Origin of the sequence: Mesorhizobium sp. M0615, assembly GCF_040320805.1 — a bacterium.
In the GTDB taxonomy this organism is placed as follows: domain Bacteria; phylum Pseudomonadota; class Alphaproteobacteria; order Rhizobiales; family Rhizobiaceae; genus Mesorhizobium.
Genome location: NZ_JAMYQI010000005.1, coordinates 1 through 54,250 on the forward strand (window position 1 = coordinate 1; position 54,250 = coordinate 54,250).

Genomic DNA, 54,250 nt, shown 5'->3' on the forward strand with positions numbered 1-54,250 from the left:
TTGGGCGTGAGGTGAACACGAGCGCCGTCAACAAGTTGCCCAACGACCATCCCGGCCTGGTCGGGCCGATCAACCCCCTATGAGCGACGAACCGAGCCGGCTTGCCGAAGGCATGACAGCGGCTCCGCGCGATCGACGGCGGGTCGACAATCATGCGTGCGAGCACCCGGGCTGCGGTGAGGATGGAGGCTTCGGCTTCGCCCGACCGAGGCAGCTATCGCACTGGTTCTGCCTGAAGCACCGCGACGAGGGCGAGCGATACCTATAAGCGCATCAATATCGCTATTTCATACGGTGACCAAGCGTGGAATGTGGCCACTTCACCGCAGGCACATGTGAGCTTGCGCACGTAGAGTTGGTTCATTAGAGAGGTCTCAAAGACAAGGGACCAACACATGACTGACGAAGACAACCATGCTGTCGAACTGGCGGAACTTACAGCGGACGTCGTTTCCGCGTACGTAGCCAAGAACCCACTACCGGTTGCCAACTTGCCCGACCTGATTGCATCTGTGCACGCTTCATTGTCAGCTTTGAGCAGCCAGATCGCACCGGCTTCGAAAGAGCTTGTGCCTGCAGCAAATCCAAAAAAGTCTGTATTCCCGGATTACATCATCAGCCTGGAAGACGGCCGGAAATTCCAGTCTATGAAACGCCACCTTGGCCTACTTGGCATGACTCCCGACGAATACCGTGAGAAGTGGGGCTTGTCTCGCGATTACCCGATGGTCGCGCCGAACTACGCCGCGAAGCGATCGGCCCTTGCGAAGGCGTCTGGTCTAGGTCGGAAGGCTGAGGTTAAGGCGCCGGTGAATCGGGCGAAGAAGGCGTAGTCCGAACCCCACCTGACGCAACGTCAAGAATCAGCTATCGATAGAGTTGCGGCGGACCTGATTTTACCGCCCGGCCGGCGCTGATCAGGCAATGCTCCCATTGCGGCGCCGGCCATCTTCATGCAGATGCCACGGTCCCCCGAATTAACGGTGCACAAAGAAAAGCCCGTCGCGGCAAGCGGCAGGCTTTTCTATTGGGAATTGCGAGGACTAGAATTTGTAGGCGATGCCGAGGTGAACTTCGTTGGTCTTTAGATCAACAGACGAATTGGACGGCGCACCAAACGATTTTGAACCGAAATCAGTATAGCGGTACTCGGCGCGCAGCAGCAGATTGTCAGTCATGGCATAATCCAAGCCCGCGCCTATCGTCCATCCTGTGAACGTATCTCCGAACGAACCTGGACCGTTATTATTGTTTATGTCGATGTCGCCAAACGCAACGCCACCCGCGATATAAGGAAGAAAGCGATCAGCTGCATATCCTAGGCGAAGTCTTGCCGCCCCACTCCAATTGAGTTCTTCGGTGACGCTGGCGCCCGGAATTGGAAAACCAGGAGCGGCGAATACTTGGCCGCTGCCATCAACATTCGCATAGACGACGTCCAGTTCCGCACCAATCACGATGTTGTTCGACATCTGATAGTTGTAACCGGCGTAGACGCCTCCAAGGAACCCATCAGGGTCTGTGTCTACAAAGCCCGGTCCACCGATTTGGTCAACGCGACCATCACCCCAAGCGTAGCCTGCCTGAAGGCCGACATACCCCCCTGTCCAGCTAAAGACCGGCGCGGCTTCTGCAACGATGGCATCGGCAGCAAAGGCTGACGACGTCAGCAACGACAATGACAAAGCGAAAAGCAGCTTCTTCGTATGTGATCTCCAATAACTGCCTTTTTGGTAGCAGAGCGCGCCGATTGATGCAGTTGTTTTCTGCCACAGTTGGCGCAATTCAAAGCGCCGCCTGCACTCGCATGAGGCCCTTATCTGCCACCGGCGGCGATCGGATCGCCCCTCCCCCACGATGGGCAGCTGCTCGGCTATCCCTTGTCCAAAAGGTTCAGGCCGCGAACACTCATTCTGGTTGCCCAGAACCAGAATTAACATCGAGGAGGGTACGATAAAGGCGGTCGACCTCCTTGTCGTCGAACGCCTCGGTCAGCTCGCTTTCCGCAATCCCCTCAGCCTCCGCGTCGGCGATTAGCCGCTTTGCGAGCTGCTCGATCTCCGCTCGCTCTTTCGGCGCACCGGCGTCGGATAGATCGTGTTTTTTTATCCATTGGTTCAAGAATAGGACGGCCGGCTTGCTCATTCGGGAACACCTGGGGCAAAGTGCACGACGGCATCGACCAGCGTCCGATATAGGCTATCAACCTCTTCGTCGATCTCTTCGCGCTTGATCGTCAAGGCTTTAGCGTCGGCATACAATTTGTGCATGTACTCACTTACCGAAACGGCGTCGGTCTTAGCCGTTTCGGGGAGATTGTTGCCGATCCAGCGATCGAGAAAGTTGACGCCGCGTGTGCTCATGAAGCCTAAGCTCGATCCAGCGCTTAGGTTCCAGTAGGGCGCTCGACGGCGGCTTCGTCGACCTCGGCTTCCATTTCGTCGTTGACAGTCTTGGTCTTGCCGAAGGCGGCCACCGGCTCACCGTCAAAGCCCCGAGCAGATCATGGCCGTTCAGGAACAGAAGATCGAACGCGACCAGATAGATATCCGGTGAAGGCCGACGCAGCCCAATCACCGCCTGCATCGCGTGAAAGTCCGACAGGCCGGCATCGTTGATCATGATCGCTTCACCTTCGAGGATAAAGTTTTCGGCGTCGATCGATAAGCTTAAGCTAAAATGGTTCCGAAACCGGAAATCGGCTTTTGGTGCAACAAAACACGTCAATTCGACGTTGCGGGATGAGCGAAGGAGGAAAAATATGGCCGATGACAAGAGCAAGCGGGATTTTCGCGATCGGGACCGTGTCTCAGCCGACGAGGATTATGAAGTTGAATATTTCGCAACAAAGACCGGCATCACACCCCAGCAGGTCAAAGAGCTGATCGCGAAGCACGGCAACCAACGCGAGACGTTGGAGCGGGAAGCCAAGGCGCTGCGGAAACAATGACCAGGCTATCTGATCTCGGCAGGCCACTGATCGGGCACCGACATGAAGGCCCGCCCGCGAGCGAACTCGCGCATTTCCTCCCTTGCCCTGTTTGCGGGCAACAGATCGACATGCGCGATTTTCGCCAGGTCACTTATCATGCCGATCCGGAGCACGAGCCGCTCCAACTGGACGCGTAGGACGCAAAAAGCTCGACTGCTGAATCGAGTTTAATCCATGTTTGGCGAAACGTAGCGGGGCTGCACCGGCCATTCCTACGGCTGGGTAGGGTGTTCGTGCTCGGCAATCTTTTTCAACAGCTTCCGTGAAGCCTCTAGTACGCGGCGTGTCTCTTGGATGCTCGATTGTAGGGATTCCAGTTGGCAATTTAGAAAGCCGTTCACCATGACTGGGTCATCCCAACCCGTCGTTCAATTGGCTTGTGCTGAAATGGGGCAAAAATCAAATAGGTATGGAAACCAAAAAGCTCTTGTTGCGTTCGGCGCACTAAAAGGTCGGGAGGCTGTGCCCCATGGGCACCTTTTTACCGCTGTTCGTTAAGCTGGTAGACCGGAAATCAATGACGGTTTCCTCTATTTGTGAGGCCGAGGAAGCGCTCCAGGGGCAGTGGCCAATAGGGGGTGCGGCGGCCTATAGGGATGCGCGCCGATTGATCGGGGAGGCCAAGGATGGAAGCTGCAGTCCGGCCGTAGCATTTGCGGCGTTCAAGGCCGCCGCTATCGACCAGCACTTGCTGCAGCCCGAGTCCGGCGCTCGGCATGTTCGACAACGTGACATAAACCATCGCGATGATGAAGCCGATGTCCCCTAGCGTCAAATAGGGACCGACACAGGGAGTCTCGCTTTGTCGCGCGACGGTGGGCTCGCATGGCTGCTGCCATCGTCGCAACGATCGACCAAATGCAATTGCGCGTGATGATGAAACCGCCTTCCCCATGCATCAAGTCCTAGACACCCCTGACGACCGGCTGTTTTGCCTTGCGCAACGCTTTCGGCTGGCAAATTCATCAACCGGCTATCCGCAGCAGCAGTGCGACACCGACCCCATAAGGCATGAACACAGCCGCCAACGCGGCCCAAATGCCCGGATCGGCGAGCACGTGCATTTCCTTGTGAAGCTGTTCCATAGGACCCAACGGCAAAAGGCCGGCTGTGTTCCCAAAACGGCAAAGGCCGGCGCACACAAGCGGTCGACGGGCATCAGGTTCCATTGCTAAATCACCAGCAAGTGCGCTTACCTGCAGCGGAACCTGACGGCCACTACGACCGTTATTCGAGAGGAAAACGAAAGGAGATCGCCATCATGGACTGGAACCGCGTCGAAGGAAATTGGAAGCAGTTCAAAGGTAAGGTCAAGGAGCAGTGGGGCAAGCTCACCGATGATGATCTTGACCGCATAGCCGGCAACCGCGATCAGCTCGAAGGTACGATCCAGGAACGCTACGGGATTGAGAAGGATCGCGTGCGGCGAGACGTCGACGACTGGTATGGTCGACAAGACTCGTAGGATACCACAGTTGAGCCTGTTCAAATAAAGGGCGCGTCACGAACCGCGCCCTTTTCGCGTTTTTCGCATCCGCGTGCCGTTCCGCTCGGCCTTGAACAAGCGATTTTTGGGAACGTGTCGGCTTCCAGGCGCGTTGATCTCCACAATGGAGATTGTAGCAATGTCCATCCACAAAGAAGACTATCGAACGAACAGGGCTGACTACCTGATAGCGAAAAGGCCAGATCTGGTTGAGAAGACCAAGCCGAAAAAGAAGATATTGCGGCGTGACGATCAGCGTTCCGCAAAGTTATTGGAAAACCCACCCGCGTTATCCGAGAAGCCGGCCTCACGCCGTTAGAAATCGCAGAAGGTCAAGAGGAACATTTTAGCGATATTGAATGTTCGACTGTTATGGACAGCCGAACCACCGTACTCTCAGCAGATCAATCCAGAGCCGCACGAGCCCTATTGAACTGGTCGCGTGTGCGACTTGCCGCGAAGGCCAGCCTTAGCGAAATGGCGATCAGCGATCTTGAGAACGGATTCAGGAAATCGCGTCCCCACAACATCGCGGCCATCCGCAAAGCGTTTGAAGACGCCGGAATTGTCTTCACCGTTGAAGGCACTCCATCGCTAGCCCGCTCAGAAGGTGGTAGCGGCCTCGCCGCCGATAATAGACAGTGGCGTCGCCGGGAGAAAAAAGAATAAGGGGAAAAGCCCGTGTACCCTCCTCTGCAACCGTTCTCTAAGCGGCCGCTAACAAGGGCGGTTGTTCATTGACTTTGTGCTGGCGCGCACCTTTCTAAGGTGCCGGTCGAATATGGCCAGCTTCTCTTCGTAGCCGATCCGCACTCTGGACCTGCAGCTATCGCAGTTGAAACCGGCAATCGTTTTCAGCCAGGAACCCCTTCTCACCATTGGGCACGAACAGCAGGGGCATTGGAATTCTATAGGTACGTCGCGCAGTTCATTTGATAGAGGCACTGTGCAAGTTCTCCTCAGCGGCACGGCCACTGCAACAAAGTAGAAGGAGAAATGTTTCGCGGCTCGGACATTTACGCGCGGGAATCAGACCTAAGTCCAAATGCTGAGGGGGGCAGGCAAGCTGTTCCTGGCGCTCGATCCCGGTTAGTCGCCGTGGCCTCACCATACTCAGCCGTAGCTCAAAGGCTCGTATCACCGGCCAGAAGGCGCGACCGGTTAAGTTAAAGCCGCACGAACTTGTCGAGATATTGATCGGACCTGTCACACGCATCGACGGCGACAAGGTAATCGTCAGCCTCCGGCCATTGGTGACTGTCGACGCCGAGCACGTGCGCCTGGTCGAAAGCCATGTGGCGCTTCCGCGCGGGCGAAAAAAGCCGCTTGTGGGCAAAGCTTAACTTCGCTGCCGACCCCGGGACCAGGCCACTGAAACTTTCTCCTTCACATCGGCTCTGGTCGCCTCCCGCTAGCTGCCGGCGCGTTGCGATACCGGCACAGTAGACGGGCCGGCATCTTCCCAACTTTGCGCCATGTCGCCGCGATCACGTTGACGAAGGCGCTTCAGCACTTCGCGTGAGGCTTGGATCGCCCTGCGCGATTCATCCATGTTCCTCCATGGACTTCTGCCACTTCAGCAAGGTGGCCGTAGTCGCAGTGGCCGCTTGAGGGATATCTTTGGGCGTTGCAACCATCGCATCCTCCCAAAAGGCAATGGTAAACGCCATCTTTATAGGCCCGCCGAAACCCTTTCTCCAATCAAAATCGACCGTACGGATTCATACGCAAAATGGCTATTTCTCGACGGCCGGTTGGTCGACCTCGGCTTCCATCTCGTCGTTGACGGTCTGAGTGGTTCCCCTACTGCCTGGTAGGGTCCGGTTCCTGGCAGCGTTCCTTCGTTCTTCAAGGAAAAGCTTAGTGTGCTCGTCCCACTCATTCTCCCGGAACTAAGTTGGCTTGCCGGGTTGAGCCTTCAAGATGGCATTGCGAGATAATTTGCTCGGTTGCTAATATGCCTGTATCTTAAGCAGCGCGGGGGGCCTCATATCTTCCCGCAGTGGCCGGTGCGGTTAAGCCCCCACAAGCAAGCCCAACTGCACCGGCCATTCCCTACGGATGGGGAGGGTGTTCGTGCTCGGCAACCTTTTTCAAGAGCTTCCGCGACGCCTCTATGACGCGGCGCGTTTCGGCCATGGTCGATTGTAGCGTGTCCAGTTCGTTCTCCGCTCGGCGCTGATTACGGCGAGCGCTTCCGACAAACTGGTGGTCAGGTTCCCACCGTTCTTTCATCGGGCTTAGCCTCTCTTACAGGCGAACGAACTTGTCGAGATGCAGGCGTATACGCTGGCCCTCCGCAAAGGACAGCGCGAACGATTCAAGCTCGAATGAGCAGGGTAATTTCCTGGTCTTCCTCGGCCACCCGAACGGACCATTCGCCGCAGGTTTCCGTCACTTCGACGCAACGCAAGGCCTTGCGGAAAGGAACCACGTTATCCATCACAGCCTCCCTACGAAAAGCAATGGTAACGTCGAGTTCTATACGCCCGCCGAAAACGGGCTTTCAACAAGAAAAGACGGTCCCGGAATCATACCATGTGCCAGCCAGTGGTCAGCGGGCCCTATTTGAAGCCTGCTAACAATCGCCCTATCTGCCTTGTCGCAAAGCATCGGGAGTGGCATGGCCGAAATAATTACCGCCGCACAAATGGCGAACGCTGTCGGGATTGACCCGGAGACGTTTCGCGAGGCTTTGCGCGATTCAGACTTCCCGTGGCACAATCCCCCTGACGACTGGACGGTGGAAATTGACAGCCGCCAGCATGAGGCAATGCGCACGGTGCTGCTGATAGTTCTCCTGAAGCGAAAAAGATCCACCGGATAAGTTTCCCTTCAGCCGCCCGTGCGATAGCAGTTTCGGAACCATTTTAGCTAATGCTGATTGAATCGCGGTCCCGTGAGTCAGTTCATGCGTTTAGCGTCATCCCGCCGATGAAACCAAAGCTTGTCGATAGTCCGCCGCTCGGCGATGGCTGGACCCATGAGATCAAGCTAGACGGCTACCGAACACAAATCATCATCGAAGCCGGCGAGGTCCGCGCCTACTGCGGCGCCGATTACAAGTGACGAGGCCACAATGGAAACCGAGGTACCTTCCAGCTCCGGCGGCGTTCTCCAAGGCTTTCGCAGGGATGGTATGTGGCCCATCCTCGCGCTGCTTGTGGCCGGGGGCCTTGTCTTCGGCTTTGGCGCCCTTGCGGAGGAAGTCATTGAGGGCGACACAACGGGTTTCGATCGGGCGGTGCTTATGGCGTTCCGCAGCGCCGATGACCCCACAAACCCGATCGGCCCACCTTGGCTGGAGGAAATGGGGCGCGACGTTACATCTCTTGGCAGCTTCGCTTTCCTGGGCTTCGTGTCGGTCGCCGCAGTGGGCTATCTACTGATTACGGGAAAGCGGAGCTACGCTGTGCTTGTTGCCGCCGCAGTAGCTGGGGGAGAGGCCATTAGCACCCTCCTGAAGATCGCCTTCGATCGCCCAAGGCCCGACCTTATACACGCCACAAGGGTCTTTACAGCAAGCTTTCCAAGCGGACACGCCATGCTTTCCGCTGTCACTTTCCTGACCCTTGGAGCGTTGCTGGCCAAGGCGAACCCCGATCCCCGCGTCAAAGCGTATTTCGTCTCGCTCGCGGTGTTTCTGACGGTCATAGTCGGATTGAGCCGGGTCTATCTCGGCGTCCACTACCCCACCGACATTCTTGCAGGTTGGTGCGTCGGTTCCGCCTGGGCCATTCTGTGCTGGTCTGCGGTCCAGCGGATTGAACGGAGCCGAGGCGGGTAATGATCGCTATGCGGGCTTGTGCTGCCGCATTACCGTCCATTCATGCCAGATCAGAACCATGACGACCGCATCGAAGACGGTCAAGACGAGCAGGCCCGCAGAGTGGGTGTAGGAATAGCGGTAGACTTGGTAGGCCATGAATGCGCCCAGCGCGGCGAGGGAGGCCGGATACGACCACAACTTGCCCCGCAGAAGCCCGACGACCAGGAGCAGCTTTATCAGGCCGTGGGAGAGCAGGTAGAAGGCGTAGAACTCCTTACTGGCGACGGAAAAATGGCTTGCCATCTGCGACAGATAGCCAGCTATGAAATCCTTCGGATCTTCGGTCAATTCCTCTTGGGTGAAGGCATTGACCCAAGAGGCAATGGTGTCTCTGGTAACGAGATAAAGCAGGACCCCGCCAAGGCATTCAATCAGGGCGTGCGCACCCTTGAGCCAGACGCTGACTTCAAAAATCTGATGGATGCGGCGTTCGTCGACTGCTTTCACAAATTCCACCCTCGCGATCGACAACAACGGAAGCAAGCAAGAATGGATGCAACTCTCACCCACTGGATCAACGCGGCAGCCGGGCTTCACCCGGTTCTTGATAGGGCAATGATCGGCGTCTCACAGATGGGCGTTCCGCTGATGGTGCTGGCTGTGGTTCTGCAATGGTGGGCCAAAGTGGACCGCTACCACGTCCGTCACGCCGCCCTGTCGGCCGGTCTGGCGTTCTTGCTCGGTCTGGCGGTCAACCAGTTCATTCTTTTGTTCGTACATCGCATCCGCCCCTACGACGCCGGCGTGACGCACCTGTTGATTGCGCCTAGCGCGGACTGGTCGTTCCCGTCCGACCACGCAACCGCGACCATAGCGATCGTTGCGGCCTTCGCGATGCAAGCTCTGCCACGCCGGACTGCAGCATTTGCCGTTCTGGCATTTCTGGTTTGCTGGTCGAGAGTTTACATTGGCACCCACTACCTTACCGACGTCATTGGCGGTGCCATCACCGGCGTCATGGGTGCCGTTTTGGTGCGCTTGGCCTACCGCAAGAACTCCCGGTTGGATAATATCGTGACCAAAATCCTGTAGGCCGATCCGCTCCGGACATCCACACGAACCAGGCTAGACGATGGGGAAGAGGGCGGCGGTCAGGCACGGCGGCCCGCTGACGGGGAGCCAGCAGGCTTCTGGTGCAGGGCGCTCGTTGGATTAGAGCGGCTCAGGCGGCAAGACAACAACACTAGGCGACCCTCCCGCCGTCACCGCGCTGAGACGCCCCCGTTTGGTCAGTACTGGCTTCGTGTATTCTTTTTTCACAGCAGTCCTCTCTAGTGTGAATTTAGGCAAAGCGCATTACGTCCAAAAGGTGTCAATCAGCCCGCCTCTTGTCAATTCAGAAGGTGCCCGCCGCCCTAGCGGCGCCGGCAGCCCACAGAGACAGTCACCGCAAGCCTCAGCTGCCATGGAACAATCAGACTCAGAGCGAGTTTGGAGTGACGATGAACAGCAATTACGCTTTGGAATCATCGGTTTGTATCGAAATGGCACGGTCGCTCCGCTCATGTCTGGCGGAAGAGCGGGCGTACATGCATCATCTCCGGGAGGAACTCGCCTCCGTTCGGAGTGATTGTGCTCACTCCCGCCAGGAACGCATCATATCCGAGCGCGTCAGGCCAACGGGCTTTGTGATGGGATGGCCCGCGCCTGGTTCCGAAGCTGCGCGGGCCGACCATGATGAGTGAGGGGACATCTTGGTCACCGGCGCGGACCGCTGAAGAACGAGCCGGGTGTGACCGAACAGCCTCGGAGCGGGGATGTCCCCGGCTGACGCATCTTCGATGACACATCGCCAACGCCCTCAAGCAGCCCCGCCAGGACGTTGGCGCCCTGTTCGCGCCTTCGCCCTCGATCTTGCCAGCAAGCTGTTCCTTGGCCCTCACCATCAGCCTTGGTGCCTTGGAATGGCGCTGACTCGTTAGCTGCCCTTGCCATAGGCGCTCGGGCTCGTGTCCGGCGAGTAGATCAGCCCGACTTTGTTGCTGCCGCACTTGGCGCATTTCAGCTTGGGAATGAGGTCATCGGTCATGGCCGGCGCCTCTTGGCTGAAACGGTCGCGGAGCTTCACCAGTTCAAGCTCCCTGCTTATGATGGCACGCTGGGTGTGGCAGTACGCCGTGACCGTCATCTTTTTGTCGACCAGCGATTGGAACGTCCAGCCTTTTCCCATCCGGCCGATATAGAGCCAAGGCAGTCAATCCGCCAAGCTGGACGCACCAAGGAGCTCGGAATGTGGCGTTAACAGAACTTATGTTGCCACGGGGCCCGGGGAGGATGGACCGCCAGCGATCACAGCCGACAGTTTACCGCGCTTCGCCAACGTTGGCTTCAAATAGATTTTCTTCACCAAGGTTTTCTCCTTCAAAATAAACCGACGACAGAAAGGCGTAGAGCCTCAGAAATGATAGTTGATGCCTACGCGGACCGTGTCGAAATCGATATTGTCGGTCGATGGGACAGAAGAAGGCGTGTTGAACTCGGGAGTGCCCAGGTCGACGTGCATATACTCAGCCTTGAACGACAGCTGCTGGTTCAGCGCCCATTCAAGTCCTGCGCCGGCCGCCCAGCCCCACCTGGTCTCGTCATAGCCGCATGTTGGCGTAAAGCCGCAGGCTCCCAGGTCAGCCGTGCCCTTGACCTTACCGACAGCAAAGCCGCCCGTGAGATATGGAAGGAAATTCTCGAACGCATAGCCAACGCGCACGCGGCCCGTCCCGTACCAGTCGACATCGGCTGTACAGCCTTCATTGCCGCATGGCGGCACAAACGGAACCTCAAGGGCGCTGCCGTGAATATTGGCGTACGACACGTCGCCCTCAACGCCGAACACGATCTGGCCCCGCTGCCAATTGTACCCTGCGGTCAGGCCGCCAATGAAGCCATCCGAATCAACATCGACACCGGGGGGCCGAAATCGTAGTGATCGCTGTTCCAACCATATCCGGCTACGGCGCCAATATAGGCTCCTGACCAGTTGATGGCGCTGCTTTCAGATGGAACGATGGCCATCGGGTCTGCGGCAAATGCCGCTCCGGCCAGCATCGTCAAAATACATGCAATTGCAATTGAAAGGCTGCGCATCATCGTCCCCACATTAACCGGATCTAATATGTACCAGAGTTCGACAAATTTACTGTCTCATTCGTGCAACACTTGAGCCTTGGTTCGTTGCGGTTCCCGAAACCGAAATCGGCCGCTATCGGCTCGCCTCCACGCGGGGCGCAAAGAAGCAGCGGATAGTCGTATTCGGGGGCGACGTGCAGATGTGATACTGGCTGTCTTCGCTCTCTAAAACGCGCTTCTTAGAGATGAAATATCGGCTCTTGGACCCAGTGCGGATGTTGAAATCGCCGCCCGGCAAAGGCTCGACATAGCGCGAGCTGATGACCCTACAATCCTTCTTGTCGCAGCATTCATAACCGGTGACCGGATCATGGTAGCCGGTATACCAGTTATGAGCGACGGCGAGCGCGATCAAGAAGAGCTTCATCTATCTGACACTTTGCGCCTCCGGTTGCATATTAGCAATCTCTTGACTAACAGGCCGCCAGCTCCAGAATCCCTCTTATGGCTCGGGGAATAGGCATTGGCGACGAGGTGGCGAAAACGGCCACGGTGCGCAGGCGGGTCGACGAGGACCACGTCAGCGTCAGCATACCCAGCTACAACTTCCCGCATTCGATCGTCGATCGCACGACGAAGGTGAAGCGCGGGCAGCAGATCGAACTCGTCGGCAACGTCACCTATGTCGACGAGGAAGGCGGCAAGTTGACAATTATCCTAGGACCGCCGGTCACGGTCGACATCGACAAGGTCAGGCTGGTGCAGGCCTACGTGCCGCCGAAGCGCAAGAAGCCGCTGCGCGACATGGTCGACTAGCGCCAGTGAACTGGGCGAACTATTTGCGCGCAAAAGCATAGGCGGCGGGCTTTTTGTCTGTCCGGGGAACAGGCCTCGGGCGCGTGAGTTGAGTGGTTGCAGCGTGTCCCGCTGCCAACCGATGTCGACGGTTGAGGCCCGCGCTCCGCTTTACAGGCTGACGCGGGCCGCCCGTGTCCCGTGAGGTCCATCGAACCTTAGCGATCCACTTGGTTCGGGTCGCCCCGTTTAGGTCGTAGATTTGCCTTCTCAGGCCATTCGCACCCTGCGAAGTCTTTGGGCAGCGTAGTGCGGACCTGGCCCCGCGAGCGGTCGACCGGTCGTCAGGAAGCCGTCCAGCGTAGCTAGCAAATCGCGCGCTGCGCCGGATGAGCAGTAGTAGTAGATTACTTGACCCTCGCGTCGGGTGTCGACAAGGCCGAAGGCGCGGAGCTTGGCAAGATGCTGCGACAAAGCCGACTGGCTGAGTTGAACTTTCTCGGCGAGGACACCGACCGAAAGTTCGCCCCCGGCCAGGTGGTTCATGATCAAAAGCCGCTTCTCATTTCCCATCAAGTTGAGAAAGGCGGAGACGGTTTTGGCACTGGCGGCAAGTTTTCTTGAAACCATCGAATCAGACTAAGGTCCTACCCAAGATAGAACTTAAGTCTGCAGCAACGCGGAATCAAACCCTCGGTTCCGCCAAAAAGAAGCAAATGCCTATTGATCCTCGCCCTCGCGGAAATCCTGCAGCGATGCATGCCGCAGGTCATCCTCGCCGCGCAAGTGCGCGGCCATCTAGCCGGCGAGATCGTTTGGCACCGCATCCGCGGGGCCGCGATCCTGGTGGAGGCAACCGGGATCAGCGACTATTGCTTTCTGGCGACCACCAAGAAATTTTGAGCAAAGCGCGCCGGGACACCGGCTCTCCTGCTTAGCGTCTCAACAGGTCCGACCAACTTTTCGCAAAGCTTTGGTAGCAGCCACCCGGGCCGTGGCAAGAAGCCGTAGCCGATGACCCGCTCGACTGCAAAGCCGTTGGCAACCAGCAACTGGCGATATGCGTGGATGCTCAACGTACTTCGCACGACGCGCCCACTACATCGGTTGAGAAAGCGGCAGACCAGCCCCATCGGCGAGGTTGCGGTCATGTGGATGTTCGAGACCAGCAACCCGCCGTCCTTCAAATGCTCACGAATGGCCGAAAGTGCGGCCTGCCTAAGAGAGTCTTCTGCGTTTAAGAAGAATCGGAAAGCCGTCACCACGTCGAATCGTCTGGCCAGGGGTTCAACAGTCAGATCGGCTTTAACCAGCTTAACGTTGCCAGCAACATGCGCGCAAGCGAGCATGGATTGAGAGACATCGACGCCGACGACCTCGCCAAACTGTGTGGCTGCTACATTTGTGACGCGGCCTGTGCCGCATGCGAAGTCGAGGCAGCTAAGGCCCGGCCCGCCAAGAGGCTTCAGAATGCTTTCGATGAGGGGGCGTTCGACGCGCAACCACAACGCGGCATAATAGCCGGAGCGGAAAGTTTTGAGGTAGTCGGTCCCGTAGCCTGTGGTCTGATGGCTCGATCGGTAATCGGTATAAGCGCTTCTTTCAAATGACTGCTCGGCCAAAACATGACCGTGAGGATCGCCCATCGCGGCCTCCTTTCTGGATGTGCGCGAAATAGATTTCAATTTTCCTAAACAAGCTTCGTGCGTTCGCATGACCCAAAAGCGCGAAGGCGAAGTTTTCAATACGACGAGCGAGCCGCCAAATATTTTAGCGGAACCTAATGTGGCGTTCAAAGTTAGGGCGGCCGTCGCAGAGGATTCCGCCGTGAAAAATGAAATTACCGAGGTTGCAAGATGGGCGGAGGCAAAACTAGTGGACTCCCCTCTGCTTGCCACCGATATCGCAGAACCGCGCCGGCGCCAGGTGGCTCCAGATAATGATAACACGTTCGAGCCTAGATGCTTCTGGCCGATCGTTGAGATGCCCGAAACCGAGAACATGGTTGCACCTCGTCACCTTGGTGATCCGGCCATGATCATCATGTCGATTTATCTATCGTTTTGTCTCGTAGCGCAGGCTCTGCTGATCCTGCTGCTGCTTTTCCCAAACCCCTAAGGCTGCTGGGCCGCTGGGGGGCTGCGGCTACTTGCCGACGATGCAATCCACCAACGCAGCCTCGATCCGCTCGCACCCGGTGAAATCGCGCACCAAGCTCGTAGCCAGTCCCGCCGTTGACACTGAGGCGCTCCGGTTTCCTCACTAGGCATCGGAATGCTGAGCGGAGAACGTCGGCTTGGAGCGCGGAGACGGCAACGGTAGCCGGATTGGCCTCTTCCCAACTTTGCGCCATGTCGTTGCGATGACGTTGACGAAGGCGCTTCAGCAGTTCGCGAGAGGCTCGGATGGCCCGGCGCGACTGATCCATGTCACGGCGAAATGTGGCGGGTTCCGCCATGGACTTCTGCCACATCAGCAAGCTGGCCGCAGTCGCAGTGGCCGCTTGAGCGATATCTTTGGGCGTTGCAACCATCGCATCCTCCCAATAAGGCAATGGTAAACGCCATCTTTATAGGCCCGCCGAACCCTTTCTCCAATCAAAAACGACCGTACGGATTCATACGGCAATGGCTATTCGTCGGCTTCCTCGAGCTTGGCTTCCGTCGTTGACGGTCTGAGTGAATCCCCTACTGCCTGGTAGTGTCCGGTTCCTGGCAGCGTTCCCTTCGTTCTTCAAGGAAAAGCTTGGTGTGCTCGTCCACGCAAGAGGCGTTGTCCCGCGCTCTTGAACGAACTTTTCAAACTCCTTGCGCAGGTCGGCAAGGTCCAAAGCCCAAAGATGCTCAATGCTACCGGGGTTGGACATCGGGTTACCAATTCCGCCCATTCTCTCGGAACTAAGTTGGCTTCGCGTTTGAGCCTTCAAGATGGCATTGCGAGATAATTTGCTCGGTTGCTGATACGCCTATATCTTAGGCGGCGTGGGGGGCCTCATATCTTCCCGCAGTGGCCGGTGCGGTTAAGCCCCCACAAGCTGCCCAACTGCACCGGCCATTCCCTACGGCAGGGTAGCGCACGCCCGCATTGAGCGAGGATTGCAGCGGCGTACCACAACCATCTGCTGGAACTAACGCGCGCGTTGTGCGTACGACGCTGGATTTAGGCGTGCATTCCGGGATGGAAAACAGTTTGGTTCTGGTCGCAGAAGACGAGCCACTTATTTTGCTCGACCTTGAAACGACCTTGGAAGAGGCTGGCTTTCGGGTTGTAGCCGTTCCCACCGCCGAAGCGGCCATTGAGGCGTTTAACGAGAAGCCGGAAAGCTTCAGCAGCCTGGTTACAGACGTGCGACTAGGATCGGGGAAAACCGGATGGGAGCTAGCCAAGTATCTTAGAGGCACCAACCCCACTTCCCCTGGGGTTTATATCGGCGGGGATAGCGCGGTTCACTGGGGCGTTGAGGGTGTTCCGGAAAGCATCATGATCTCGAAGCCGTTCGCCCTGCCTGAGATCATCACGGCCTTGTCAACGCTGCTTAATTAGCAACGTCCGGCTCCGCTTGCGGATGGATCGGTTTAGCTCCTATTTGAGCTTAGGTTGTCAACGACATAATCGACGGCAAACCAGGCGCAAACCGGGCTTTAGCAAACATTTGTAACGGGGCACAAGATGGCCCTGACGAACGAGGCGGAAGCCTTGCCGCCTCGCAACCATTGACCAGATGCAATTGCGCGTGATGAAAAACCCCGTCCCCAGTATCAAACAGAGGCCGACACTCGGCGCCCTGATGGGGCACGAAGGCGGGCGAATGGCTAACTTGTCATGCCACCTCAGTCAGGCGAACCCTCCAGGGAACCTACCGTGAGATAGCCTTCGCTTCAGGTCGTCGGCATTCAGGATGGCTGCCAGCTCTTCGGCATACTCCATATCGGGAAGGTCGACAGATGGGTGGCCGCTACGATAGCCGGCAGCCCGGTGAACACGTCGAACACCGTCAACGTCCCACCCGGTTCCCGCCTTACGTCGTACCGGTGTTGCCATGCAGGGTTTATAAAGTCGACCATTAGGCGTTGGGAATATTTGGTTCACGGAGGCTCGGAATGCAGAGCGCTGATTGATGGCGCGGGCCCGACCGTTTTGCCGACCGGCCGGCAGCGGAACCGGGTACCGCACCAGATCGCTGCACCGAACCAACTTGGCAGGTTGCGCGTGGTTCCCCGGACAAATGAAAAGCCCGCTGGCTCACGCCGGCGGACTTCTACGCCCGACCACATCGCAAAGCTGCGACGGTTTCTCTTAACGCCGCGAGATCAGCAGGCAGAGCTCCCGGAGGTCCTTGTCATAAGAGCCAGAACCGCTCAGCACATCGACACAGCGCTTCTTCATGCGTGCAATCTGACTCTTGGACATGTCGGCAACAACACCCGGCAGGCTTGGAGTGCCGGGAGTCGCCGGAGTGCCCGGGGTCCCTGGCGTTCCAGGCACACCGCCAATCCCGACACCCGCGCCAACGCCGACACCAGTCGTGCCCCCGACGGTCGCGCCGAGACCGGCTGTCACGCCGCCGGCACCGCCGATATTTGCCCCGGCACCAGCCGCAATCCCATTGCTGCCCCCTACTGTGGCGCCAGCGCCGGCTTTGACACCGCCGGTGCCGCCAATCGATGCGCCGAGCCCAGCGTTCACGCCGCCGGAGCCGCCGACCGAAGCACCCGCACCCGCCCGAACGCCGCCGCTACCGCCTATAGACGCGCCAGCGCCAGCGTTAACACCGCCGGCGCCGCCGACAGATGCTCCGGCACCAACGCCAATGCCGCCGCCGGCGCCGGCAGGCAACGCAAGGGCTATTAACACTGCACCGCCGGCCAAAACACGGGCGAAGTGCGCTAGAACCTTTACCATGAAACTCTCCTTGGTTGTCGAACTCTGCAGCCGAAATAGTTTGGCTGTTGACAGCATCTACGCATAGAACAGAAAGCGGTTGCCTAGCTTTAGGAAAACTCGCCGAACATGCCTTTCAATATCAACCGAACTTAGATGCAATTAGAATTTAACTGTAAAAAACTAGGACTCATTTATTGCACGAACGAAGAGGTTTGGCATTTAACTTCAAGCAGGGTGAGTTTGATGGCACCGGGCTCCGGCCAAAACACAAAAAAAAGCCCGCCACTCTAAGGCAGCGGGCCAGTAATTCTAGGCGGGATCAGCCACCTTCCCGTTCATTCATGTTCTGCCGCTTTCCACAGACCCAACCGCAGCTTCTAAGGCTTCGACCGGCAGGAACGACCAAAGCAGCGCGTCATCGCCATATTTGCCTGTGGCGAATTCCATCAAAAACTCGGCCCTGACGCGATGCGCTTCCATTGTGGTGCAACGATAGGCGCAGACGGCGTTAAGTGCGGAGCGTTCTGCATCGGACGCCTCGTTGCGTTCGTTGATCGCCTGTTCTAGCCCGACAGCGCTACGCCGTGCGCGCTCTTCCTTGATCAACCTCTTTAAGGTTCGCAGATCGGCTCGCTCGGCCTTGCGGAGCGCGACGGCCGACTGCTTACCTAGATCGGGCGCCACCTTGGCGAGTGCCATCAGCTTCTGTTGCTGCTCGGCATAACGGCTTTTGACGTCATCGCCCAAATCGGCCTCGACTTCATCGAGATCCCCGTAGCGCGCAGCGTTCGCGACTGCCCTCCGCCAATGGACAAGGGAATGAATAGTTCGGCCGTGTTTTGCAGATAGGCGTCTTCTAGTTCGGTGGCCCCATCGACCGCGGCAATGAAGCGGCTGTAGGCAGTATGCTTTGCCGCGGCGGCGGCATCGCTCCGGACGGAAGCCGCTGGATATCTTCTCGGTCGGCCTTCCTGCTTCCGGTACGCCTACTCGGCAAGCTGTTCCGACGGCTCTTCCTCACCCGGCTGGCCGCGCTGCACGACGCAGGACGGCTCTTCTTCGGATCGATGGCGCACCTGTCCGCGCGGCAGGCATTCGTGCGGCACCTGTCGCCGGTCCGCAAGAAGCGCTGGGTTGAGCGAAAATCCGAGTTAGATGTTGTTGTATTTCGTGAGATTGGGTGAGTGCGGGCTGCTTCCGCAGTCGGCCTCGGTTTGCGTTACGTCAAGCTCTGCAAATGGAGCGACCATTGCGCTGGCGACATTGGACATCGATCGTCGGGGCGCGAGACCATTTCAAGGCTGACACCGTACCTACCGACAGGGCAAAATCGCCACTATCTGGCCACTGAGGTGCTCTTGATGCCCGGCTAGGGACGGAGGCGCCTTCTTGCTATAACTATAGCACTCAGTGCCTTCGACAGGCTGACTGTCGTCAGCGTCAACCGAATCGAACTGTAATAAACGGCAGGTTCCAGGAAGGCTGCAGCAGCATTAAAGCGTCCGAGATTGGCGACAAAGCTGACATCGGAATACTCAAGGCCGGAGTTAAACACCTTCACCACTTTGCGACATCACGATGTCCAGCAATCGACCGTCGAGTTGGGGCGCGCGGCCCTCGGACACGGGCGAGCAGCGCCCGTTGGCGGCCCCGATCGCCAAGCGCAGATCCGCCGAAGGGAAAGGCGTCCTTCATGGCGGGATGTCCGCCGCGGACTGCGGCGCGATCCGCGTCGGCACCGGTGTCCGCTATCGGATGCGATCGAGGCGTTGTCCCCCTCCGGCCTTTTTCTAGCCGGCAGCCCGAGACGGTCCTACCGTAGTCAGAACCCGCTTTCAGTGTTGCGCTAAGTCGCCGTAGAGGTGCGTGACGCACCGGTATCGACAGATGTTCTCAATGAAGATCGTTTTGTCGACCCCGAGTGCAGGAGGTCGTCTCGGTCTTCACCATTCGCGGACCCGATCATCCAAACAGAGACTTGGTTTGAGGTACAAGATGACGGAACCACTGTATCTAACGCCGGAGGAAGTGACTGAACGTTTTCGCGGTGCTATCTCGACAGGGACATTGGCCAATTGGCGAGCAATGCGCGTCGGGCCAGCTTTCGTGAAGATTGGAAAGTCCATCGTCTATCCCGTGGCCGACCTCAACGAATGGGCAAGTCAGCAAACCGTTAGGTGCCGTGCGACAAATCGACTCAAAGGGAAGGAACATGAGCAATCGTGAACATGGTCGAAAGAGGTCGCATACGCACCCCAGAACCCGCCCTCAGTCACGCCGCTGTCCAAATTTTATGATGCAAAATCAAGAAGATGCTGGGTTGCGACGGGTGATGCATAATCACCCATCAGGTGATCCGACACCATCGCGTGCGGACATCGAAATGACCAAGCAGATCATCGACAGCGCCAAGCCGCTCGGCATCGCCGTCCACGACCACATCATCATCGGCAAGAAAGGCAACGCCTCGATGAAGGGCCTGCTGCTGATCTGAGCCTGATGGGCGCCGGTGCCGTCATCCCAAACGCCACCGCTCGCGAGCCAATCAGCAACATTCCGCTTTGGCTCAAATGCCCACGCTTGCGGTGTAGAAGTGATATTGCGACGGAAGCGCCCGCTTCGGCGACAATGTGGTAGACCCGCGAATACGAAGCAGCCACAGCCATTGCAGGAGATCTATTCAATGACGCTCGAATGCATAAATCCAAATGATCTGCCGATTCCGGAAATGTACTCCCAGGTCGTCGTTGCGATAGGAAGCAAGCTGGTGTTCGTCTCGGGCCAGCAGCCAGAAGACATACACGGCAAGCTCGTTGGCCATGGTGATTTCGCAGTCCAGGCGCGCCTGGCGTTCGGGAATCTCGGCCGAGCGCTTGCTGCCGCCGGCGCTCGGCCCGAGCAAGTCTGCAAGATCACGATCTACATCGTCGATTACAAACGCGACGAACACGTGCCGATCATCGAAGCGGCCCAGATCGAGCTGTTCGGCGATCACAAGCCGGCAAACGTAGTGGTCGGGATAGCGGTGATGTCTCCCGGCTACCTGATAGAGATCGATGCGATCGCGGTCATCGACCCGTAGGCCAAGCGAGGACGCGTCAAGTCGCCCAAACAAATCCCGGAACTCGCTGCGAGATTGCCACGACCTTGATCTCTCCATCCATCCACGATCACATCGTCATCGGCAGGAATTGCGATGTCTCGATGAAGAGCCTGCTGCTCACCTGATCAACGTCGGAAACAGGAAACACGCAATGCCCCAGCCCGGCGACGAACCATGGGCGTTCGACAAGCAACGCGCAGCCTCCTGGTCATCGACATGCAAAGCGACTTCGTCGATGAGGGCGCCGTCATGGAAGTGGCCATGGCCCGCCATCGCATTCCGGCGATGCGGCAGGTGGTCGAGCTTTGCCGCGCGCAAGGCGTCCGGTTATCTACACCCAGCATGTGCTCAGCGACCATTTCGATATCTCGCCGCTGGAAACCGGCTATCAGCCGAAGCTGAAAACCAAAGGAATGCGGGAAAGCAGCGCCGGCGCCGAAATCGTCGCCGCGCTTGCGCCCTTGCCTGGGGATGTCGTCATCAAGAAGCACCGCTACGATGCCTTCCACAACACGCAGCTCGAGACGGTGTTGCGTAACATCCGTGGCGCAGGCCGGGTCGACACGGTGATCATCATCGGCACCGTGACCAGCATCTGCTGCGAATCCACCGCGCGGAGCGCCTTCATGCGCGACTACAAGGTGGCTTTCATCAGCGACGCCAATGGCGGACTGGACGAGCCATCGCACAATGCAACCCTCGACATCATAGGCAAGGTGTTCGGGCGCGTGATGACCGTCGCAGAGCTTGGGAGCTTGTTGCGGAGTTGAGCCCGCGCGTCAGCTGGCGTGCGTCTCGAGCCTACCGCCGCCGAGCCTGCCCTCAAGAAGGTCGCGCCGCTGCTGCAATTCGCCGGAGACGAATTTGGTGAAGGCGTGGACGCGCGCCGTGCGGCGCAAATCGTCGTGCACCAGCACCCACAGCGCCGAGCCAATCTCCTCGATCAGCCCTCCGACCCTTACAAGCCCGGGCAGGCTGTCGCCGAGATAACAGGGCAGCGCCGCAACCCCGATACCGGCGCCCGCCGCATACGACATCGTCACCAGGGAATCGGCGCGCATGGCGATCTCGACATCGGGCAGCGACGACCGCATCCAGCGGGCGACGCCGGTGTTGGCTAGGCTGTCGTCGGGCGCGATCCAGCGCAGCGCACCCAATCTCGGCTCCGGGGGTAGCGTTTCGGCATAGGAACGTGTCGCGTAGGCGGCGAAGGCGACGCCCGAAATGCGCCGGCCGACCAGGATTTCCTGCGGTTGCGACACCGGCCTGATCGCCACGTCTGCATCCCTTTGCGTCAGGTTGGCGATGGAATTCTGCGTCATCGCCTCGACCCGTATGCCGGGATGGAGCTTATGAAACGCCGCCAGGATCGGCGGCAGCGCCGACGCCATCAGCGTATCGGTGGTGGTGACCCGCAACCTGCCTTCGAACCTGAGATCCTGCCCCGACAGTTTGCGCGCCAGTTCATTGACCGTCTCGGCCATTGTGCGTGCCGCGCCCAGCAGTTCCTCGCCGCCCGCGGTGAGGGCATAGCCAGTCGGCAGCCGATCGAAAAGGCGGATACCCAGCCGCGCCTCGAAGGCGTTGACGCGCCGCAGCACAGTCGTGTGGTTCACGCCCAGGATCCGAGCCGCCGCCGCCAGCGAAGCGCCATCGGCGACGGCCAGCACCATGCGCAGATCTTCCCAGTCGATATCGCGTGAGCTGTGCATTCTTGCAGAAAGATAAAAGAAAGCGCTGCGCTCTGCGAGTCAAAATGACGCTTCGCTGTGCAAAAACGCAGAGCAAGCGGGCGAATCGGCATGTCGATCTGCGCATGCACGCACGCCATATGGAGTCCGACGACAAAAGAAACAGTCGCGGAGAAGAGCCATGACGCCGATAGAACTCTACACCTGCCAGACACCCAACGGGCACAAGGCCTCGATCATGCTGGAAGAGGTCGGCCTGCCCTACTCGGTCCGCTTGGTCGACATCGAAAGGGGCGACCAGACCAAGCCTGATTTCCTGGCGCTCAATCCCAACAACAAGATCCCGGTGATCGTCGACCGGGACGCCGGCCGCACGGTCTTCGAATCCGGCGCCATCCTACACTACCTGGCGCGACGGTCGGGCAAGCTTCAGCCGGTGGGCGCGCAGGAGGCGGACGATACGCTGACCTGGACCTTGTTCCAGGCGGCCCATGTCGGCCCGACGCTTGGCCAATTGTGGAATTACAAAATCTTCGCGCCGGAAAAAATCCCTTATGTGATCGAGCGTTTTGAGCGCGAAACCGGACGCGTCTTCCGAGTGCTCAATAGCCGGCTCAAGAACTATGAGCACATCGTCGGCAAAAGCTACGGCATCGCCGATGTGATGACATGGCCATGGATCAACGCGGCCGTCACCAGGCTCGGCCTCAGCCTCGATGACGCGCCAGACCTGGCGCGTTGGTATGCCGCCATAGGCCGACGCTCCGCAGTTGTCAGAGGCATTGCCGTTCCCGCCCTGCCCGAAGCATCGGCTGCCGCTTAGATCATGATGAGATTTGGTTGAAATCTCATCATGACCTAACCCTTTGTTGTAGCATGATCTTTTCCAAAAACCGGCACCCACTTTTTGGGATCATGCCCTAGCCGCCGCACCCCGCATTCAAGGAATACGATCGTGGAAATCCTCTTCATCCCTCTGGCGCTTGCCGCCGGTGGCCTGCTCGCAGTGCAGGCTGGCGCCAACGCCCAACTTTCAAAGGCGGTCGGCTCACCCTTTGCCGCGACCACGCTTCAGCTCGCGGTCGGCGCCATCGTGCTGTTGTCGATCACGGCCCTCACCGGAACGACACCGGCTCTGCTTGCCGTTCGGCAAGCCGAATGGTGGCATGCGATCGGCGGCATGGCTTCGGCCTTCTACGTCGTTTCGACCATTCTTCTGTTCCCTCGCCTTGGCGCCGTCGTGTGCGTCGGGCTCTTCATCGCTGGGCAGATGCTTGCATCCTTCGCCCTCGACACGTTCGGCTGGCTCGGGATCCCCGAAGCCGGACTGCGAGCCGGGCCTGCCTTCGGCATGCTCGTCTTGCTTGCCGGGGCTGCCCTCATCGTTCTGGGACAGAAGGGCGCGGCCGACAATACCGCATCCTCAAGACCAGGGTGGATCGGCCTGGCGCTGCTGGCAGGCGCCGTGCTTCCGGTGCAAGGCGCTGTAAACGCCTTGCTTCGGCACGACCTTGGCGGCGCGCCGTTTGCGGTCGGCACCATCTCGTTCCTGGTGGCGATGCTGGCCATGGCCGCGGTGCTTCTGATCGCGCTTGCCCTGACGAAGACGCCCCGCCCTCGCCTCGCCGGCCTGTCGTCGATGCCCTGGTGGGGCTGGCTCGGAGGTTTTGCCGGCGCCACCTATGTCACGACCGTGTTCACCGCCATCCCCGTCATCGGAGCGGCAGCTGCCGTCAGCCTGACGGTGGCCGGCCAGCAGGTCGCCGGCATCTTCGTCGACACCTTCGGCTGGTTCCGCCTGCCGCAGCGGCTTGTCTCCGGCATGCGGCTCGCCGGCGTCGTGCTGCTTTTGGCCGGCTGCATCATCATCAAGGCGCTTTGATCCCGCTGGAACAAGGCAAGCCGAATCAAACCAGCCCCTGCCCTCCCTGATTTGGGGGGTCAGGTGTCGCTCCGGCGTCACCAACGAAGCAAGGTCCGGGCGCCGCAGAAGCAATTTTTCGCTCCTTCCACAACCGGCTCTAGAATTTCGATCGCAAATCACGCATGATGCACTTGGTATTTTCCCGGGACGGCTTCGCGCCCCCTGAAATACCGGGAGGAACGGGACATGCCCATAGTGGTTGTACTCGTTTTGATCGTCGTGGGCTCGGTGTTGTTCCACTTCCTGAGCCCATGGTGGTGGACTCCGATTGCCTCGAATTGGGACTATATCGACAACACCATCATCATCACCTTTTGGATTACCGGCGTCGTCTTCGCCGCAGTCGTCCTATTCATGGCCTATTGCGTTTTCCGCTTCCGTCACCGCGAAGGCAACCAGGCGGCCTACGAACCGGAGAACAAGCGGCTCGAATGGTGGCTGACGATCGTCACCGGAGTGGGTGTTACCGCCATGCTGGTTCCCGGCCTGTTTGTCTGGAGCCGGTTCGTCAACGTTCCAAGCGACGCAACCGTGGTCGAAGTCGTCGGCCAGCAATGGCAGTGGAGCTTCCGCTTGCCCGGCAAGGACGGCAAACTCGGCACATCCGACACCCGCGACGTCACCGCTGAAAATCCGCTGGGCGTGATCGCCAAGGATCCCAGCGGCCAGGACGACGTCGTGGTCGAAGCGGCCGACCTGCATCTGCCGGTCGGCAAGCCGGTCAAGATGCTGCTGCGCTCGATCGATGTGTTGCACGATTTCTACGTTCCGGAATTCCGCGCCAAGATGGACATGATACCGGGCTCGGTCACCTATTTCTGGTTCACCCCCACCAAGACCGGGACCTTCCAGGTTCTGTGCGCCGAACTGTGCGGCCAGGGGCACCCGATGATGCATGGCATCGTCATGGTCGATACCGAGCAGGACTATGTGGCCTGGCTCGACCAGCAGCAGACGTTCGCGCAGTTGTCGGCGCCGCAGCAGACGGGCTCGGTGGAACAGGCGCCGGGCAACGCGACGGCGTCAGCTCTAGAAGTTGCGGCAAAACTCGAAACTGTCGGGTCCCGCTGAAGGGCACGGAGGTGCTCCGCCTATGGTCGATATCACGCCTGCAGATGCCGTCCCGCCCGCCGAAGTCGCGGAAATGGAGCTTTACCATCCGCACAGCTGGTGGACGAAGTATGTCTTCTCGCAGGACGCCAAGGTCATCGCCATCCAGTATTCGGCGACCGCAACGGCCATCGGCCTGGTCGCGCTGGTGCTGTCCTGGCTGATGCGGCTGCAGCTCGGCTTCCCCGGCACGTTCGATTTCATCACCCCCGAGGCCTACTACCAGTTCATCACCATGCACGGCATGATCATGGTGATCTACCTGCTCACGGCACTCTTCCTCGGCGGCTTCGGCAACTACCTGATCCCGCTGATGGTCGGCGCCCGCGACATGGTCTTTCCCTATGTCAACATGCTGAGCTACTGGATCTACCTCCTTGCCGTGCTGGTTCTGGTGTCGAGCTTCTTTGCGCCCGGCGGACCGACCGGCGCCGGCTGGACGCTCTATCCGCCGCAAGCCATCATGACCGGCACACCTGGCGGCCAGGAATGGGGCATCGTCCTGATGCTCGTCTCGCTGATCCTGTTCATCATCGGCTTCACCATGGGCGGTCTGAACTATGTCGTGACGGTGCTGCAGGCCCGCACGCGCGGCATGACGATGATGCGCCTGCCGCTGACCGTCTGGGGCATCTTCACCGCCACCGTCATGGCGCTGCTCGCCTTTCCGGCGCTGTTCGTCGCCTGCGTGATGATGCTGCTCGACCGCGCGCTTGGAACCTCCTTCTTCATGCCCGCAGTCGTCGAGATGGGGGAACAGCTACAGCACAATGGCGGCAGCCCGATCCTGTTCCAGCATCTGTTCTGGTTCTTCGGCCACCCGGAAGTCTACATCGTGGCGCTGCCGGCCTTCGGCATCGTCTCCGATCTGATCAGCACGCATGCGCGCAAGAACATTTTTGGCTACCGAATGATGGTCTGGGCCATCGTTGGCATCGGCGCGCTGAGCTTCGTGGTCTGGGCGCACCACATGTATGTCAGCGGCATGCACCCCTATTTCGGCTTCTTCTTCGCCACCACGACACTGATCATCGCCATCCCGACGGCGATCAAGGTCTACAATTGGGTGCTGACGCTGTGGCGGGGCGACATCCATCTCACCATCCCGATGCTGTTTGCCATGGCTTTCATTGTCACCTTCGTCAATGGCGGGTTGACCGGGCTGTTTCTCGGCAACGTCGTCGTCGACGTCCCGCTGTCGGACACGATGTTCGTCGTCGCCCACTTCCATATGGTCATGGGTGTTGCTCCGATCGTCGTCATCTTCGGCGCGATCTACCACTGGTACCCGAAGGTCACCGGCCGGATGCTGAACGAGACGCTCGGCCGGTTCCATTTCTGGGTCACATTTCTCGGCGCCTACCTGATCTTCTTTCCCATGCATTACATCGGCCTGATGGGCGTGCCGCGGCGCTATGCCGAACTGACCGACGTGACGGTCATGACGGAGTCGGCGCATCACCTGAACTCGTTCATCAGCATCATGGCGTTTATCGTCGGCTTCGCCCAGATCGTTTTCCTGTTCAATCTTATCTGGAGCATCCGCCATGGGCGCGAGGCCGGTGGCAATCCATGGCGAGCCACGACACTCGAATGGCAAACGCCGCAGACGCCACCGGCGCATGGCAATTTCGGCAAGGATCTGCCGATCGTCTATCGCTGGGCCTATGACTACAGCGTGCCGGGCGCCAAGGAGGACTTCATTCCGCAAAACATGCCGGGCACGTTCGGTCCCTCCAGGGAGCCGGCATGAGCGTCATCCTGGTCTTCCTTCTCGTGATCGCCGGCTTTGCCGGCTGGTGGCTCTCGCATCAGCGGCTGATGGCGAAACCATGGCTCGAGCAAGGTGTGGCAGGAGATTTTGTCGCCTTCGACCGATCGAGCCTGCCGACCGCCAAGATTGGCCTCGGTGTCTTCCTCGCCGTGGTCGGCTGCCTGTTTGCGCTGTTCACCAGCGCCTACTTCATGCGTATGGCGCTGTCGGACTGGCAGCCGCTGCCCATCCCACGCCTGCTCTGGCTCAACACCGGCATGCTGGTGCTGAGCAGCGTTGCGCTGCAATGCGCCTCGATCGCGGCGCGCAAGCGCCAGATGGACACGGTCAGGCTCGGCCTTGCTGCGGCTGGGCTCACCGCGATCGCCTTCCTCATCGGGCAGCTCATGGCATGGCGGGACCTGACCGCCGATGGCTATTTTCTAGCCTCCAATCCGGCCAACAGTTTTTTCTATCTGATAACAGGGATGCACGGCCTGCACATAGTGGGAGGGCTGGTGGGCCTGAGCAGGACAACCGCCGGCGCCTGGAACGGCGCACGCCCGGAACGGCTTCGCCTCAGCGTCGAATTATGCGCCATGTACTGGCATTTCCTGCTTTTCGTCTGGCTCGCCATCTTCGCCCTTTTGGCCGGCTGGGCCGCGACGTTCATCGATATTTGCCGGCAGTTGCTGACCTAGGAGGTCGAGGAGCATGGCAGAAACGACACTGACGCATACCGGCCAAACGGAGACGCGGCCCGCAGGCTGGCAAGGCATCGCCGCCGATTGGTCCTCGGATCAGCGCGCGTTCAAGAACGTGTCCTGGGGCAAGGCCATGATGTGGATATTCCTGCTCAGCGACACCTTCATCTTCGGCTGCTTCCTGCTCTCCTACATGACCGCGCGCGTCTCCACACGTGTGCCGTGGCCCAATCCGAGCGAGGTCTTTGCGCTTCGCATCGGCGGTTCGGACATTCCACTGATCCTGATTGCCATCATGACCTTCGTGCTGATATCGAGCAGCGGAACGATGGCCATGGCGGTCAATTTTGGCTATCGCCGCGACCGCCGCAAAACCGCAATCCTCATGCTTCTGACGGCAGCGCTAGGAGCCACCTTCGTCGGCATGCAAGCCTTCGAATGGACCAAGCTGATTACCGAAGGCGTACGGCCGTGGGGCAATCCCTGGGGCGCGGCACAATTCGGTTCGACTTTCTTCATGATCACCGGCTTCCACGGCACGCATGTGACGATCGGGGTGATCTTCCTCGTCATCGTGGCGCGAAAGGTCTGGCGTGGAGACTATGACGTCGGACGTCCCGGCTTCTTCACCAGCCGCAGGGGTCGCTACGAGAACGTCGAAATCATGGGGCTCTACTGGCATTTCGTCGACCTGGTCTGGGTGTTCATTTTCGCATTCTTCTATCTTTGGTGAGAGGCTGACATGGCTGAAGCAACCGCAAACGGCCTCGGGCAACACGCGCTGCACTCTGATCATGCGCATGAAGGGCCACCGACCGGCGTCGCGGAGGTTCATCAGGAACATCCGATCAAGCTCTATCTGGTGGTCTGGGCGTGGCTGTTCATCCTCAGCGCCTGCTCCTACATGGTCGATTATCTCGGCATCCACGGCTATCTCAGATGGTCTCTGATCCTGATCTTCATGATCCTCAAGGCCGGGCTGATCGTCGCCGTGTTCATGCACATGGCCTGGGAGCGGCTGGCGCTTACCTATGCGATCATCCTGCCGCCGCTTCTGATACTGGTGTTCGTGGCGATGATGCTCTTCGAAGCGGACTACACGCTTCTCACCCGGTTGTCCTTCTTCGGACCGGGGCCCTGACGCACAGCTTCATCTCCGGTCAAAGACCGGAGATGAAGCTTCCCATCAGTTGATCTGCGGGGTCAGAGGCCGACCGTCCTCGCGGACGATGGCGGCTCCACAACCTTGCGGTAGACATGCCAGGTGGCGTGGCCCAGGATCGGCAGCACGACCGCCAGCCCGGCAAACACCGGCAGCGAGCCGATGATCAAGGCGACGGCGACAATCAGTCCCCAGACAGCCATGGGGATCGGGTTCGCCAGCACAACTCGCACCGAGGTGTGGATGGCTTCGTAGGCGCCGACGTCGCGGTCGAGCAACAATGGGAAGGCGACGACCGTCGTGCACAACACCACCACGGCGAAGACGAAGCCGATGGCGTGCCCCAGGACAATCAGAGACCAGCCGCGTCCGGTGGCAAATATTTCATTGATGAAGCCCGAAATCGATGCAGGCGGAGCCGGGCCGAAGAGATATTCGTAGAACACCTGCGCCGCCAAAAGCCAGGCGATGAAGATTGCAACCAGCATGATCCCGACTGCGGCGATGGCTGGCAGGGCCGGAGAATTCCTGACCTCGAACGCGTGCGTCCAGGAGGTGTCGAGCCCGGCTTCTCGTCTGCGGCTGATCTCGTAAAGGCCGATCGCCGCGAATGGACCGATAAGCGCAAAGCCGGACACCAGCGGAAACAACATCGGCAACGCATTGGCGCCCGAAGTCCAGGCAGCGAGCACCACGCCGACAAGCGGATAGATCAGGCAGAGAAAGACGATGTGCGACGGTTTGACCATAAAATCGTCAACACCGCGCTTGAGCGCATCGAAAAGATCGGAAACACTGATTTTTCGGATTTTGGTGTGTTCCAGCGTTTCGCTGGCGCCTGCAATCACGTGAAAACTTGTCATGCCCGTTCCTCCAGACCAGGTCCGGCAAGGTCGCGGTTTCACGGTGCTGCCGTTCTGCATGACTGGCCACGCGAACCGCGACCTGCACCGCAATCAATATACTCCATTGACTGGAGCTTGTCGCCCGTTCTTACAAAAGGCTCCCGGAAGGCGAGGTTTCCGAACACAGCGTCATGCCGTCACCCTCCGGCTGACATGAACGCGCGTATCGCTATGGTGTCGGCAAGCAGCACGGCAAAGATCGCGAAAAGATAGAAGATCGAATAGGCAAACAGCGCCTTGGCCGGCTTCATCTCCTTGTCGAGGATGACCAGGGCGTTCCAGGCATGCCAGATGAAACCCGCGCCCAATGCAGCCGAAACAATCCCATAGACCCCGCTCGTAAATCCGAACGCCCAGGGCAGCACTCCGATCGGTGCCAGGAGCAGTGAATAGGCGAAGATCTGCCTTCTGGTCGAGGCCTGGCCGGCCACGTTCGGCATCATCGGGATGCCGGCAGCGGCATAGTCGCCGGCCTTGAACAGTGCGAGCGCCCAGAAATGCGGCGGCGTCCACAGGAAAATGATCAGGAACAGGATGAGGCTTTCAATGCCGATGGCGCCGGTGGCCGCCGCCCAGCCGATCATCGGAGGAAGGGCACCCGCCGCGCCGCCGATGACGATGTTCTGCGGTGTCGAGCGCTTCAGCCACATCGTATAGATGACGACGTAGAAAAAGATGGTGAAGGCCAGCAGTGACGCGGCAAGCCAGCCCACCAGCACGCCGAGCGTCATGACCGAAAGTGCGGAAAGCACCAGGCCGAAGCCGAGCGCTTCGCCGGCCGTGACGCGGCCCGACGGAACCGGCCGCTTTGACGTGCGCGACATCAGCGCGTCGATGTCGGCGTCGTACCACATGTTGAGCGCGCCGGCCGCTCCCGCTCCAACCGCAATCGCACCTATGGCGATCACGGCGATGACCGGGTTCATCGCGCCGGGCGCCACCATCAGACCGACGAAGGCGGTAAAGACGGCAAGGGCCATGACCCGAGGCTTCAAGAGCGCAAAGAAATCACTGGCCGTCGCTTCCGAGAGGCGGACGCCGGTATCCTTAAGGCTTTCCTTGACCGACATTTGAGACGACCATCGATGGAAACCGGGCAGCCTAGAGCAATTCCAGAAAGAGCGTATGCGGTTTTCCGTCCGGAATTGCGTAAGAACAAAGAGATCGAGCGGATCGCCGTTTCCGTGAGACGGTGAAACGCTCTGGCCGGCCGACGAGCCAGGTTACGGGGAAAATTGCTTCAGATAGGCGATGACGTTGGCGACGTCCTCGTCCTTCTTGAGACCGGGAAACGCCATCTTCGTCCCTTTGACCATTGCCTTGGGGTCGTGAAGATACGTCGTCAGTGTCGGTTCATCCCATTTGACGCCGGATGTGCCGGCCGCGATCATGGCTTCGGAATATTTGAAATCCGGATGCGTGCCGGCCGTCCGGCCGATAACGCCATGCAACGAAGGGCCTATCTTGTTGGTATCTTGGTCTGCGACGTGGCAGACCTTGCATTTGGTGAAGACCTTCTCGCCCGCCGCGGCGTCCTGTGCCCGCGATGGATTGGCGATGAAAGTTGCAACGGAAACGACGGCGAAAAACGCAACCAAGCGCATGGCATTCCTCCCTGATCGTCAAATTTGCCTGAGACGGTCTGCACATGCCGGTAGCACCAGCATGCGCCCTGCACGGCAGAATAGATTCTCCGCTTCTCCCCAGTGGAATTGCGCCACCTGTGTACCACAGAATATCGCCGGCAGGTAGAACAGGTCGACCGTACAAAGGTTCAGGTCGTCTGCAGTGGCTCAAGAGACCGCCACAACGAAAAAGGCCGCCTCGAGGGCGGCCTTTTCTGATCTTGTCGTCAGGCGCTTATTCGGCGTCCTTGGCGGCCTTCTTCTTCGGGGCTGCCTTCTTCTTCGGCTCTTCCGCGTCGTCGGCCTTTTCAGCCTTGTCGGCCTTCTTGGCAGCGGCCTTCTTCGCCGGCTTGGCCTTGGCTGTATCCTCTTCGTCGTCAGCCATCAGCTCTTCCTTGCTGACCTTGACGTCGGTGACCGAGATCTGGCTGAGCAGATGGTCGACGACCTTCTCCTCGAACATCGGCGCGCGCAGCGTGTTCAGGGCTTCCGGATTGCTGCGATAGAACTCGAAGGCTTCCTGCTGCTGGTTGGCCGGGTAGCGGCGCACCTGCTCGAACAGGCCGCGCTGCAGTTCCTCGTCGGAAACGGTGACGCCGGCCTTCTCGCCGATCTCGGCCAAAACCAGGCCGAGACGCACGCGGCGCTCGGCAAGCCGCAGATATTCGGCGCGTGCCTCTTCTTCCGTCGTCTCCTCGTCGGCGAAGGTACGGCCGGCGGCTTCGAGATCGCGGTTGACCTGGGTCCAGATGTTGTTGAACTCGGCATCGACGAGCTTCGACGGCGCCTCGAACGAATAGGCCGCGTCAAGCTGGTCGAGCAGCTGGCGCTTGACCTTCTGGCGGGTCATCGAACCGAACTGGTTCTCGATCTGGCCGCGCACCACGTCGCGCAGGCGCTCCAGCGATTCCAGGCCGAGGTTCTTGGCCATCTCGTCGTTGATTTCCAGCGCGCCGGGCTTGGACACTTCCTTGACGGTGACGTCGAAGGTGGCTTCCTTGCCGGCCAGATGCGCTGCCTGGTAGTTTTCCGGGAAAGTGACCGTGACCTGCTTCTCGTCGCCGGCCTTGGCGCCGATCAGCTGGTCCTCGAAGCCCGGGATGAATTCCTTGGAACCCAGAACCAGCGGCTGGTCGGTGCCGGCGCCGCCGGAAAAGGCCTCGCCGTCGATCTTCCCGAGATAGTCGATCAAAACGCGGTCGCCTTCGGCGGCCTTGCCGGTCTTCGGCTCGAAGCTGCGCGCCGATTCGGCAACGCGCTGGACCTGCTCGTCGATCTCGCTGTCCGGCACTTCGAATACCTGGCGCGTCACCTTGATGTCGGAGAAATCCTTGATCTCGATCGCCGGGATGACCTCGTAGTTGAGGCGGAATTCGAAGTCGGCGCCGCCGGCCAGGATCTTCTCGGCCTCTTTCTCATCTTCCGTCATGATCACTTCAGGTTGCATGGCGGCCTTTTCGCCGCGCCCCGTGATGATCGAACGGGTCGAATCGTTGAGGATCTCATTGACCACTTCGGCCATGAACGACTTGCCGTAGACCTTGCGCAAATGCTGCACAGGCACCTTGCCGGGACGGAAGCCGTTGATGCGGACCTTGTTCCTGGCGTCGGACAGCCGCGCCATCAGCTTGGCTTCCATATCACCGGCCGGCACGGTGATCTTGATCTCGCGCTTGAGACCGGAGTTGAGCGTTTCGGTGACCTGCATCGTAAAACCTTTATCTTCACCAAAGAGGCTGCCACGGCGTCTTGCCGTTCACAGCCTGCCGGTACAATCTTGCCGGGAATGGCTTTTGGTACGGAACCTGGCGATTTGACCGAAATTACGGCTCAAATTGTTCCAAACTGCGTTCCAAGATGTGAATAAGTTCTTGTTTTTCCTACTTCTTATCACATTCTGCAGAAGCGGATCGGCGCGTCCCGTCACATTTGACACGCCTTTTGTCACAGGCGAGGCCAATTTTCAACCATCTTCGCGTTGCAGCGAATGACCGCCCCAACGGCAGACATTTTCGCCCCGACATTGACAGAATGATGGCTACATGGGATTGCCGACAAATGCGGATGTGGCGGAACTGGTAGACGCCCTGGATTTAGGTTCCAGTGCCGAAAGGCGTGGGGGTTCGAGTCCCTTCATCCGCACCACCCTTCGCTCTATCGAGCTTCGGGTGGCAGGCCACCCAGGAGCTTGATAAAGCGAAGGGTGTCCTCCGAAGCCGTGGCGTAGGAGGACTGGCGGCGACGGCCTACACTTCAAACACTTGACCGGTAAACCACTCCGCCAATTTCGCCAGCTCCGGCCCCAGCACCCGGTCGGCGTCGACCGGCGGCACGATCTTCCTGATATCCGCGACAAAATCCTGCAATGCCGGCGGCGCGGCGCGTTCAGTCACGTACAGGGCCTGCGAGGCGATCATCGCCAGCATCGCCATTGCCGCATCGAGGCAGCGGCCGGCCGTCGCTTCCTTGGTCCAGGCGAAGAATGCGGTGGTGGCGACGTCGTCCTGGCCGGCGCCGGCCGATTCGGTGCCCGGAATGAAGGTGCGCTGCGCCGCGAGTTTGGCCTGTTCGAGATAGCCGGTGATCGCCATCGGCACATAGCCGACATTGCCGTGCCCGTCGCTGTCGGCCCAATGCCGCCCGGTCATCAACAGGTCGGGCAGCAGCGACACCTTGCCGTTCAGCAGCTTTGAGGCGTGGCGGTCGCAGAGCAGGCAGAGATCGGCCCAGATCGCCGCCAGATCGTCGAGCGCCGGCGTCGCCATGGCATTGTGATAGCCGCCGGTCGAGATGCAGCGCCCCAGCGGGTGCGCCGCGTCGGGCGGGATATAGACTGGATTGTCCGAGATCGAGGCCAGCGATACGGTCGCCGCCTGCTCGGCGCCGGCCAGCGCCCGATGCGCATGGCCGAGCACACGCGGCACGATGCGGTAGCTGACCGGCGCCTGATAATTGCGCCGTCCATCCCCTGCGCCGACCAGAAACTGCCGCAACCCTTGCAAGGCGGCCGCTTCGTGTTCGTCGCCCCAGAGCCCGTCGAGCGCTGCATCATAATGCTCGAGCGGCGCACGAAACGCTTCGATCGACAGCGCGAACACCTTGTGCGCCATGGCGAGGCGACGACGCGCGGCAAGTGCTGCGTCCGCCACCAGTGCCGCCGCGCAGGGCGAGCCGTTGATCAGCGAACCGCGCTCCTTCACCTCAAGCTCAAGGCTGGCGGTAAGCGCAGCAAACAGCGGATAGAGCGCCAGGATCTCGCCGGCGCCACCCTGCCCTTGCGACGGCACCACCGGCATCGGGCCGCCGTCGAGCATCGCCGCGACCGCCCGTGCGATGCGCGGCGTGGTCGCGGCATTGCCATCGATAAAGTTGGTCAGCCGCGCCAACACGATCGCCCTTACGACGCGCTCAGGCAATGGCTCACCGAACGATGTGGCGGCAGCAAAAGCCTTGATGCGCGCATGGCGGTCGCGCTCGTCAAGTTCGAGCTTGCGGCTTGCCAGCTCGCCCATCGCGGTGGTGACGCCGTAGATGACCGGCGGCGGATCGGACTCAATGAGTTTCAGGAACGAGGCGCGGCATTCGGCAATGCGTTGCAAGGCCTTGTCGCCGATTTCGACCGTGTCGTTTCTCCAGGCGACGCGCAAAACGGCATCGAGATTGATATCTTCGCGCGTCGTCACCGTAATCGGCATTGTCTTCGCCCGTCTGGTTTGCATGAGGGCGAAGCGATCGATCGTTGCCGAAATCCATGCCCTGGGTAATGTCTTCTAGTAGAGCGGTTCCTCAAACAATGTCTTGTCGCCGTCCATCAGCGCCTTGATCTGTGCCTGGCCACTGGCGGCGAGCGCGATGCGCACGCCGAATGGCCGCACCCGCATGTCGTTCTGGATCGCCATGCCCTGGCCCTCAGGTAGGTAGAAGCGGTCGATGCCGTATTGCGGTGCGATCGTGGATTCAGGATCAAGCGTCCAGCCCGGCGCGACCTGGCCGACAATATCGGCTTCGTCGGCGGTCGCCGGCGTCGGAGCCTTGCCGAACCAGGCCGTGGTCGCATGCCAATAGCCGTCGGCACCCGGCTTCAGCCGGACCACGATCGGCGTGTTCTCGCTCACGAGCTGGCCGGCCGGGATGTTGGCGATCAGCTTCACCGGCAAGCGCGATATTTCATAGCCGAGGATAATATAGTCGCCGCGCAGCAGATCGCGCGGATCGACCGGCTCGACTTTCAGCAAGACCTCCTTGCCGTTGCGCAGGATCGCCGCGCGGCCGGCGATGATCCAGCTCAGGAAGCCGATCTGGACGAGCGCCAGGACCAGCGCCGAGATGACAAGTTTCTTTCCCGACATCATGCTGCCGCTCCTTCCGGGGCCTTCATGCGTTTTTCCACACGGATGATGACGAGAGCCAGGATGCCGAACAGCACTGCGGCAGCCAGGAAGAAGCCGGCCGTGCCGAGCATCGTCTGCAAGGTCACGACATAGATAATGGCGAGCTCGAAGGCAAAGCCGGCATAGGCAACCCAGCGCAGCCCCCTGCTCTCGCGCCCGCCCAGCATGATCGCCGCGGCAATGCCGGCCAGTGCGATGACCGACGCAATGGCAAAGCCGTTGCTGAAGGCGTTGTCATCGCCCAGTTCGATCTGCATCATCGCCAGCCCGGTGAGAAAGCCGATCAAGGCGTGCAAAGGCAACCGCCCGCCGAGCTGCAAGATCCGGTCGGCCGGCCCAGCGGCGAAGATCGAAACCGCAAACAGCAGCGCCGACACCACGACGAGAGGAATAGCCAGGGCGAGCGTGTTCTGGTGCAGGCCGCGCACCGCGATATAGAAAATGACCGAGAGAATGATCAGGTGGCGTGCCGGCTGGCTGCGCGTCCACAACGAGACGACAAAAAGCACCGGCGCCATGATAACGAAGAAATCCGGAAATACGGGGCGGTCATAAAAGTCGAACGCGCGCACGAACAGCCAGGCAACGGATATGCCGACGGCAGCGACCGTCAGCGGGTTCGAGCGCAACGCCACCGCGGCTGATGCCGTGCCGATGCCCCAAGTGACGATGGCCGAGGCTTCGTCACCCGTGAGATGGTACATCTGGCCGATCAGCGCGATCGATCCGCCGAAGGCCGCGGCGGCCACGATCCACAGCGCCTCGCCGATCGCCGCATGGTCGCGCATCTTCAACACCGCGCCGCCGACATAGCCGGCGAGAATGACGGCAAACAGCGCCGCGACCCGCACCAGCCGCGGGATCGCGTCCCAGTTGGCGGCGACGAAGAGCAGGATCGCGGCGCCGAACAGCAGCGCTGCCATCATGGCCAATATAGTGCCGAAGCTCAGCGATTTGCGCTCGTTTGCGTCGATGTCGCACTTAAGCGCATCGGCCGTCTTGGCGTCGATCAGGCCGGCCTGCAGCCACCGCCCGATATCGGCCCTCGCCCGTGACGAATAACTCGCCATGCCGCTTCTCCCCCAGCTTGGTCTTTCTGACAGCCGATCCGCCCAAATCGTTGACGCAACGTCATTTTCCGATTCGGGTTTCTTCATGACGAAGCCGTGAACGCGCGTTGATGGTGCATTGCACAATTTGCATTGCTGCCATGCGCCAACAGCACTTTTAAATCGATATTACCCAGCCTATTTACTGTTCGTACACAAACGGAATGATCCGAAGAAAGACGAAACGAGCACTACCATGAACCTGATCCGCAACTACCGCAACTGGCGCCGCTACCGGGACACCGTCTCCGAGCTGAGCCGCCTGTCGAACCGTGAACTGACCGACCTCGGCATCAGCCGCAGCGACATCCACTACGTCGCCCGCAAGGCGGTCTAATCCTCTTCGGATCGCAAATGATCCGAACCAGTTTTGAAAAAGAGAACGACAATGAACCTGATCCGCAACTATCGTAACTGGCGCGTTTACCGCGACACCGTTACCGAGCTGGGTCGCCTTTCGAACCGTCAGCTCCATGATCTCGGCATCGTCCGCGACGAGATCAAGATCATCGCCCGCAGGGCGACGATCTAACCAGAATTTCGCCAGGGTCGACCTCCTCCCCGACCCTGACGGATACGGTCAGCCTTCACCTCCTCCCGAGGGTTGACCACCAAAACGGCGCCCGCCGCACCTCCTCCCGCGGCGGGCGCTGTTTCCAAAGCGAACGCAGTTCGTCTCCAAAGTGAACGCAGGTCGTCTTCCAGGGATTTCGCCTCCCTCGATCCGGCGAAAAGAATTTCGTCAAAGCCGACCTCCTCCCCGGCGATGACGAATACGGCCGATCCCCACCTCCTCCCGAGGATCGGACCCAAAAACGACACCCGCCGCACCTCCTCCCGCGGCGGGTGTTGTTGTTTTTGGGCAGGCTTTTCAATTGCGCATGCAGTCGATCGAGGCGCTTTACGCCGCCATCAGAGCGTCGCCGCGGACATAAGAAAGTCGAGCTCCGTCGTTGCACGACAATGACCCACGCTCGCACCGGCCAATTGCAAACGGCGCGCCAAGCGATTATTCCGGCGCTCATGAGCAAAAATCCTATCCACATCGTCGGCGGCGGCCTCGCCGGCTCCGAAGCCGCATGGCAGGCAGCACAAGCCGGCGTTCCCGTCATTTTGCATGAGATGCGCCCAGTGCGCGGCACCGATGCGCACAAGACCGATGGGCTGGCCGAACTCGTCTGTTCCAATTCCTTCCGCTCCGACGATGCCGAGAACAATGCCGTCGGCCTGCTGCATACCGAAATGCGACTGGCCGGCTCGCTGATCATGAGCGCCGGCGACGCCAACCAGGTGCCGGCCGGCGGCGCGCTGGCCGTCGATCGCGACGGCTTCTCCGACGCGGTGACGAAAAGGCTCGAAACGCACCCGCTGATCACCATCGAGCGGGAGGAAGTGCCGGGCTTGCCGCCGGCGGAATGGGACCAGGCGATCATCGCCACCGGCCCGTTGACCGCGCCGTCGCTCGCCCAGTCGATCGCCGAGGCAACCGGCGCCGACGCGCTGGCCTTCTTCGACGCCATCGCCCCGATCATCCATTTCGACACGATCGACATGGACATTTGCTGGTTCCAGTCGCGCTACGACAAGGTTGGGCCCGGCGGCACCGGCAAGGACTACATCAATTGCCCGATGGACAAGGACCAGTATCTCGCCTTCGTACAGGCGCTGGTCGACGGCCAGAAGACCGAATTCAAGCAGTGGGAAGGCACGCCCTATTTCGACGGCTGCCTGCCGATCGAAATCATGGCCGAGCGCGGCGTCGAGACGCTGCGCTACGGGCCGATGAAGCCGATGGGGCTGACCAATGCCCACAATCCGACGGTAAAAGCCTATGCCGTGGTGCAGCTGCGCCAGGACAATGCGCTGGGAACGCTCTACAACATGGTCGGTTTCCAGACCAAGCTGAAGCATGCCGAGCAGGTGCGCGTCTTCCGCACCATTCCGGGCCTGGAAAACGCCGAGTTCGCCCGTCTCGGCGGCCTGCACCGCAACACCTACATCAATTCGCCGACCTTGCTCGACGCCTCGCTGCAGCTGAAGTCGCGGCCGGGCCTGCGCTTTGCCGGCCAGATCACCGGCTGCGAGGGCTATGTCGAGAGCGCGGCGATCGGCCTGCTCGCCGGCCGCTTCGCCGCCGCCGAGCGGCTCGGCCACGCGCCATCGCTGCCACCGCTCACCACCGCCTTCGGCGCCTTGCTCAACCACATCACCGGCGGCCACATCGTTTCCGACGACGAGCCGGGCAAACGCTCGTTCCAGCCGATGAACGTCAATTTCGGCCTGTTCCCGCCGGTGGAAGCACCGAAGACCGAAGGCAAACGCCTGCGCGGCAAGGACAAGACGGTGGCCAAGCGCCACGCGATCACCTCACGCGCGCGGGCAGATTGTCGGGAGTGGCTAGGGCTGCCGGCGCAAACATCGGAAGCTGCTGAATAGCCAAGTCTCAGAGTCCTAACGCGATTGACGTTTACGTCAACTCGCTGGCCAACCCCGCGTTGCGCGCCTGAGCAACAGCCAATGCCGGCGCAGAGCCGAAAGCCGGGCTGCGCCACCAAGCGGCGAGCGGCCATTGGCCATCTTGCCGAGATAGGCGCTGGTCAGCGCCAGCGGCAGGAACGCCGGACGCAGCGTTTCCGGAAGTGCGGACGCCCCTTGCTCGAAAGCGCGGAGATGCTCCTGCGCCAATGCAATCATCGCAGCCACCGCGCGCTGAGCGCCGGGGCCGTCGTCGCCGCCGACGAACTCTTCCGGCGATGAGCCTACCGCGGCAAGGATATCCGCCGGCACGAAGCATTGCCCGCGCCGGCGATGCAGCGGCAACAGCAGCAACAGGCCGGTCATCGCCTGGGCGCAGCCGGCCCTGCCCGCCAGTTCGGCAAAGGGCGGCGCCTGATTGGGATCGAGCACCATCGCCGCCAGCTGGATCAGCGCGGCCGCCGTCTCGCCGCAATATCCCTCGAGATCGGTGCGCGACGGCATCGGATCGTCATAGAGGTCGAAGATGCGGGCCTCGAGCATGTTGTCGAAGGCAGTTTTGGGCAGGCCATGGGCAGAAATCGTCGCCTTCAGCGCATCGGCGAGCGGGTTGCCTGTGGCTGCGGCTTCAGCAGCGATGACATCGCGCCACCATTGCAGCCTCACTTCGCCCGGCAATGCCTCGTGGATGCGGTCTCGGACAGACGCAATCTCGGCATTGAAGGCGTAAAGCGAAAACAGCGCCGCGCGCTTGTTGGCCGGTGCATAGAGTGCGCTGACATAGCGGTCATGGTCGCCGGCGCGCACCGTCTCCATGACGATGTCAGCTGTATCGGTCACGTCAGTCGACGGCGATCAGCGCCGCGGCCACGGCGCGGTCTTCGGCAAGCAGCACATTGTAGGTCCGCACCGCTGCCCCCGTCGACATCGGGTCGGAGCCAATGCCAGCCGCCTTCAGCGCCGCCCGAAGTGCTGCCGGCAAGGGCCGCAAATCCTTGCCTGTGCCGACCAGCAGGATCTCGACCTTGCCGGCCTCGGCCAGCAGCAGGTCGAAATCCGCCGCCGTCAGGGCCAGCGGATCGGCCGGCTCCCAGCCATGGATGCCGGAGGGCAGGCAAAGAAGCGAGCCGCGATGCGACATGTCGGCGAAGCGAAAGCCGCCATTGCCGTAGGCTTCGATCGGCGCCCGTCCGGGGAAATGCGCCTCGCGGATGACGATACCTTTTGCCACCAGCGCAGCCGTCAGGTCGCCATGGCCTTGCCGCCACCAACCGGCTTCTCCTCATCGGCGCTCGCTCCCTGCGGCCTGAGCCTGAACAGGATCAGCAAGGGCGCTGCGATGAAGATCGACGAATAGGTACCGAAGACGACGCCGAACAGCATCGCCATGGTGAACGAGCGGATCACCTCGCCGCCGAACAACACCAGGGCCAGCAGCGCCAGGATGGTCGTCACCGAAGTCAGCGTCGTTCTCGACAGAGTCTCGTTGATGGCGTTGTTCAACAATTGCGGGAGCGGCATTCGTTTGTATTTTCGCAAATCTTCTCGAACACGGTCATAGACGACGATCGTGTCGTTGAGTGAATAGCCGATAATGGTCAGGATCGCCGCCAGCGAAGACTGGTTGAATTCGAGCCCGGTGATGACGAAGAAGCCCAGCGTCATCACCACATCGTGCACCGTCGCCACGATCGCGCCGACCGCGAACTGCCATTCGAAGCGGAACCAGACATAGACCAGGATGCCGATCAGCGCGATGATCATGGCGATCGTGCCTTGCTTGGCCAACTCGCCCGAAACGGTGGGACCCACCACCTCGACGCGGCGGAAATCGTAATTGTCCTGGAGCTCGCCGCGCACCTTGTCGATGACGGTCTGCTCGGCGTTCTCGCCGCCATCCTGGGTGCCGACGCGGATCAGCACGTCGTTCGGCGCGCCGAATTGCTGGACCTGCACTTCACCGATGTTTAGCTCCGACAGCCGGCTTCTGATATCGCCAATATCGGCGTCGCCTTGCTTGGACTGCACCTCGATGATCGAGCCGCCCTTGAAGTCGATGCCGTAATTGATGTCGACGGTCATGAACAGCACGACCGAGAGGACAGACAGCAGGCTGGACAGTGCGAAGGTCCAGCGGCGGATGCCCATGAACGGGATTTTCGTGCCGGCCGGAACGAAGGTCACCGGCGCACGCGGCAATTCCTTCGGACGCGCGCGGCGCAGCCAGATCGACACCAGCAGACGGGTGAAGGTGAAGGCGGTGAAGACCGTGGTCAAGATGCCGATGGCATAGGTGATGGCGAAGCCCTTGACCGGTCCGGTGCCGAGATAGAACAGCACGACCGTGGCAATCAGCGACGTCACGTTGGAATCCACGATGGTCGCCAACGCCTTGGTGAAGCCGGTGTCGATCGACTGGATGACCGAACGGCCGGCCCGTCGCTCCTCGCGGATGCGCTCATAGATCAGCACGTTGGAATCGACCGCCATGCCGATGGTCAGCACGATACCGGCAATGCCGGGCAAGGTCAGCGTCGCGCCAAGCAGCGACAAAACCCCGACGATCATCGCCACGTGCACGGCGAGCGCAATGTTGGCGAGGAAGCCGAGAAGTCCGTACGCGACGAACATGAATGCGACGACGAGAATGGAGCCGATGATGCCGGCGACCTTGCCGGCATGGATCGAATCCTGGCCGAGGCCCGGGCCCACCGTGCGTTCTTCGATCACGGTCAGCTTTGCCGGCAACGCACCGGCGCGCAGCAGCACGGCGAGGTCGTTGGCGCTTTCGGCGGTGAAATTGCCTGAAATCTGGCCGCTGCCGCCGAGGATCGGTTCGCGGATCACCGGCGCCGAAATCACCTGATTGTCGAGGATGATGGCGAACGGCTTGCCGACATTCTGCTGGGTCGCCTGGCCGAACCGTGTCGCACCGCGCGAGTTGAAGACGAACGAAACCACTGGCTCGTTGTTTCGGGAATCATAAGTTGCGGTGGCCTTGGCAAGATCCTCGCCGGACACGATGACGCGATTTTCCACCAGATACGGAACCGGCGGATCGTCCTGCGAATAAAGCACCGAGGAGCCTGCCGGCGGGCGGCCGTTCAGCGCATCCTGCACCGACATCGAGGTATCGACCATCTGGAAGGTCATCTTGGCGGTCTGGCCGATGATCTCCTTCAGCCTTTGCGGATCCTGCAGGCCCGGCACCTGGACGAGCACACGGTCGTCGCCCTGCCGCTGCACGATCGGCTCGGTGGTGCCGAGTTCGTTGACGCGACGCTCGACGACTTCGATCGACTGCGCCAATGCGGCTGAGGTGCGGTATTTGATGCCGGCGTCGGTGACGGTGAATTTGAGCAGCCCGGCTTCGGAATCATCCAGGGACATTTCCTGGATGGAGCCACCGGTGAACAGGCCGGCGGCGACCGGATCGGTCAGCGGCTTAAGCGCCGCCTTGGCGGCATCGATCTGGGTTGGATCGGTGATGCGCACTTGTACCGTCCTGCCGGTGCCGCCAAGGCCGGTATAGCCCACCTTGGCATCGCGCAGCAGCGTGCGGATCTCGTCGCGCGTCGTTTCCAGCTGCGCCTTGACGAGATCATTCTGGTCCATCTGCAAGAGGATGTGCGAACCGCCCTGCAGATCGAGACCAAGCGTCATCTGCCGCTTCGGCACCCAGTTGGGCAATTGCGCCAATGTGCTGGCCGGGAAGAGATTTGGCGCGGCAAGGATGAATGTGACGGCCACGGCGATCCAGATCAGGATCATCTTCAGGCGCGAAAAATACAGCATATGGCGTTGTCCGTCAGGGCGTACTGGCGGATCGTTCCGCCGACAATTCGGTTATTTCTTGGCGTTCTTATTTGCCACCGGCTCGCCCTTAACCCGCACTTCGCCGATTGTCGAGCGCGCTGAGGTCAATTTGGCGCTGCCGCCGGCAGCGGTTTCGGCGTCAATCGCCTCTGTCGGTTCCCATTCTAATTCTGATCACCGCCGGGCGCTATCATGCGCTACTCGACTATTTTCAATTGTGCAGGCATCGGTCCGGAACGCAAAAGCAAGGCCAGATCATCGGCGTTCTCCTTGGTGAGGTTGCCCGATATCTGGCCGCGGCCGTTAAGAATTGGCTCGCGGACGACTGGCACCGAAAGCACTTGGTTGTCGAGGATCATCGCAAATAGCTTGCCGACATTCTGCGAGGTCGCCTGCGCAACGCGTGCCGTTGCCCTGGAATCGAAGGTGAACGAAACCGCCGGCTCATTTGTGACGGAGTTGGGAGTCGCCTGAGCATTGACAATGTCGTCACTGGATACGATCGTCCGGCTCTCAACCAGATAGGGAACCGGTGGATCGTCCTTCGAATAAACCACCACCGAGCCAGCGGGCGTCCGGCCATTGATCGCATCAGCGACCGGCATCGACTCATCAACCCACTGAAAGGTCAGCATTCCGGTTCGGGTGAGAATTCTCCTCAGCCTTTGCAAATCCGCAACGCCCGAGGTCCGGACCAGCATACCGTCTTCGCCCTCTGGCTGAACTACTGTGTCGGCAACACCAAGATCACGCAGGCGATTCTTAATGACCACGATCGACTGCGCAAGCGCGATCGAAATCCGATACTTGATGCCTGTGTCTGTTACCGTGAACTTGAGCAACGCTGCTCCGGTATCATCCAGGATCATTTCCTGGACCGGACCAGCGCTGCCAAGGACAGGATCAGTCACCGCCTTCAATGCCATCTTGGCCGCGCCGACCTGAGCGGCGTCGGTGATGTGCACCTGAACGGCCCGACCCGACTTAGCAAGAGCAGTATAGCCGATCCTTGCATCGCGCAGCAGCGTCCTGATTTCGTCACGCGTCGCCTCCAACCGGCGATCGATCACATCGGTCGCGTCCAATCGAAGCAGCACGTCCGGGCCGGCAGCGTGAAGACTGGGCGCGTCGACGAGCATTGTGGCGATAGCAAGCCAGATCAGGATCATTTTCAGGCGCGAAAAATGGACCATACGCCGTCTTTTGTCAGAGCTCTGCCCGCGGATCGCTCCGCTTGGGAAACTGGCTTACTTCTTGGCGTTCTGGTTGGCCACCGGCTCGCCCTTGACCCGCACGTCGGCGATCGTCGAGCGCAGCGCCGTCACCTTGGTGCCGCCGCCAAGGTCGATCTCGAGTTCGTGGTCGTCGATCACCTTGGTCACCTTGCCGACGAAGCCGCCGCCGGTGATGACCGTGTCGCCACGGCGCACGGCCGAGATCATCTCCTGGCGCTTCTTCAACTGGGCGCGCTGCGGCCGGATGATGAGGAAATACATGATCACGAAGATCAGAACGAACGGGAGTATCATGCCGATATCCCCGAACGGACCAAGCGGAGTTCCGGTAGCTTGGGCGTATGCCGGTGTGACGAACATCAAGAACTCCTGGTTACGAAGAAGGCCGTAGGGCGGCCTCGCCAAATTTGGCCGGAATATAGTGGGTAAAGTTACCAATGCAACTGCGCGGCCGGGCTTTCAGCTGCTTTTCCGGCCGGTTGACCCGTGTTAGAGCATGCTCCCGGAATACGGGCGTGGTTTTCGCAAAAGATCATGCCCAAACAAAAGCTTGGAACCAGTTTCTATCTCGCCCGGATCAAGACGATTTCGGCCCCTACGCACGTTCGTGCGGAAACATAAAAGACGAGACATGACCGACAGCACCATCGAGGCCCTGAACCAAAAGCTCGACCGCCTGATCGAGGCGGTCACCCGCCTCGCTCCGCCGCCAGTGCCGCAGACCGATCTTGCCGTGGCCGATTGCTTTGTTTGGCAGGCCGATCCCGGCTATCTCGAGCCGGTGCGCAAGGTCAACCGCGTCGACATCGGCCTGATCCGCGGCGTCGACCGCGTGCGCGACATTCTGGTCGACAACACGGAACGCTTCGCCGCCGGCCATGCCGCCAACAATGTGTTGTTGTGGGGCGCGCGCGGCATGGGCAAATCCTCCCTGGTCAAGGCCGTGCATGCGCAGATCAACGCCAGGGCAAAATCCGACCCGCCGCTCAAGCTGATCGAGATCCATCGCGAGGATATCGACACGCTGCCCAGGCTGATGGGCCTGCTGAAGGCGGCGCCGTTTCGCTTCATCCTGTTTTGCGACGACCTCTCCTTCGACCATGACGACACCTCCTACAAGTCGCTTAAGGCAGCCCTTGAAGGCGGCGTCGAGGGCCGCCCGGCCAACGTCATCTTCTACGCCACGTCGAACCGCCGGCACCTGTTGCCGCGCGACATGATCGACAATGAGCGCTCGACCGCCATCAACCCGTCCGAGGCGGTCGAGGAAAAGGTTTCACTGTCCGATCGTTTCGGCCTGTGGCTCGGCTTCCACAAGTGCTCGCAGGACGAATATCTCGACATGGTCAACAGCTATGCCAGCCATCACGGGCTTACCATCGACCCGGAGCAGCTGCGCGCCGACGCCCTGGAATGGGCAACGACACGCGGCAGCCGCTCGGGCCGCGTCGCATGGCAGTTCACCCAGGATCTGGCCGGCCGGCTCGGCAAGCCGCTGAACGACTGATTGATTTGCGTCAGGTCACTGAAAAAGCCCGCCCCTTGCGGAGCGGGCTGAGCCGGCGGGCCGGACTGGAGGTCAGACGGCCTGCAAAACGTTTATTGTTCTATTCGAGATAACCAGAGGGGTCGACCGGGGCCGAGTTCTTGCGCACTTCGAAGTGCAGTTTCGGCGAGTCGGTGGTCCCGCTCATGCCCGACAGCGCGATCTCCTGGCCGCGCTTGACCTTCTGGCCGCGCTGCACCTCGATCGAACTGGCGTGGCCATAGACGGTGACCAGCCCGTTTTCGTGGCGCACCAGCACCGTATTGCCGAATTCCTTGAGGCCGTCGCCGGCATAGATGACCACGCCGTTCTCGGCCGCCTTGACCGGCGTCCCCTCAGGCACGGCGATGTCGACGCCATCCTTGCCGCCACCAAAATTGGAGATGACGCGGCCACGCACCGGCCAACGCATCTTGCCGATGCCGGTGGCATCGGGCGCAACAGCATCGTCGTCCTCGGCCTGCTGGATAACCTTGGCGTCCTTCTTCGGCGGCGTGTAGGTGGCGAGTGTCTCCGTCGGCTTTGCCGCCGGTTGGGTGGTCGCGGTCGTCACCGGATCAACTTTGGCCGGCTTGGCGCTGGCGACCGTTGCGGTGCCACCTGCCGGAACCTTCAGCGTCTGGCCGATCTTGAGCAGGCCGTCCTGCATGCCGTTCGCCTGCTTCAGCGCCACGACGCCAACGCCGGTCTTCCTGGCGATGGAGGACATGGTGTCGCCCGACTGGACCGTGTAGGTGCCCGCGCCGGCCTTTGGCGCGGCCGAGGCCGTCTGCGCCGGCTTGTCGGTCTTCGGCTTGTTCGCTGCCGAAGCGTCAACCTGCGCGGCGGACTTGCCGTCCTTGAGTTTCGGCTGCTGCGGCAGTACGGCGACCTTCTCCGGCGCCGGCGCCTTGGGGCTGTTTGCCGGCTTGCCGTCGGCAAGTTTCGGCTCTGTCCCCTTGCTTGAATAGGCATAGGCCGGGATGACCAGTTTCTGACCGGTCTTCAGCCCCTTGGTAGCGCTCAAGCCGTTGACCTTCATGATCACGTCGGCGGGCACATGATAGCGATGAGCGATGCCGGAAATGGTCTCGCCGTCGCTGACCACGATCTCGGTCGCATGCGGCGTACCAGCCGCAACTGGTTTCGGATCGGAGTCACCGGCATTCTTGAACGGCCTCGCCGGCTGGACGGTGCCGGTAGTCGTTCTGTCGACATGCGGTGCCGGTGCAAGCGCCGGCGCGGAAGCGGTGCGCATCGGAGCAGCTTTGGGCGCGCTCGGCGGCGGCAGCTGCTGGACGGTGACCGGCTCCAGGCTGGAGCGGCTGACCGACTGGTTATGGCTGCCATCGACAGGTGCCGCAGCGATCGGCTCGGCCGCCACGTCGCCCGGATAGGGCTGAGCGGTGCTCTGCTTGTCGATGATGGCGCGCTGATTGTTGGTCGAGGAGGTGAAGACGTCGTCGACACCATTGAACCGCGAGACTTGGGAGCTACACCCCGCCGCCATTCCGGCAAGCATGAGGACAGCGCAGCCCCGCGACAGAGTACGCCCGTTTGCCTTCAAAACACTGAATTGCATCGCACTAACCCGCACAGACCCGGTACACACTGGTCATGATTAAAGCGCGTTAATGTTACTGGCGGGTTAACCCCATAGAATCAGACGCAAATTTTCTTAAAACATTTTCGAATGCGCCGAAGCTGCGTTGATTCAGATCGGCCCGAGTCGAAAATGACAGGTTCTGAGAACCGGCCTACGCCGGCCGTAGCCTTCATAGAGCGGAGGCATTTATGACGGCTTCGGCCGGCGAAGGCCGGAGCGGAGCGTACTCAAACACGTGAGCATCGGATGCGCAGGAACCTGCCATTTGCAGGCCGGCCTCACCTGGATTTCAGTGCACCTAAATAACCGCCGCAACGCTGCGCAGGATCGGCTGCAGGCGCACGGTGCCGATATCCTCGCGCTCGAAGCGGCTGCCGACCTTGGTCAGCTTGGCCAGCACCTGCTCGCCCTCCTCCGGCCCGATCGGGGCAATGACGATGCCGCCGCTCGACAATTGGTCGAGCAGGAAGCGCGGCAGGCTGTCGAAAGCCGCCCAGGCTACGATGCGGTCGAACGGCGCTTCGTTGGCAAGGCCGTTGGAACCATCGGCCTGGCGCACGATGACATTGCCGATGCCGAGCGCCTCGAAGCGTTGCCTGGCCTGCTCGGCCAGCGTCTTGTAGCGGTCGACGCTGACGATGCGAGCCGCGAGCCGCGACATCACCGCTGCCGTGTAGCCCGAGCCGGTGCCGATCTCGAGCACCCGGTTGCCGGGCTCTATTGCCAGGGCCGCAATCACCGCCGCCTGCAGATCGGCGCCCTCGATCGCCTCGCCGCATTCGATCGGCAGCATGCCGTCCGACCAGGCGATGGAATGGAACTGGCCGTTGAGGAAGCCGCGCCGCGGCGTCGCCTCGAAGGCTGCGATCAGCGCCTTCGGCACCGCGCCTTGGCCGCGCAGGCGCAGCAGGAACGCGGCAAAACCCTCGCGATCGTCGAGCGGCAAGTTCATGCCAGAACCTTCTTCATGCGAACACCTTATTCAGACAGCGCCTTGGTCAGTTGGTCACGGATTTCATGCGCAGTGAGGTCAAGCTGCAGCGGCGTCACCGACACCAGCCGGTTGCGCAGAGCATGGAGATCGGTGCCCTGCTTGCCCTCGACCGGCTCGCGGCCGAAGCGCAGCCAGTAATAAGGCAGGCCGCGCCCGTCGCGGCGCTCGTCGACCCACAGGCTGTGCACCAGCTTGCCTTGCGACGTCACGACGGTGCCGGCGACCTCGTCAGGCAGGCAGTTGGGAAAGTTGACGTTGAGCAGCACGCCGTCCGGCAGCGGCATGGCGACGAGCTTTTTCAGCAGCGCCGGCGCCAGCGCTTCGGTGGTCTCGTAGGGAACGACGCGGTCCTCGCCGACATAGGAATAACCCTGGCTGAGTGCGATCGAGCGGATGCCGAGCAGCGCGCCTTCCATGGCGCCGGCGACGGTGCCGGAATAGGTGACGTCGTCGGCGATGTTGGCGCCGGAATTGACACCGGACAGGATCAGGTCCGGCGCGCCAGGCAGGATCTTCTTGACGCCCATGATGACGCAGTCGGTCGGCGTGCCGCGCACGGCGTAGTGTTTCTCGCCGATCTTGCGCAGCCGGAGCGGCTCCGAGATCGACAGCGAATGCGCGTAGCCGGACTGGTCCTGCTCCGGCGCCACCACCCAGACATCGTCCGACAGCGTGCGGGCGATGCGTTCGAGCGACGCCAGGCCCTCGGCATGGATGCCGTCATCATTGGTCAGAAGAATGCGCATTACTTCGATTCGATCTTCGCCAGACCGCCCATATAAGGCCGCAGCACTTCAGGAATGGTTACGCTGCCATCCTCATTCTGGTAGTTTTCGATGACGGCAATCAGCGCACGGCCGACAGCGGTGCCCGAACCGTTCAGCGTGTGCACAAAGCGGTTGCCCTTGCCATCCCGGTCCTTGTAGCGGGCATCCATGCGCCTGGCCTGGAAGTCGCCGCAGACCGAGCAGGACGAGATTTCGCGATAGGCGTTCTGGCCGGGCAGCCAGACCTCGATGTCGTAGGTCTTGCGCGCGCCAAACCCCATGTCGCCCGTGCACAGGACCATGGTGCGGAACGGCAGCTCCAGTCGCTTCAGCACCTCTTCCGCGCACTGCGTCATCCGCTCGTGCTCGGCGAGCGAAGACTCCTGGTCGGTGACCGAGACCAGCTCGACCTTGTAGAACTGGTGCTGGCGCAACATGCCGCGCGTGTCGCGGCCGGCGGAGCCCGCTTCCGAGCGGAAGCACGGCGTCAGCGCCGTATAGCGCAGCGGCAGCTTTTCATGGGCCGTGATTTCTTCGCGCACCAGGTTGGTGAGCGGGACCTCGGCGGTTGGAATCAACCCGAGCCGGCCATCGCCATGCTGCACGAAGAACAGGTCGTCCTCGAATTTCGGCAGCTGGTTGGTCCCGAAAAGCACTTCGTCGCGCACCATCAGTGGCGGGATGACTTCTTCATAGCCATGCTCGGTCGTGTGCAGATCGAGCATGAACTGGCCGATGGCGCGCTCCATCCGCGCCAGCCCGCTCTTCAGCACGGTGAAGCGTGATCCCGACAGCTTTGCCGCCCGCTCGAAATCCATCATGCCGAGCGCTTCGCCGATCTCGAAATGCTCCTTCACCCAGTTCGGCCGGGTCGGCACCTCGCCGACGATATGCTTGACGACATTGTCGTGCTCGTCCTTGCCGACCGGCACGTCGTCGAGCGGCACATTCGGCAGCACCGCCAGCGCATCGTTCAGCGTCTTGTCGAGCTCGCGCTCGCGCGCCTCGCCATTCTGGATGAAGGTCTTGATATCGCCGACTTCGGCCTTGAGCTTTTCGGCAAGTGCCGTGTCGCCCGAACGCATGGCGTTGCCGATCTCCTTCGAGGCGGCGTTGCGGCGTTCCTGCTTGGTCTGCAGCTCGGTGACGTGCTCGCGCCGCGCTTCGTCCTTCTTGATCAGCTCATCGACCGTGGACTGCGCCTCGTCAGCCGACCACGAGCGCTTGGCCAGCGCCTCGACAAGGGCCTTCGGGTTGTCGCGAATCCATTTGATATCAAGCATGGTTGGTCGTCCTCGAGCTAAGGCCTGAGGGCGTAAACCGCATCCTTCATCGATGCAAGATGGCGGCTGTCGCGTTTTTCCGCTAACGCGGATACCCGAACGCGACAGCCTATGAAGGAGCCTGCTTTGAGGACGCGTCCGCCGCCTTTTCGGCCACGGCTTCGGCGGCTTCCTGCTTCTCGCGCGCCAGCTTCTGCTTGACCTGATCGCGCTCGATCAGCCGGGCCGCCCAGATCGACACCTCGTAGAGCAGGATGGTCGGGATGGCCAAACCGATCTGGCTCATCGGATCAGGCGGCGTCAGCACCGCCGCGACGACGAAGGCGATGACGATCGCCCATTTGCGCTTCTCGGCCAGCGCCTTCGACGACAGCATGCCGACGCGCGTCATCAGGCTGGTCACCACCGGCAGCTGGAACACCAGGCCGAAGGAGAAGATCAGCGTCATGATCAGGCTGAGATATTCCGACACTTTCGGCAGCAGCGAAATCTGCACCTGGTCGTCGGTGCCGGCCTGCTGCATGGCGAGGAAGAACCACATCACCATCGGCGTGAAGAAGAAATAGACCAGCGACGCTCCCATCAGGAACAGGATCGGCGATGCGATCAGGAACGGCAGGAAGGCGTTGCGTTCGTTCTTGTAGAGGCCTGGCGCGATGAATTTGTAGATCTGCGTGGCGATCAGCGGAAAGGCGATGACCATGCCGCCGAACATGGCGAGCTTGACTTGGGTGAAGAAGAATTCCTGCGGCGCCGTATAGATCAGCTCGACCTTGTGCGGATCGAGCCCGGCCCACTGCGTGGCCCATTTGAACGGAACGACCAAAAGATTGAACAGCTTCTTGGCAAAGAAGAAGCAGACGAGGAAGGCGACGAAGAAACCGCCGATCGACCAGATCAGCCGCCGGCGCAGTTCGATCAGATGCTCCATCAGCGGAGCCGACGACTTCTCGATCTCGTCCTTTTCGCTGTCCGTAATGCTCACTTGGCGGCCCCCGCCGTCTTCTTGGACGCGGGCTTCGTGGCCGGCGCAGGCTTCGGCTCCGCCTTTGTGACTGCCTTCGGTGCAGCAGCCGGCTTGGTGGCGGCTTTTCCGGGTGCAGCCTTGGCGGGCGCCGCTGACGGCTTGGCCGCAACCTTCGCCGCAGGCGCCGGCTTTGCCGGTGCTGCCTTGGCTGCCGCTGTTTTGGTTGCCGGGGCCTTTGATATCGCAGCCCCCTTGGCGCGCGCGTTTCGTGGCGCTGCTGTTGCTGCAGCCGGTGTCACCACCGCCTGATCGGTCATCGCCGGAAGGATCGGCGCCGCCGGCGCTGTCTCCGGTCCGTTGACACCCGGCATCACCGTCGCGCCGTTCTTGAGCGGCTCGGCCGCCTGTGGTGTTTCTGCCGCGGGCGTTGCGGGATCGACGGCGGGCTTCGGCTTCATCACCGCATCGACGCCGGAGCGAACCTCTGCTGCCGCCTGTTCGAACGGATTGAGCTGCTTGCGGATCTCGGCCGCCGGATTGAGGCCGCGCAGCGTATCGACCGACTTCTTGACGTCGTCGAGCTCGGCTTCCTTCAGCGCCTCGTTGAACTGCTTCTGGAAGTCGGAGGCCATGGCACGCAGCTTCGCCGTCGTGCGGCCGAAGGTGCGCAGCATATTGGGCAAATCCTTGGGTCCGACGACCACGATCATGACGATCGCGATCACCAGCATTTCGGTCCAGCCGACTTCAAACATGGCAATCAGTTCCGACTAGTGCTTGTCGCCCAAAAGTGCGAAGCGGTTTGGGGCAACGACTTGCAAAAGCAACAAACCTTCGGCTCAGCTCTTGCTGGCCTTTTCCTTCACTGCCGAAACGGTCTCGTCCGGGCGGTGCTCGACGGTGCGCTTGTCTTCGGCGGTATCGTCGTCGGCCATGCCCTTCTTGAAGCTCTTGATGCCCTTGGCCATGTCGCCCATCAGCTCGGGTATCTTGCCGCGGCCGAACACCAGCAGCACGATCACCAGCACGATCATCCAGTGCCAAATCGAAAATGAACCCATTGTAACTCTCTCTCGAATGTTTTCCCTGGCGATGATCTATGCGTTTTCGCGTTGGGATTCAAACACAACAGCGACAAAGTTTATGAAGGCGCGGTCTATGTCACGCATTTTCGGCAAAGCTGCCCGCTACCAATCGGCGCATCTACCGCAGCAATGCAGCTTTTTGACAGCCGCTTGCGGTCAATCTTCCGTGACGCGCGGCGTCAGCAGGCCGAGTTCCTCGAGATCGATGTCGGTCAACGCATCCTCGTCCTCGGTCAGCGCGTCCGGATCGGCCGGCGGCAACGGGATGGCGAAATTCGACGGCATTCGGCCGGAAAGCAGCCCTGCCCCCTTCAGTTCGTCCATGCCGGGAAGATCGCGGATATCCTCCAGTGCGAAATGGTCGAGGAAAGTGTCTGTCGTGCCGTAGGTGACGGGACGGCCGGGCGTGCGGCGGCGGCCGCGCATGCGCACCCATTCCGTTTCGAGCAGCGTATCCAGCGTGCCCTTCGAGGTCTCGACGCCTCTGATGTCCTCGATCTCGGCGCGCGTCACCGGCTGGTGGTAGGCGATGATCGCCAGCACTTCGAGCGCCGCGCGCGACAGCTTGCGCTGCTGCACCGTGTCGCGGCTCATCAGGAAGGCGAGATCGCCGGCGGTACGGAAAGCCCAGGCATCGCCGACCCGGACCAGATTGACGCCGCGCCGCGCATAGATCTGCTGCAGCTCAGCCATGGCAGCGGCTATGCTGATGCCGTCGGGCAATCTGGCTGCGAGCTGCTTTTCGCTGACCGGCTCGGCGCTGGCGAACACGATCGCCTCGGCCATGCGTATGGCTTCGGCCATATGCAGCCGTTCGCCAGGATTCAGAAGCAGGGTATCAGTCGGATCCTGGGCGATAATGCCCTCCTCGGTCTCTTCTTCGACCTTGAACGGAATGACCGAAGCGTTGGCGCGTTCGCTCATGATGCCACCTCGACTGCCTTGATTGGTTGCGCGCGGCCGCGCAGATAGAGCGGCGCGAACACCTGGTCCTGTCGCATCTCGATGCTGCCTTCGCGCACCAGTTCCAGCGACGCCGCGAACGAGCTGGCAATCGCGGTACGCCGTTCGTCCGGGCTGGTCAGGTAATTGATCAGATAGCTGTCCAGCGCCGTCCAGTCGCGCAGCGAGCCGATCAGCCGGGTCAGGATATCGCGCGCATCCTTGAGCGACCACACGCCACGCCGGGCAATTGTCACATTGGTGATCGCCTGTTTCTGGCGCTGCTGCGCATAGGCGGTGAGCAAATCGTAGAGCGAGGCCGAATAGGCGTTACGCTTCTCGACGATGACCATTTCAGGCATGCCGCGTGCAAACACGTCGCGGCCGAGCCGGTTGCGGTTGACCAGCCTTGCCGAGGCGTCGCGCATGGCCTCCAGACGCTTCAGCCGGAACTGCAGCACCGCGGCCAGTTCCTCGCCGCTTTCGCCTTCCTCGCCGGGCTGCTTGGGGATGAGGAGCTTCGACTTGAGGAAGGCCAGCCACGCCGCCATCACCAGGTAGTCGGCGGCAAGCTCAAGCCTTAGCGCCCTCGCCGTCTCGACGAAGGTCAGATACTGCTCGACCAGCGCCAAGATGGAAATCCGCGACAGATCGACCTTTTGGTTGCGGGCGAGATGCAGCAAGAGGTCGAGCGGACCTTCGAACCCGGCGACGTCGACGACAAGCGACGGGTCGCCGGTGACCCGTGAATCGTCGTTCTCGGCCCACAGACGGTCCATCGGTGCGGCCTTCGCAGCCTTGCTGTCCAATGTCTCCGCCACTTGTTCCTTTACCTCTGGTTAGAGCATGATGCCGAAAAGTGTGAAGCGGTTTTCGGACGACATCATGCTCTCTCTATCTAATTTAGAGACGGATGATTTCAGGTCGAACAGACCTGAAATCATCCGTCTCTAGGCCACCGCATCGAAATAGGTGGCAAACTCGGCGCGTATCTCGGTTTCGTCGGCCCGGTCGCGATCCCTTATACAG

General features: G+C 60.6%; 64 protein-coding genes, 1 tRNA gene and 2 pseudogenes (1 of these 67 cut by a window edge). 29 read left to right on the forward strand and 38 right to left on the reverse strand.

All coding sequences use genetic code 11. From position 1 onward, the window contains the following. Positions 1–395: 395 nt before the first annotated feature. Positions 396–833 carry a Ros/MucR family transcriptional regulator gene (locus NKI46_RS09490; RefSeq protein WP_352745895.1) on the forward strand — a complete coding sequence of 146 codons (438 nt, stop codon included), beginning with the start codon at positions 396–398 and terminating at the stop codon, positions 831–833. A 210-nt stretch (positions 834–1,043) separates the two neighbouring features. Here the strand turns inward: NKI46_RS09490 and NKI46_RS09495 are convergent, their stop codons facing one another. The 3 genes from NKI46_RS09495 to NKI46_RS09505 form a co-directional block, all read right to left on the reverse strand. Next, on the reverse strand, positions 1,044–1,751 hold the full coding sequence (locus NKI46_RS09495; protein WP_352746266.1) for an outer membrane protein: 708 nt from the start codon (positions 1,749–1,751) through the stop codon (positions 1,044–1,046). Positions 1,752–1,908: 157 nt separating this feature from the next. After that, entirely contained in the window at positions 1,909–2,145 is a 237-nt protein-coding gene (locus tag NKI46_RS09500) for a DUF768 domain-containing protein (RefSeq protein ID WP_352745898.1), read from the reverse strand. Then, entirely contained in the window at positions 2,142–2,363 is a 222-nt protein-coding gene (locus tag NKI46_RS09505; protein ID WP_352519240.1) for a DUF768 domain-containing protein, read from the reverse strand. Before NKI46_RS09505 ends, NKI46_RS09500 begins: the two co-directional genes overlap by 4 nt. Before the next feature lie 398 nt (positions 2,364–2,761). Here NKI46_RS09505 and NKI46_RS09510 point away from each other — a divergent pair, with 398 nt between their 5' ends. The 4 genes from NKI46_RS09510 (at position 2,762) to NKI46_RS09525 (ending at position 5,147) form a co-directional block, all read left to right on the forward strand. Continuing rightward, positions 2,762–2,950, forward strand: a complete 189-nt coding sequence (locus tag NKI46_RS09510; RefSeq protein ID WP_023823908.1) for a DUF3606 domain-containing protein — start codon at positions 2,762–2,764, stop codon at positions 2,948–2,950. Positions 2,951–3,509: 559 nt separating this feature from the next. After that, the gene (locus tag NKI46_RS09515; RefSeq protein ID WP_352746269.1) at positions 3,510–3,761 is read left to right on the forward strand and encodes a DUF982 domain-containing protein; all 252 of its coding nucleotides are present in this window, start codon (positions 3,510–3,512) and stop codon (positions 3,759–3,761) included. Positions 3,762–4,253: 492 nt separating this feature from the next. After that, positions 4,254–4,457 (forward strand): CsbD family protein, encoded by a 204-nt coding sequence (locus NKI46_RS09520; RefSeq protein WP_023673385.1) that lies wholly within the window; start codon positions 4,254–4,256, stop codon positions 4,455–4,457. 393 nt (positions 4,458–4,850) lie between these two features. After that, positions 4,851–5,147, forward strand: coding sequence for a helix-turn-helix domain-containing protein (locus NKI46_RS09525; RefSeq protein ID WP_352745901.1), 297 nt, complete (start codon positions 4,851–4,853; stop codon positions 5,145–5,147). A gap of 497 nt (positions 5,148–5,644) precedes the next feature. Here the strand turns inward: NKI46_RS09525 and NKI46_RS09530 are convergent, their stop codons facing one another. Beyond that, entirely contained in the window at positions 5,645–5,773 is a 129-nt protein-coding gene (locus tag NKI46_RS09530; protein WP_352745903.1) for a hypothetical protein, read from the reverse strand. Between the two features lie 1,025 nt (positions 5,774–6,798). After that, a complete protein-coding gene (locus NKI46_RS09535) occupies positions 6,799–6,921 on the reverse strand; it encodes a hypothetical protein (RefSeq protein ID WP_352745906.1) in 123 nt (40 codons plus the stop codon). 180 nt (positions 6,922–7,101) lie between these two features. Here NKI46_RS09535 and NKI46_RS09540 point away from each other — a divergent pair, with 180 nt between their 5' ends. The 3 genes from NKI46_RS09540 to NKI46_RS09550 are packed head-to-tail and all read left to right on the forward strand — an operon-like array spanning position 7,102 to position 8,265. Further along, a complete protein-coding gene (locus NKI46_RS09540; RefSeq protein WP_352745909.1) occupies positions 7,102–7,305 on the forward strand; it encodes a hypothetical protein in 204 nt (67 codons plus the stop codon). 50 nt (positions 7,306–7,355) lie between these two features. After that, a complete protein-coding gene (locus NKI46_RS09545; protein ID WP_352745912.1) occupies positions 7,356–7,547 on the forward strand; it encodes a DNA ligase-like domain-containing protein in 192 nt (63 codons plus the stop codon). Between the two features lie 10 nt (positions 7,548–7,557). Further along, positions 7,558–8,265, forward strand: coding sequence for a phosphatase PAP2 family protein (locus NKI46_RS09550; protein ID WP_352745914.1), 708 nt, complete (start codon positions 7,558–7,560; stop codon positions 8,263–8,265). Positions 8,266–8,271: 6 nt separating this feature from the next. Here NKI46_RS09550 and NKI46_RS09555 read toward each other — a convergent pair whose 3' ends face one another. Further along, positions 8,272–8,754 carry a DUF2127 domain-containing protein gene (locus NKI46_RS09555; RefSeq protein WP_352745916.1) on the reverse strand — a complete coding sequence of 161 codons (483 nt, stop codon included), beginning with the start codon at positions 8,752–8,754 and terminating at the stop codon, positions 8,272–8,274. A gap of 42 nt (positions 8,755–8,796) precedes the next feature. Here NKI46_RS09555 and NKI46_RS09560 point away from each other — a divergent pair, with 42 nt between their 5' ends. After that, positions 8,797–9,339, forward strand: coding sequence for a phosphatase PAP2 family protein (locus NKI46_RS09560; RefSeq protein ID WP_352745918.1), 543 nt, complete (start codon positions 8,797–8,799; stop codon positions 9,337–9,339). An 886-nt stretch (positions 9,340–10,225) separates the two neighbouring features. Here NKI46_RS09560 and NKI46_RS09565 read toward each other — a convergent pair. The 4 genes from NKI46_RS09565 to NKI46_RS09580 form a co-directional block, all read right to left on the reverse strand. Further along, entirely contained in the window at positions 10,226–10,435 is a 210-nt protein-coding gene (locus NKI46_RS09565) for a hypothetical protein (protein ID WP_352745921.1), read from the reverse strand. A 267-nt stretch (positions 10,436–10,702) separates the two neighbouring features. Next, positions 10,703–11,242, reverse strand: a complete 540-nt coding sequence (locus NKI46_RS09570; protein ID WP_352745923.1) for an outer membrane protein — start codon at positions 11,240–11,242, stop codon at positions 10,703–10,705. Beyond that, positions 11,170–11,391, reverse strand: a complete 222-nt coding sequence (locus NKI46_RS09575) for a hypothetical protein (RefSeq protein WP_352745926.1) — start codon at positions 11,389–11,391, stop codon at positions 11,170–11,172. The genes NKI46_RS09570 and NKI46_RS09575 overlap by 73 nt, the downstream gene beginning before the upstream one ends. A gap of 112 nt (positions 11,392–11,503) precedes the next feature. Next, positions 11,504–11,785: a hypothetical protein gene (locus tag NKI46_RS09580; RefSeq protein WP_352745928.1), complete on the reverse strand. Its 282-nt coding sequence runs from the start codon at positions 11,783–11,785 to the stop codon at positions 11,504–11,506. 89 nt (positions 11,786–11,874) lie between these two features. On the opposite strand from NKI46_RS09580, the gene NKI46_RS09585 reads away from it, so the two are divergent. Next, complete coding sequence (locus NKI46_RS09585; RefSeq protein ID WP_352745930.1) at positions 11,875–12,186, forward strand: hypothetical protein; 312 nt, start codon at positions 11,875–11,877, stop codon at positions 12,184–12,186. A gap of 249 nt (positions 12,187–12,435) precedes the next feature. On the opposite strand, the gene NKI46_RS09590 is transcribed toward NKI46_RS09585, so the two are convergent. Then, entirely contained in the window at positions 12,436–12,795 is a 360-nt protein-coding gene (locus tag NKI46_RS09590) for an ArsR/SmtB family transcription factor (protein WP_352745933.1), read from the reverse strand. Positions 12,796–12,924: 129 nt separating this feature from the next. Between NKI46_RS09590 and NKI46_RS09595 the strand changes: the two genes are divergently transcribed. Continuing rightward, positions 12,925–13,068, forward strand: a complete 144-nt coding sequence (locus tag NKI46_RS09595; protein WP_352745935.1) for a hypothetical protein — start codon at positions 12,925–12,927, stop codon at positions 13,066–13,068. Here NKI46_RS09595 and NKI46_RS09600 read toward each other — a convergent pair. Beyond that, entirely contained in the window at positions 13,035–13,811 is a 777-nt protein-coding gene (locus tag NKI46_RS09600) for a class I SAM-dependent DNA methyltransferase (RefSeq protein WP_352745938.1), read from the reverse strand. The genes NKI46_RS09595 and NKI46_RS09600 overlap by 34 nt on opposite strands. Positions 13,812–13,878: 67 nt before the next feature. Here NKI46_RS09600 and NKI46_RS09605 point away from each other — a divergent pair, with 67 nt between their 5' ends. Next, a complete protein-coding gene (locus NKI46_RS09605) occupies positions 13,879–14,283 on the forward strand; it encodes a hypothetical protein (RefSeq protein WP_352745941.1) in 405 nt (134 codons plus the stop codon). Between the two features lie 1,059 nt (positions 14,284–15,342). Next, the gene (locus NKI46_RS09610) at positions 15,343–15,708 is read left to right on the forward strand and encodes a response regulator (protein WP_352745943.1); all 366 of its coding nucleotides are present in this window, start codon (positions 15,343–15,345) and stop codon (positions 15,706–15,708) included. A gap of 753 nt (positions 15,709–16,461) precedes the next feature. Here the strand turns inward: NKI46_RS09610 and NKI46_RS09615 are convergent. Next, entirely contained in the window at positions 16,462–17,067 is a 606-nt protein-coding gene (locus NKI46_RS09615; protein ID WP_352745945.1) for a hypothetical protein, read from the reverse strand. Between the two features lie 321 nt (positions 17,068–17,388). After that, complete coding sequence (locus NKI46_RS09620; protein WP_352745947.1) at positions 17,389–17,796, reverse strand: hypothetical protein; 408 nt, start codon at positions 17,794–17,796, stop codon at positions 17,389–17,391. A 158-nt stretch (positions 17,797–17,954) separates the two neighbouring features. Here NKI46_RS09620 and NKI46_RS09625 point away from each other — a divergent pair. The 3 genes and pseudogenes from NKI46_RS09625 to NKI46_RS09640 all read left to right on the forward strand — a co-directional run. Then, positions 17,955–18,185 (forward strand): annotated as a pseudogene (locus NKI46_RS09625) (transposase); the annotation flags it as partial. A gap of 1,193 nt (positions 18,186–19,378) precedes the next feature. After that, a pseudogene (locus NKI46_RS09635) lies at positions 19,379–19,543 on the forward strand (JAB domain-containing protein); the annotation flags it as partial. Between the two features lie 189 nt (positions 19,544–19,732). Then, positions 19,733–20,131: a RidA family protein gene (locus NKI46_RS09640; RefSeq protein WP_352745951.1), complete on the forward strand. Its 399-nt coding sequence runs from the start codon at positions 19,733–19,735 to the stop codon at positions 20,129–20,131. 88 nt (positions 20,132–20,219) lie between these two features. Here NKI46_RS09640 and NKI46_RS09645 read toward each other — a convergent pair whose 3' ends face one another. Then, complete coding sequence (locus NKI46_RS09645; protein WP_280940303.1) at positions 20,220–20,345, reverse strand: hypothetical protein; 126 nt, start codon at positions 20,343–20,345, stop codon at positions 20,220–20,222. A 112-nt stretch (positions 20,346–20,457) separates the two neighbouring features. On the opposite strand from NKI46_RS09645, the gene NKI46_RS09650 reads away from it, so the two are divergent. After that, positions 20,458–20,922: an isochorismatase family protein gene (locus tag NKI46_RS09650; RefSeq protein WP_352745954.1), complete on the forward strand. Its 465-nt coding sequence runs from the start codon at positions 20,458–20,460 to the stop codon at positions 20,920–20,922. 9 nt (positions 20,923–20,931) lie between these two features. Here NKI46_RS09650 and NKI46_RS09655 read toward each other — a convergent pair whose 3' ends face one another. Next, positions 20,932–21,864 (reverse strand): LysR family transcriptional regulator, encoded by a 933-nt coding sequence (locus tag NKI46_RS09655; RefSeq protein WP_352745957.1) that lies wholly within the window; start codon positions 21,862–21,864, stop codon positions 20,932–20,934. A gap of 160 nt (positions 21,865–22,024) precedes the next feature. On the opposite strand from NKI46_RS09655, the gene NKI46_RS09660 reads away from it, so the two are divergent. The 7 genes from NKI46_RS09660 (at position 22,025) to NKI46_RS09690 (ending at position 28,475) form a co-directional block, all read left to right on the forward strand. After that, complete coding sequence (locus tag NKI46_RS09660; RefSeq protein WP_027050354.1) at positions 22,025–22,666, forward strand: glutathione S-transferase family protein; 642 nt, start codon at positions 22,025–22,027, stop codon at positions 22,664–22,666. Positions 22,667–22,798: 132 nt separating this feature from the next. Beyond that, the gene (locus tag NKI46_RS09665; RefSeq protein WP_352745959.1) at positions 22,799–23,725 is read left to right on the forward strand and encodes a DMT family transporter; all 927 of its coding nucleotides are present in this window, start codon (positions 22,799–22,801) and stop codon (positions 23,723–23,725) included. A gap of 228 nt (positions 23,726–23,953) precedes the next feature. Beyond that, positions 23,954–24,838 (forward strand): cytochrome c oxidase subunit II, encoded by an 885-nt coding sequence (locus NKI46_RS09670; protein ID WP_023667661.1) that lies wholly within the window; start codon positions 23,954–23,956, stop codon positions 24,836–24,838. A 22-nt stretch (positions 24,839–24,860) separates the two neighbouring features. Then, positions 24,861–26,630, forward strand: a complete 1,770-nt coding sequence (gene ctaD / locus NKI46_RS09675; protein WP_352745961.1) for a cytochrome c oxidase subunit I — start codon at positions 24,861–24,863, stop codon at positions 26,628–26,630. Next, a complete protein-coding gene (locus NKI46_RS09680) occupies positions 26,627–27,331 on the forward strand; it encodes a cytochrome c oxidase subunit 3 (RefSeq protein WP_023739003.1) in 705 nt (234 codons plus the stop codon). Before ctaD ends, NKI46_RS09680 begins: the two co-directional genes overlap by 4 nt. Positions 27,332–27,344: 13 nt before the next feature. Next, positions 27,345–28,067 (forward strand): heme-copper oxidase subunit III family protein, encoded by a 723-nt coding sequence (locus NKI46_RS09685; RefSeq protein WP_023710677.1) that lies wholly within the window; start codon positions 27,345–27,347, stop codon positions 28,065–28,067. A gap of 9 nt (positions 28,068–28,076) precedes the next feature. Beyond that, positions 28,077–28,475 carry a cytochrome C oxidase subunit IV family protein gene (locus NKI46_RS09690; protein ID WP_023733688.1) on the forward strand — a complete coding sequence of 133 codons (399 nt, stop codon included), beginning with the start codon at positions 28,077–28,079 and terminating at the stop codon, positions 28,473–28,475. A 62-nt stretch (positions 28,476–28,537) separates the two neighbouring features. On the opposite strand, the gene NKI46_RS09695 is transcribed toward NKI46_RS09690, so the two are convergent. From NKI46_RS09695 to tig, 4 genes are all read right to left on the reverse strand, one after another. Beyond that, positions 28,538–29,359 (reverse strand): DUF2189 domain-containing protein, encoded by an 822-nt coding sequence (locus NKI46_RS09695; protein ID WP_023741491.1) that lies wholly within the window; start codon positions 29,357–29,359, stop codon positions 28,538–28,540. A gap of 179 nt (positions 29,360–29,538) precedes the next feature. Further along, the gene (locus NKI46_RS09700) at positions 29,539–30,471 is read right to left on the reverse strand and encodes a heme o synthase (protein WP_023688232.1); all 933 of its coding nucleotides are present in this window, start codon (positions 30,469–30,471) and stop codon (positions 29,539–29,541) included. 153 nt (positions 30,472–30,624) lie between these two features. After that, positions 30,625–31,005 (reverse strand): c-type cytochrome, encoded by a 381-nt coding sequence (locus NKI46_RS09705; protein WP_023667668.1) that lies wholly within the window; start codon positions 31,003–31,005, stop codon positions 30,625–30,627. A gap of 256 nt (positions 31,006–31,261) precedes the next feature. Next, entirely contained in the window at positions 31,262–32,734 is a 1,473-nt protein-coding gene (gene tig, locus NKI46_RS09710; protein WP_352444120.1) for a trigger factor, read from the reverse strand. A gap of 352 nt (positions 32,735–33,086) precedes the next feature. Here tig and NKI46_RS09715 point away from each other — a divergent pair. Then, a tRNA-Leu gene (locus NKI46_RS09715) sits at positions 33,087–33,171 on the forward strand. A 101-nt stretch (positions 33,172–33,272) separates the two neighbouring features. Here NKI46_RS09715 and NKI46_RS09720 read toward each other — a convergent pair. From NKI46_RS09720 to NKI46_RS09730, 3 genes are all read right to left on the reverse strand, one after another. Further along, positions 33,273–34,721, reverse strand: coding sequence for an aromatic amino acid lyase (locus NKI46_RS09720; protein ID WP_352459106.1), 1,449 nt, complete (start codon positions 34,719–34,721; stop codon positions 33,273–33,275). A 75-nt stretch (positions 34,722–34,796) separates the two neighbouring features. Beyond that, positions 34,797–35,378 carry a GDYXXLXY domain-containing protein gene (locus NKI46_RS09725; protein WP_023697610.1) on the reverse strand — a complete coding sequence of 194 codons (582 nt, stop codon included), beginning with the start codon at positions 35,376–35,378 and terminating at the stop codon, positions 34,797–34,799. After that, entirely contained in the window at positions 35,375–36,487 is a 1,113-nt protein-coding gene (locus NKI46_RS09730; RefSeq protein ID WP_352745967.1) for a DUF2157 domain-containing protein, read from the reverse strand. The genes NKI46_RS09725 and NKI46_RS09730 overlap by 4 nt, the downstream gene beginning before the upstream one ends. 235 nt (positions 36,488–36,722) lie before the next feature. Here NKI46_RS09730 and NKI46_RS09735 point away from each other — a divergent pair, with 235 nt between their 5' ends. From NKI46_RS09735 to trmFO, 3 genes are all read left to right on the forward strand, one after another. Then, positions 36,723–36,863: a DUF1127 domain-containing protein gene (locus NKI46_RS09735; RefSeq protein ID WP_006335194.1), complete on the forward strand. Its 141-nt coding sequence runs from the start codon at positions 36,723–36,725 to the stop codon at positions 36,861–36,863. A gap of 51 nt (positions 36,864–36,914) precedes the next feature. After that, entirely contained in the window at positions 36,915–37,058 is a 144-nt protein-coding gene (locus NKI46_RS09740; protein ID WP_023667673.1) for a DUF1127 domain-containing protein, read from the forward strand. A gap of 491 nt (positions 37,059–37,549) precedes the next feature. Next, positions 37,550–38,962 (forward strand): methylenetetrahydrofolate--tRNA-(uracil(54)-C(5))-methyltransferase (FADH(2)-oxidizing) TrmFO, encoded by a 1,413-nt coding sequence (gene trmFO, locus NKI46_RS09745; protein WP_352745969.1) that lies wholly within the window; start codon positions 37,550–37,552, stop codon positions 38,960–38,962. A 36-nt stretch (positions 38,963–38,998) separates the two neighbouring features. On the opposite strand, the gene NKI46_RS09750 is transcribed toward trmFO, so the two are convergent. The 5 genes from NKI46_RS09750 to yajC all read right to left on the reverse strand — a co-directional run bounded on the left by NKI46_RS09750 (position 38,999) and on the right by yajC (position 44,412). After that, on the reverse strand, positions 38,999–39,817 hold the full coding sequence (locus NKI46_RS09750; protein ID WP_023733694.1) for a phytoene/squalene synthase family protein: 819 nt from the start codon (positions 39,815–39,817) through the stop codon (positions 38,999–39,001). A 25-nt stretch (positions 39,818–39,842) separates the two neighbouring features. Beyond that, positions 39,843–40,232 carry an Mth938-like domain-containing protein gene (locus tag NKI46_RS09755; protein ID WP_023705997.1) on the reverse strand — a complete coding sequence of 130 codons (390 nt, stop codon included), beginning with the start codon at positions 40,230–40,232 and terminating at the stop codon, positions 39,843–39,845. 11 nt (positions 40,233–40,243) lie between these two features. Continuing rightward, on the reverse strand, positions 40,244–42,796 hold the full coding sequence (gene secDF, locus NKI46_RS09760) for a protein translocase subunit SecDF (RefSeq protein ID WP_023705998.1): 2,553 nt from the start codon (positions 42,794–42,796) through the stop codon (positions 40,244–40,246). Positions 42,797–43,014: 218 nt separating this feature from the next. Then, positions 43,015–44,010 carry a SecDF P1 head subdomain-containing protein gene (locus NKI46_RS09765; protein ID WP_352514099.1) on the reverse strand — a complete coding sequence of 332 codons (996 nt, stop codon included), beginning with the start codon at positions 44,008–44,010 and terminating at the stop codon, positions 43,015–43,017. A 54-nt stretch (positions 44,011–44,064) separates the two neighbouring features. Next, positions 44,065–44,412, reverse strand: a complete 348-nt coding sequence (yajC, locus tag NKI46_RS09770) for a preprotein translocase subunit YajC (RefSeq protein WP_023741503.1) — start codon at positions 44,410–44,412, stop codon at positions 44,065–44,067. Positions 44,413–44,683: 271 nt separating this feature from the next. Between yajC and NKI46_RS09775 the strand changes: the two genes are divergently transcribed. Further along, complete coding sequence (locus NKI46_RS09775; RefSeq protein WP_023691111.1) at positions 44,684–45,559, forward strand: ATP-binding protein; 876 nt, start codon at positions 44,684–44,686, stop codon at positions 45,557–45,559. Between the two features lie 100 nt (positions 45,560–45,659). On the opposite strand, the gene NKI46_RS09780 is transcribed toward NKI46_RS09775, so the two are convergent. The 10 genes from NKI46_RS09780 to nagZ form a co-directional block, all read right to left on the reverse strand. After that, on the reverse strand, positions 45,660–47,159 hold the full coding sequence (locus NKI46_RS09780) for a peptidoglycan DD-metalloendopeptidase family protein (RefSeq protein WP_023691110.1): 1,500 nt from the start codon (positions 47,157–47,159) through the stop codon (positions 45,660–45,662). 322 nt (positions 47,160–47,481) lie between these two features. Further along, complete coding sequence (locus NKI46_RS09785) at positions 47,482–48,135, reverse strand: protein-L-isoaspartate(D-aspartate) O-methyltransferase (RefSeq protein WP_023667683.1); 654 nt, start codon at positions 48,133–48,135, stop codon at positions 47,482–47,484. Positions 48,136–48,161: 26 nt separating this feature from the next. Next, a complete protein-coding gene (surE, locus tag NKI46_RS09790; RefSeq protein ID WP_023710683.1) occupies positions 48,162–48,923 on the reverse strand; it encodes a 5'/3'-nucleotidase SurE in 762 nt (253 codons plus the stop codon). Further along, positions 48,923–50,227 (reverse strand): serine--tRNA ligase, encoded by a 1,305-nt coding sequence (gene serS, locus NKI46_RS09795; protein WP_023667685.1) that lies wholly within the window; start codon positions 50,225–50,227, stop codon positions 48,923–48,925. The genes surE and serS overlap by 1 nt, the downstream gene beginning before the upstream one ends. Before the next feature lie 109 nt (positions 50,228–50,336). Next, entirely contained in the window at positions 50,337–51,212 is an 876-nt protein-coding gene (tatC, locus tag NKI46_RS09800; protein ID WP_023688219.1) for a twin-arginine translocase subunit TatC, read from the reverse strand. Beyond that, positions 51,209–51,949: a Sec-independent protein translocase protein TatB gene (gene tatB / locus NKI46_RS09805; RefSeq protein WP_352745974.1), complete on the reverse strand. Its 741-nt coding sequence runs from the start codon at positions 51,947–51,949 to the stop codon at positions 51,209–51,211. The genes tatC and tatB overlap by 4 nt, the downstream gene beginning before the upstream one ends. A gap of 84 nt (positions 51,950–52,033) precedes the next feature. Further along, entirely contained in the window at positions 52,034–52,255 is a 222-nt protein-coding gene (locus NKI46_RS09810; protein WP_023681650.1) for a twin-arginine translocase TatA/TatE family subunit, read from the reverse strand. Between the two features lie 180 nt (positions 52,256–52,435). After that, positions 52,436–53,203 carry an SMC-Scp complex subunit ScpB gene (gene scpB, locus NKI46_RS09815; protein ID WP_023735290.1) on the reverse strand — a complete coding sequence of 256 codons (768 nt, stop codon included), beginning with the start codon at positions 53,201–53,203 and terminating at the stop codon, positions 52,436–52,438. Further along, complete coding sequence (locus tag NKI46_RS09820) at positions 53,200–54,000, reverse strand: segregation and condensation protein A (protein ID WP_023667690.1); 801 nt, start codon at positions 53,998–54,000, stop codon at positions 53,200–53,202. The genes scpB and NKI46_RS09820 overlap by 4 nt, the downstream gene beginning before the upstream one ends. A 171-nt stretch (positions 54,001–54,171) precedes the next feature. Next, positions 54,172–54,250, reverse strand: the 3' end of a protein-coding gene (nagZ, locus tag NKI46_RS09825; protein WP_352745977.1) for a beta-N-acetylhexosaminidase. Its footprint extends 941 nt past the window's final position; 79 of the gene's 1,020 nt are visible here — the last part of the coding sequence; the start codon falls outside the window, past its right edge; it ends in the stop codon at positions 54,172–54,174.

Bases quoted from the DNA above. Each gene is read 5' to 3' on its own strand.
- NKI46_RS09490 (WP_352745895.1), top strand. From the start codon at position 396: ATGACTGACGAAGACAACCATGCTGTCGAACTGGCGGAACTTACAGCG.
- NKI46_RS09500 (WP_352745898.1), bottom strand. From the start codon at position 2,145: ATGAGCAAGCCGGCCGTCCTATTCTTGAACCAATGGATAAAAAAACAC.
- NKI46_RS09505 (WP_352519240.1), bottom strand. From the start codon at position 2,363: ATGAGCACACGCGGCGTCAACTTTCTCGATCGCTGGATCGGCAACAAT.
- NKI46_RS09510 (WP_023823908.1), top strand. From the start codon at position 2,762: ATGGCCGATGACAAGAGCAAGCGGGATTTTCGCGATCGGGACCGTGTC.
- NKI46_RS09515 (WP_352746269.1), top strand. From the start codon at position 3,510: ATGACGGTTTCCTCTATTTGTGAGGCCGAGGAAGCGCTCCAGGGGCAG.
- NKI46_RS09520 (WP_023673385.1), top strand. From the start codon at position 4,254: ATGGACTGGAACCGCGTCGAAGGAAATTGGAAGCAGTTCAAAGGTAAG.
- NKI46_RS09525 (WP_352745901.1), top strand. From the start codon at position 4,851: ATGGACAGCCGAACCACCGTACTCTCAGCAGATCAATCCAGAGCCGCA.
- NKI46_RS09530 (WP_352745903.1), bottom strand. From the start codon at position 5,773: ATGGCTTTCGACCAGGCGCACGTGCTCGGCGTCGACAGTCACCAATGG.
- NKI46_RS09535 (WP_352745906.1), bottom strand. From the start codon at position 6,921: ATGGATAACGTGGTTCCTTTCCGCAAGGCCTTGCGTTGCGTCGAAGTG.
- NKI46_RS09540 (WP_352745909.1), top strand. From the start codon at position 7,102: ATGGCCGAAATAATTACCGCCGCACAAATGGCGAACGCTGTCGGGATT.
- NKI46_RS09545 (WP_352745912.1), top strand. From the start codon at position 7,356: ATGCTGATTGAATCGCGGTCCCGTGAGTCAGTTCATGCGTTTAGCGTC.
- NKI46_RS09550 (WP_352745914.1), top strand. From the start codon at position 7,558: ATGGAAACCGAGGTACCTTCCAGCTCCGGCGGCGTTCTCCAAGGCTTT.
- NKI46_RS09560 (WP_352745918.1), top strand. From the start codon at position 8,797: ATGGATGCAACTCTCACCCACTGGATCAACGCGGCAGCCGGGCTTCAC.
- NKI46_RS09565 (WP_352745921.1), bottom strand. From the start codon at position 10,435: ATGACGGTCACGGCGTACTGCCACACCCAGCGTGCCATCATAAGCAGG.
- NKI46_RS09575 (WP_352745926.1), bottom strand. From the start codon at position 11,391: ATGATGCGCAGCCTTTCAATTGCAATTGCATGTATTTTGACGATGCTG.
- NKI46_RS09585 (WP_352745930.1), top strand. From the start codon at position 11,875: ATGGCTCGGGGAATAGGCATTGGCGACGAGGTGGCGAAAACGGCCACG.
- NKI46_RS09590 (WP_352745933.1), bottom strand. From the start codon at position 12,795: ATGGTTTCAAGAAAACTTGCCGCCAGTGCCAAAACCGTCTCCGCCTTT.
- NKI46_RS09595 (WP_352745935.1), top strand. From the start codon at position 12,925: ATGCCGCAGGTCATCCTCGCCGCGCAAGTGCGCGGCCATCTAGCCGGC.
- NKI46_RS09600 (WP_352745938.1), bottom strand. From the start codon at position 13,811: ATGGGCGATCCTCACGGTCATGTTTTGGCCGAGCAGTCATTTGAAAGA.
- NKI46_RS09605 (WP_352745941.1), top strand. From the start codon at position 13,879: ATGACCCAAAAGCGCGAAGGCGAAGTTTTCAATACGACGAGCGAGCCG.
- NKI46_RS09610 (WP_352745943.1), top strand. From the start codon at position 15,343: ATGGAAAACAGTTTGGTTCTGGTCGCAGAAGACGAGCCACTTATTTTG.
- NKI46_RS09615 (WP_352745945.1), bottom strand. From the start codon at position 17,067: ATGGTAAAGGTTCTAGCGCACTTCGCCCGTGTTTTGGCCGGCGGTGCA.
- NKI46_RS09640 (WP_352745951.1), top strand. From the start codon at position 19,733: ATGACGCTCGAATGCATAAATCCAAATGATCTGCCGATTCCGGAAATG.
- NKI46_RS09655 (WP_352745957.1), bottom strand. From the start codon at position 21,864: ATGCACAGCTCACGCGATATCGACTGGGAAGATCTGCGCATGGTGCTG.
- NKI46_RS09660 (WP_027050354.1), top strand. From the start codon at position 22,025: ATGACGCCGATAGAACTCTACACCTGCCAGACACCCAACGGGCACAAG.
- NKI46_RS09670 (WP_023667661.1), top strand. From the start codon at position 23,954: ATGCCCATAGTGGTTGTACTCGTTTTGATCGTCGTGGGCTCGGTGTTG.
- ctaD (WP_352745961.1), top strand. From the start codon at position 24,861: ATGGTCGATATCACGCCTGCAGATGCCGTCCCGCCCGCCGAAGTCGCG.
- NKI46_RS09680 (WP_023739003.1), top strand. From the start codon at position 26,627: ATGAGCGTCATCCTGGTCTTCCTTCTCGTGATCGCCGGCTTTGCCGGC.
- NKI46_RS09685 (WP_023710677.1), top strand. From the start codon at position 27,345: ATGGCAGAAACGACACTGACGCATACCGGCCAAACGGAGACGCGGCCC.
- NKI46_RS09690 (WP_023733688.1), top strand. From the start codon at position 28,077: ATGGCTGAAGCAACCGCAAACGGCCTCGGGCAACACGCGCTGCACTCT.
- NKI46_RS09695 (WP_023741491.1), bottom strand. From the start codon at position 29,359: ATGACAAGTTTTCACGTGATTGCAGGCGCCAGCGAAACGCTGGAACAC.
- NKI46_RS09700 (WP_023688232.1), bottom strand. From the start codon at position 30,471: ATGTCGGTCAAGGAAAGCCTTAAGGATACCGGCGTCCGCCTCTCGGAA.
- NKI46_RS09705 (WP_023667668.1), bottom strand. From the start codon at position 31,005: ATGCGCTTGGTTGCGTTTTTCGCCGTCGTTTCCGTTGCAACTTTCATC.
- tig (WP_352444120.1), bottom strand. From the start codon at position 32,734: ATGCAGGTCACCGAAACGCTCAACTCCGGTCTCAAGCGCGAGATCAAG.
- NKI46_RS09720 (WP_352459106.1), bottom strand. From the start codon at position 34,721: ATGCCGATTACGGTGACGACGCGCGAAGATATCAATCTCGATGCCGTT.
- NKI46_RS09725 (WP_023697610.1), bottom strand. From the start codon at position 35,378: ATGATGTCGGGAAAGAAACTTGTCATCTCGGCGCTGGTCCTGGCGCTC.
- NKI46_RS09730 (WP_352745967.1), bottom strand. From the start codon at position 36,487: ATGGCGAGTTATTCGTCACGGGCGAGGGCCGATATCGGGCGGTGGCTG.
- NKI46_RS09735 (WP_006335194.1), top strand. From the start codon at position 36,723: ATGAACCTGATCCGCAACTACCGCAACTGGCGCCGCTACCGGGACACC.
- NKI46_RS09740 (WP_023667673.1), top strand. From the start codon at position 36,915: ATGAACCTGATCCGCAACTATCGTAACTGGCGCGTTTACCGCGACACC.
- trmFO (WP_352745969.1), top strand. From the start codon at position 37,550: ATGAGCAAAAATCCTATCCACATCGTCGGCGGCGGCCTCGCCGGCTCC.
- NKI46_RS09750 (WP_023733694.1), bottom strand. From the start codon at position 39,817: ATGGAGACGGTGCGCGCCGGCGACCATGACCGCTATGTCAGCGCACTC.
- secDF (WP_023705998.1), bottom strand. From the start codon at position 42,796: ATGCTGTATTTTTCGCGCCTGAAGATGATCCTGATCTGGATCGCCGTG.
- NKI46_RS09765 (WP_352514099.1), bottom strand. From the start codon at position 44,010: ATGGTCCATTTTTCGCGCCTGAAAATGATCCTGATCTGGCTTGCTATC.
- yajC (WP_023741503.1), bottom strand. From the start codon at position 44,412: ATGTTCGTCACACCGGCATACGCCCAAGCTACCGGAACTCCGCTTGGT.
- NKI46_RS09775 (WP_023691111.1), top strand. From the start codon at position 44,684: ATGACCGACAGCACCATCGAGGCCCTGAACCAAAAGCTCGACCGCCTG.
- NKI46_RS09780 (WP_023691110.1), bottom strand. From the start codon at position 47,159: ATGCAATTCAGTGTTTTGAAGGCAAACGGGCGTACTCTGTCGCGGGGC.
- NKI46_RS09785 (WP_023667683.1), bottom strand. From the start codon at position 48,135: ATGAACTTGCCGCTCGACGATCGCGAGGGTTTTGCCGCGTTCCTGCTG.
- surE (WP_023710683.1), bottom strand. From the start codon at position 48,923: ATGCGCATTCTTCTGACCAATGATGACGGCATCCATGCCGAGGGCCTG.
- serS (WP_023667685.1), bottom strand. From the start codon at position 50,227: ATGCTTGATATCAAATGGATTCGCGACAACCCGAAGGCCCTTGTCGAG.
- tatB (WP_352745974.1), bottom strand. From the start codon at position 51,949: ATGTTTGAAGTCGGCTGGACCGAAATGCTGGTGATCGCGATCGTCATG.
- NKI46_RS09810 (WP_023681650.1), bottom strand. From the start codon at position 52,255: ATGGGTTCATTTTCGATTTGGCACTGGATGATCGTGCTGGTGATCGTG.
- scpB (WP_023735290.1), bottom strand. From the start codon at position 53,203: ATGAGCGAACGCGCCAACGCTTCGGTCATTCCGTTCAAGGTCGAAGAA.
- NKI46_RS09820 (WP_023667690.1), bottom strand. From the start codon at position 54,000: ATGGACCGTCTGTGGGCCGAGAACGACGATTCACGGGTCACCGGCGAC.